The organism is Pantoea sp. BAV 3049 (genome assembly GCF_009765445.1).
Lineage (GTDB): Bacteria > Pseudomonadota > Gammaproteobacteria > Enterobacterales > Enterobacteriaceae > Erwinia.
Genome location: NZ_WHOY01000031.1, coordinates 200,649 through 258,319, shown reverse-complemented (window position 1 = coordinate 258,319; position 57,671 = coordinate 200,649). Strand labels below are relative to the sequence as shown.

Genomic DNA, 57,671 nt, shown 5'->3' with positions numbered 1-57,671 from the left:
TCTGCATTGCCAGCGCAATGGTACGTTTTACAAAATCCATCATGACCTCGTTACTCTGTGGGTGGAACAGCGATCATTCTGGGACTGAAATTGCTAGCAATCAAGCTAGCGTGTTTTTTAAGAGTAAAAACCGCACTGTTTGCACAATAAAAGAGCCAAACGGAGGGGAAATCCCTCCGACACTTATTGGTTTGCTGCGGTGGCTGAACTGGCGAGCGCGTATTTTTGTTGCTGGCGGGTAAACCACTCGGTGGGAATATTGTGCGGGGCCAGCGTCAGCTGGTCGATCCCCTGCTCAATAATGGTGGATGCCTGCTGCCAGAGATCGGGATGGCCGGCGGTCAGTAGCGAAATTTGTACACGTTTTTCAATAAGATAAACGCGGGCGAACCGGGCATCGAAATGAATAATTGAGCGGGTATTATCAATAATATCCGCCAGTTTGATGGTCTGTGCCTCAGCGGAGGCATGTGCCGTATGGCGAAAATGCGCAAGCTTGCGGGCGGCACGGTTTTTGGTGCCGGGGGGATGGCTGTCGGTCAGCATTTCAACCAGTTGCGCCACCTTTTCGCCAAAGTGGCTGGTGATATCGTTCAGCGTGCTCGGCGTGTCTTCCACCGTATCGTGCAGCCAGGCGGCAGCCAGCATCACCTCGTTATCGGTAACGCTCCTGACCAGTTCGGCAACCGCGGCCGGATGCACAATATAGGGTTCGTCGGTGTACTTGCGGCGCTGGCCCGCTTCGGCGTGGGCTTTGGTGGCGTAGCGTCGTGCCTGTTCTTCCAGTGACTGCATCGGCCTTCTCCCCATCGGTTAAAAATTAACTTGCAATTATATAGCGCACTATTTATATTTTTACGCATGACTACAGATAAAGATGACAAAAAAGCACAAGATGCGCCACTGTTGCTCGATCAGCAGCTGTGCTTTGCGCTTTATTCCGCCAATCTGGCGCTGCATAAGCTTTACCGGCAGCTGTTAGCGCAGCTGGAGATCACCTATCCGCAATATCTGGTGATGCTGGTGCTGTGGGAGCGCGATGATGTGACGGTCTCTGACATCGGCGAACGTCTGTTTCTTGATTCGGCCACGCTGACCCCACTGCTGAAAAGGCTGGAAGCGGCGGGGCTGCTGAATCGTCAGCGCTCGCGTAAAGATGAACGCCAGGTCGTCGTCACTCTGACAGAGCAGGGACGGGCGTTGCGCAGTAAAGCGACAGGCATCCCTGATTCGATTGCCTGTGCCTCGGCCAGTGATGTCGAAACGCTGAAAGCGCTTAAGCAGGAGTTAGAAACCCTGCGCGACAAACTGAACGGCTGACGACTGCTAAGAAGAGAACTTTACCAGAATGTTGTTAAATAAGTAGTGTGCGATTTAATCGCACATATAAACTCAAACCTGAAGGAGCCACACCATGTCTTTAGAAAAAGTTGTTTATCGCGCAAAAGCAAAAGCCACCGGTGGTCGTGACGGCCGTGCCACTTCCTCTGACGGCGTACTGGACGTGAAACTGGGCGTACCAAAAGAGATGGGCGGCGCGGGCGGTGAAGCGACCAACCCTGAGCAGCTGTTTGCTGCCGGTTATTCAGCCTGCTTCCTGGGAGCGATGAAGTTTGTTGCCGGCCGCGACAAAATTTCGATGCCAAAAGACGCTTTCATTGAAGGTGAAGTCGGTATCGGTCCCCTGCCAACTGGTTTTGGTATTGAAGCAAAACTGAATATTCACCTGGAAGGGATGGATGCGGCGGAAGCGAAAACACTGGTTGATGCAGCGCATATCGTTTGCCCTTACTCCAATGCCACCCGCGGCAACATCGATGTGACTCTGAATATCATTAACTGATAGTGAGTCCTCACCAGGGCAGCGGCTGCTGCCCTGGTGCAATAGGGTTTCAGCTCCTCTTTTCCTTCCTCCAGCCCGTTTCCATCTGGCTAATGCCTCTGCTCAATCTGGCCGGTTTAAGTGGCATTTGCCGCAATAAATATTGCTTAATTACTGTGCTGTTTAACCGATTGAGCGGATAAATTCCCGGTAATGTGCTTAACTACGCCGCTTGCTGAGAATCTGGCCTCTTTTTCTCAGAATCATTTGGGACGGTCAGTCCCAACCAATAATCGACCTGATGTCCGAACTCTGGCGCAACGGTAAGGTCTGATTAGCGTTTGGACTTGTTTAAGAACCGTTTAAGTTACGCCGGGATAAAGGTTGCATGAATTATATAAAATCACTGACTCAGCAAAAGCTGTCGTTTTTGCTGGCATTCTACATCGGGATCTTCCTTAACATTCCGGTCTTTTATCGTCGTTTCGACCCGTTTCTGGCCCATTTCAAAGCCACACAGTGGCTCTCCGCCGTGGCAGAAGTGGTGGCTATCGTCCTGCTGACCTTCTTCCTGATGCGCTTGCTGTCGCTGGGCGGCAGAATTTTCTGGCGTATCGCCGCTACCACGCTGCTGCTGATTTCGGTCGCTGCCAGCTATTACATGAGCTTCTTCAACGTGGTGATTGGCTACGGCATCGTGGCTTCGGTAATGACCACCGACACCGATCTGTCGAAAGAAGTGATTGGCTACCACTTTGTGCTGTGGATGGTGCTGGTCAGCGCGATACCGCTGCTGCTGATCTGGCGCAATTCCCTGCGCCTTACGCTGCTTGAGCAGATGAAAACCCCCGGACAGCGCCTGAAGCCGCTGTTCACATTGCTGCTGGCGGTGGCGCTGGTCTGGTTGCCAATTCGCTATTTTGACAAGCAGCAGAACAATAACGAGAAGCTGACCAACATCGATCTGCCGAGCTACGGTGGCGTGGTGGCGCACTCCTATCTGCCTTCAAACTGGCTTTCCGCGCTGGGGCTGTTTGCCTATACCAGCTATGACGAGAGGATGGACAGCGAAGACCTGTTCGATCCGTCGAAGAAATTTACCTACAACCCACCTGCTGCCGGGCTGGACGATACCTATGTGGTATTCGTGATTGGTGAAACCACCCGCTGGGATCATATGGGCCTGCTGGGCTATAACCGCGATACCACGCCAAAGCTGTCGAAAGAGAAGAACCTGGTGGCCTTCCGCGGTGAATCCTGCGATACCGCCACCAAGCTCTCCCTGCGCTGTATGTTTGTGCGTGAAGGCGGAACGGATGACGGGCCGGGCCGGACACTGAAAGAGCAAAACGTCTTTGCCGTCCTGAAGAGGCTGGGCTTCAGCTCCGAGCTGTTCGCCATGCAGAGTGAAGTGTGGTTTTACAATAATACCGATGCGGATAACTACGCATTCCGCGAGCAGATTGGTTCTGAGAAGCAGAATCAGGGCAAGTCAGTGGACGATATGCTGCTGATCCCCGAGCTGAAGAAGTCTGTTGACCGTCATCCACAAGGGAAACACCTGGTGGTGCTGCACACCAAAGGTTCGCACTATCTGTATTCCCAACGTTACCCGCGTGAGTTTGCGCGCTATCAGCCGGAATGTATGGGCGTGGACGACACCTGCAGCAAAGCGATGCTAATCAACGCCTTTGATAACTCAGTGCTCTACACCGATACCGTGCTGGATAGCGTGTTTGACCAGCTGCGTGATAAGAAGGCCATCGTCTTCTATGCGGCTGACCATGGCGAATCGATCAGCGATAATATGCACCTGCACGGCACGCCACGCAACATGGCTCCACCTGAGCAGTTTCGCGTGCCGATGATAGTGTGGGCCTCGGATAAATATCTGGCGGACCCACAAAACCTGAGCGCTTTTGAGCGGCTCAAAGCCCAGCAGAGCGTAGGCAAGACCCATCGTCACTATGAGCTGTTCGACTCCATTATGGGCTGCCTGGGTTACACCTCGCCGGACGGTGGGATCAAAGAATCCAATAACTGGTGTGCCGATCCTGCGAAGGCGGTGCAGCCACCGGTGGCAAACAAGCTCTAATCATCTGATTTAACGTCCCTTTGAAGCCCTCTGTCCTGCCGGGACCGGGGGCTTTTTTATTTCGCAGATGCACCTCAACCCGGCCGCCTGTTTCACAAAACTTTATACTGTTGCTGAAAAAAACGGCTGTCTGAACTAAGTCCAATTTATTCGACTAAACGGGCATAAAAGCCTTATCCCGCCTGCGATCAAGCGCTTAATTCGCGTCGCGTTTCGCTTATGTCCGTTCCTGACTCCCTGATCAATTTTTATGCCAGTGTTGCAGAATATTTAGCTGGAAAGTCTGTCATAAGCAAAGTGTATCGTTCAATATTGAGCCAATTATCGGGTTATTTTATTAGTTTTTTTTCGGAGCAAATTGCTGCTTAAAAATAGTAAAGTCTTAGATAAATCTGCCATATGACCAATTGTATGCATCTTTACGCTATAAAAAGGCGTGTTCAGGTTTTTTTATGTTTGCTTGCTGTTTCTCACACTCTGTGTAAATACCTGACAGTTGTATTGACGTTACCTGCAACTGTTGACAAATTGATGCCTCAAGTGAAAAGGGATACGGATTTGTCTGATGGTTTCCACGGGTCAGAGTTTCCCGAAGCCGTATTCCCTCCGCTGAAAAACGTCAGGACCGTACAAAAAAAACAAGGTCCGGCGGAAGTGCACACAACACCACATCATAATTGGAGCAGAAGCATGAGTATTTCCTTGTCTAAAACAGGGATGCTGAAGGTAGGTCTGAGCCTGATCGCTTTGACAGTTGCCGCAGGCGTCCAGGCGAAAACCCTGGTTTATTGTTCAGAAGGTTCGCCTGAAGGCTTTAACCCGCAGCTGTTTACCTCCGGTACCACCTATGACGCCAGTTCCGTACCGATCTACAACCGTCTGGTTGAGTTCAAAATCGGGACCACTGAAATCCAGCCTAGCCTGGCGGAAAAATGGGACGTCAGCGCTGACGGCAAAACCTACACTTTCCACCTGCGTAAAGGCGTGAAGTGGCAGACCACCAAAGATTTCAAACCTACCCGTGACTTCAATGCTGATGACGTGATTTTCTCTTTCGAACGTCAGCTGGATAAAAACAACAAGTATCATGGTGTGTCTGGCGGCAGCTATGAGTACTTCGAAGGCATGGACATGCCTAAACTGATCAGCAAAATTGAGAAAGTGGACGACAACACCGTGCGCTTCGTGCTGACCCGTCCGGAGTCGCCATTCATGGCGGACCTGGGCATGGACTTTGCTTCTATCCTGTCTGCGGAATACGCTGACAATATGTTGAAAGCCGGAACGCCTGAGAAGGTTGACCTGAACCCGGTGGGTACCGGTCCGTTCCAGCTGCTGCAGTACCAGAAAGATTCCCGCATCCTGTACAAAGCGTTTGACCAGTACTGGGGCACTAAGCCAAAAATCGACCGCCTGGTGTTCTCCATCACGCCGGATGCGTCAGTGCGCTACGCCAAGCTGCAGAAAGGCGAGTGCCAGGTCATGCCATATCCGAACCCGGCTGACATCGCCCGCATGAAGGAAGATAAAAATATCAACCTGATGCAGATGCCAGGCCTGAACGTCGGCTACCTGTCATTCAATACCGAGAAGAAACCGCTGGATAACCTGAAAGTTCGCCAGGCGCTGACCATGGCCGTGAACAAGAAAGCGATTATCGATGCGGTGTATCAGGGGGCTGGCCAGGCGGCTAAAAACCTGATCCCACCAAGCATGTGGGGCTACAACGACTCGGTGCAGGATTACGCTTACGACCCGGCTAAAGCGAAAGAGCTGTTGAAAGAAGCGGGCATGCCGGACGGTTTCTCAATCGACCTGTGGGCAATGCCGGTTCAGCGTCCGTACAACCCGAACGCTCGCCGCATGGCGGAGATGATTCAGTCTGACTGGGCGAAAATTGGCGTGAAAGCCAAGATCGTGACTTACGAGTGGGGCGAGTATCTGAAGCGTGCTAAAGCCGGTGAACACCAGACCGTGATGATGGGCTGGACCGGTGATAACGGGGATCCGGATAACTTCTTCGCCACGCTGTTCAGCTGTGCTGCGGCGAAGGACGGTTCCAACTACTCCCGCTGGTGTTACAAGCCGTTTGAAGATCAGATTCAGCCTGCTCGTGCTGAAGCCGATCACAACAAGCGTATTGAATACTACAAACAGGCTCAGGTTGTGATGCATGACCAGGCACCTGCGCTGATCATCGCTCACTCCACCGTGTATGAGCCGGTCAGCAAGAAAGTCACTGGCTACGTTGTGGATCCGTTAGGTAAGCATCACTTCGAGAACGTCGATATTCAGGAATAATGAGGCGGGCCGGTGTACCGGCCCTTTCCCCACTTTCTGCATGGCCGCAACCTGTCGGCAATCGCCCGGAAGCAAAAATGGTAAAGGCGCTTATTGAGCGTCGCGACCGGAATTATCCGGCCGCAAGATGTGAGCAATTATAATCTCACCGGTCATGAGCCGGTGGGAAATTACAGAGAATCCGGATTATGCTGCAGTTCATACTCCGACGTCTGGGACTTGTCATCCCGACGTTTATTGGCATCACCTTGTTAACCTTCGCGTTTGTCCACATGATCCCGGGTGACCCCGTGCTGATTATGGCTGGAGAACGTGGAATGTCTCCTGAACGTCACGCTCAGCTTCTGGCCCAGATGGGGCTGGATAAGCCGCTGTGGCAACAATATGTTTCCTACGTCTATGGCGTGCTCCATGGCGATCTGGGAATTTCCCTTAAAAGCCGCATCCCGGTCTGGCAGGAATTTGTTCCGCGCTTTAAAGCGACGCTGGAGCTGGGCATTTGCGCGATGATCTTTGCTGTTGCGGTTGGCATCCCGGTGGGCGTGCTGGCTGCGGTTAAGCGTGGCTCCATCTTCGATCACACCGCCGTTGGCATCTCGCTGACCGGCTACTCCATGCCGATTTTCTGGTGGGGGATGATGCTGATCATGCTGGTGTCGGTGCAGCTGAACCTGACCCCGGTGGCTGGGCGCATTGGCGATACGGTGTTCCTCGACGACAGCAAGCCGCTGACCGGTTTTATGCTGATCGATACCCTGCTCTGGGGGGAGCCTGGCGACTTTAAAGATGCCGTGATGCATATGATCCTGCCGGCAATTGTGCTGGGCACCATTCCGCTGGCGGTAATAGTGCGTATGACGCGCTCGGCCATGCTGGAAGTGCTGGGAGAGGACTATATCCGTACTGCCCGCGCCAAAGGCTTGACCCGTATGCGGGTGATCGTGGTGCATGCGCTGCGTAACGCCATGCTGCCGGTGGTCACGGTGATCGGTCTGCAGGTGGGAACGCTGCTAGCGGGTGCCATCCTGACCGAGACGATTTTCTCCTGGCCGGGCCTCGGTCGCTGGCTGATCGATGCGCTGCAACGTCGCGACTATCCTGTGGTTCAGGGTGGGGTGCTGATGGTGGCAACGCTGATTATCGTGGTCAACCTGCTGGTTGATGTGCTTTACGGCGTGGTTAACCCACGCATTCGCCACAAGAAATAAGGGGGCCAGGATGTCTTTAGTCGATCCAGGCAGCGTTCCCGCTGCACCCAAGCCCATGACCCCTCTGCAGGAGTTCTGGCACTATTTTAAACGTAACAAAGGCGCGGTTATCGGCCTGGTGTACGTGGTTCTGATGTTCTTAATCGCCGTTTTTGCCAACTTTATCGCGCCTCATGCTCCGGCCGATCAGTTCCGTGATGCATTGCTGCACCCGCCGGTCTGGCAGGATGGCGGTAGCTGGAAGTTTATCCTTGGGACTGATGACGTGGGCCGCGATGTGCTGTCCCGCCTGATGTATGGTGCCCGCCTGTCGCTGCTGGTTGGCTGCCTGGTGGTGGTGCTGTCGCTGATCCTCGGGGTCATTTTTGGCCTGATCGCCGGTTATGTCGGCGGTGCCACGGACGCCACTATTATGCGTCTGGTGGATATCATGCTGGCGCTGCCAAGCCTGCTGCTGGCGCTGGTGCTGGTGGCCATCTTCGGCCCGTCGATCGTTAACGCTTCTATCGCGCTGACCTTCGTGGCCCTGCCACATTATATCCGACTGACCCGCGCGGCAGTGATGGTTGAGGTGAATCGCGATTACGTCACCGCCTCAAACGTGGCCGGTGCGGGCGCGATGCGCCAGATGTTCGTCAATATTTTGCCTAATTGCCTTGCACCGCTGATCGTGCAGGCTTCGCTGGGCTTCTCCAACGCGATCCTCGATATGGCCGCGCTGGGCTTCTTGGGTATGGGCGCGCAACCGCCAACGCCGGAGTGGGGCACCATGCTCTCCGACGTGCTGCAGTATGCGCAAAGTGCCTGGTGGGTGGTCACCTTCCCTGGTGTCGCAATCCTGCTGACGGTTCTGGCATTTAACCTGATGGGTGACGGCTTGCGTGATGCCCTCGACCCGAAACTCAAGCAGTAAGAGGCAGCAGATGGCGTTATTAAATGTAGATAAATTGTCAGTGCACTTCGGTGATGAAAAGTCCCCGTTCCGTGCGGTTGACCGCATCAGCTACCAGGTTGAGCAGGGCCAGGTAGTGGGCATCGTCGGGGAATCCGGTTCAGGAAAATCAGTCAGCTCGCTGGCGATCATGGGCCTGATTGATTACCCCGGCAGAGTGATGGCTGACAAGCTGGAGTTTAACCAGCGCGACCTGAAACGCATCTCCGAAAAAGAGCGCCGCCAGCTGGTGGGCTCGGAAGTGGCGATGATTTTTCAGGATCCGATGACCAGCCTGAACCCCTGCTACACGGTCGGCTTCCAGATTATGGAAGCGATCAAAGTGCATCAGGGCGGCAACAAAAAGACCCGTCGCCAGCGCGCGATTGACCTGCTGACCCAGGTGGGCATTCCTGACCCGGCTTCCCGTCTGGATGTTTATCCGCACCAGCTCTCCGGTGGGATGAGCCAGCGCGTGATGATCGCCATGGCGATTGCCTGTCGGCCAAAACTGCTGATTGCCGATGAGCCGACCACTGCGCTGGACGTGACCATTCAGGCACAGATCATCGAGCTGCTGCTCGATCTGCAGCGTCAGGAGAATATGGCGCTGATCCTGATCACTCACGACCTGGCGTTGGTGGCCGAAGCTGCCCAGCACATCATCGTGATGTATGCCGGGCAGGTGGTGGAAACCGGTAAGGCTGTGGATATCTTTAAAGCGCCTCGTCATCCGTATACTCAGGCGCTGCTGCGCGCGCTGCCGGAGTTTGCGGCCGATAAGGCACGTCTGGCTTCTCTGCCGGGCGTGGTGCCGGGCAAGTATGATCGTCCGAACGGCTGTCTGCTTAACCCGCGCTGCCCGTATGCTAACGACCGCTGCCGGTCTGAAGAACCGGAATTACGTGATATTCCAGGGCGTCAGTCTAAATGCCATTACCCGCTGGACGATGCCGGGAGACCAACTTATGAAGCCTGAACAAGCTAATTCATCGCTGCTGATGCAGGCGATCGATCTGAAAAAACACTACCCGGTGAAGAAAGGGCTGTTTGGCCAGGAGCGCCTGGTGAAAGCGCTGGATGGCGTTTCCTTTAACCTGGAGCGCGGTAAAACCCTGGCGGTGGTGGGGGAGTCTGGCTGTGGCAAATCCACGCTGGGTCGCCTGCTGACGATGATTGAAACGCCGACGGAAGGTCAGCTGTTTTATCAGGGCCAGGATCTGCTGAAGCACGATCCGGCCGCCCAGAAGCTGCGCCGCCAGAAGATTCAGATTGTCTTCCAGAACCCTTACGGTTCTCTGAATCCTCGCAAGAAGGTCAGTCAGATCCTCGAAGAGCCGCTGCTGATTAACACCAGCCTGAGCAAGGCGGAGCGCCGGGAAAAAACGCTGGAGATGATGGCGAAGGTCGGCCTGAAAACCGAACATTACGATCGCTATCCGCATATGTTCTCCGGCGGCCAGCGCCAGCGTATCGCCATTGCCCGTGGACTTATGTTGGATCCGGACGTGCTGATTGCCGATGAGCCGGTTTCGGCGCTCGACGTGTCGGTACGTGCTCAGGTGCTTAACCTGATGATGGACCTGCAGCAGGAGCTGGGCCTTTCCTACGTCTTCATTTCTCACGACCTGTCGGTGGTAGAGCATATCGCTGACGAAGTGATGGTGATGTATCTGGGACGGTGCGTGGAGCGTGGCAGTAAGGATGCGATTTTCGCTAACCCCCGCCATCCCTACACTCAGGCGCTGCTTTCTGCCACACCGCGTCTTAACCCGGATGAACGTCGTGAGCGCATCAAGCTCACCGGTGAGCTGCCAAGCCCGCTGAATCCGCCGCCGGGTTGTGCGTTCAACGCGCGCTGCCGCCGTCGCTTTGGCCCGTGCACGCAACTACAACCGCAGCTGAAGCAATATGGCGATCAGCAGATTGCCTGCTTCGCAGTGGATCAGGATGAAGGTCAGCCGGTCGGTAACTGATCTGTGATCGTCGCGGTGAACAACTGACTGCAGCGGTCTCGTTAGTGGAAGCAGGACGCCTGCCGATGCCGTGGCAACGCCACTCACTCCAAAGGGCGAAGCAATTCGCCCTTTTTCTTTTATGGACGGTTTTCCTTTTCCGGTAAATGATCGCCAACCCTTTCCCCATCAAGCTCCTGCGAGTACTCGAGCGGCTTCCGGAATTGTCAGAAGAAATCAGGCATTAGCGACCCCAGAGTGCCATTGCACTTAAGTGGCCTGCTGTGCTGCGGCTAAACTACGCGGCTGGCAGGTGGAAGAAAGTAGGGGATCAGGACCAGCGTTAAGTGACTTATGTCAAATTTTCAAGCTGAACAGGATATTGTTTGATAACGATGGCTAAAGTATTGCTAAACTAAAAGAAGTTGTGTATTTCGTGACTGACTCTTCAGTCAGTAAACAGAGATAATATTTAAATACCCTGAAGCAATTACTTATTTAAGGCAACTAATAACAACGTTGATTGATAGTCAGCGAAATTATCGGTTTTATGAATCCTGAAGAGTGAAATATTTACTGAAATGAATTTTTTATGGGCGGTAAGAATAATCCGATGCAAATAAAAATTGTATGATATATTGCCGCAAAATTCCCCCTCACTCTCCGCGATCATTCCCATGAAAAGTTATGATGACCTGCAGCGTTTTAAAGAAAAAACGCAAACAAACCATATCGAATTCAAGGACATGTCTGAACAGACCCGGAATTCAGACAGCGCTAACTGGGCTATTATCAAACAGTTAATGGATGAGGGTGCAGAGTCGGCTTTAGGGAATGGCCAGAGCGTGCATGTTACCGCACCTCAACCGGTTGCTGAAGATCTGTTCAGCCTCCCGAGCACGCCGCCTGTTTCCCAGGCTGCTCCGGCACAACCGCAGTCACCACAACGTCCCGCTCAGCCCGCGAACGTGGCGGCTTTTGTTGCCGCTAAACCGGCAGCACAGCCCGGTGGATCGCTGCTGGACAGCATCTCAGCTTCGCTTAAACCGACACCGGTCGCCGAACAGCCTCAGCCAGCGGCCGTGGTTGAGCAACCTCCCGTTGCTAACCCGCTGGACACCGCCCCGGTACAGGCTGCGACGCCACTGACTGCAGCGCAACCGGCCTTTGTACAGGCACCACCTGCTGCTCCGGCTTATCAGCCCGCACCCGCTGTGGCACAACCTGCGGCCCCGCAGCCCGCCAGTCAGGCACTGTCCGCGTCTGCAGATCTGCCGCGCTTTAAACAACTGTTCAGCACCGGGTCGGAACAGCAAGTCACCACTTTATCTAAAGATATCCTGCTGCAACCTCTGCTGGAGAGAATCGCCTCATGCCGTTAGTTTGTGTTTGTTCTCCCAAAGGTGGCGTGGGTAAAACCACAATGGCTGCCAACCTGGCTTACACCCTGGCCCGTGGAGGCAGCAAAGTTTTAGCCATAGATTTCGACGTGCAGAACGCGCTGCGCCTGCATTTTGGCGTGCCTCTCTCCGATGGCCGTGGCTTCGTGGCAAAATCCGCCAGTTCGCCTGACTGGAGCCAGTCCATCCTCACCACCGGCGGCAATATTTTTGTGATGCCCTATGGTGACGTGACAGAAGAACAACGTGTTGAATTCGAAGATAACTTATCCCGTGACCCGAACTTCCTTGCCCGGGGCTTACACACCGTCCTCAACTATCCTGGCCTGGTGATCGTGGCTGATTTTTCACCCGGGCCCGGCCCTGCCCTCAAGGCGATGACCGATCTTGCCGATTTACACCTTGTGGTGATGTTGGCAGACACCGCTTCGCTGTCGCTGCTGCCACAAATTGAAAACGAAAAAATGATCGGTAGCGCGCTGAATCAGCGCTCCGGTCACTACTTCGTGCTTAACCAGAGCGACAGCCGCCGCAATATCAGCCGCGACGTCACGGCCTTTATGCAGCAGCGGCTGGGCGACCGGTTGCTGGGCGTGGTGAACCGCGATGAGAGCGTGGCGGAAGCCAATGCTTCGCAGCAGTCCATATTTGATTTCAGCCCGGTGTCTGCCGCCGCGTTTGATATCGAGATTGTCGGCAAGCGTATTGCCGCGCTGCTCAATATCAAAGTGGGTGACGGTGAGATGCAGGCCCCGCTGAGATCGCGCTAGTCGACGGCGGAGCCGTCCGGAATGGAAGCCTGAAATCCCGGGGGGCTCCCGCGCCCCGATAAAGAATAATAGTTTCGTTTTCAGGATGACTTATGAACAAAATCCTGTATTACCTGCTGCTGCTGGTATTATTCCCGCTCGCCGCAGTGATTGTGATCACCCCAATGGACAGCCAGAAACAATATATTTTTGGCCTGATTGGTATCGCCATTGTATTTGTTATGGGCCTCAGTAAAAGCCACAAGATCTCAATGGTAATCGTGTTTCTCTCGGCTTTAATGTCGACTCGCTATATATACTGGCGTGCCACTGAGACGCTATTTTTTAATTCTGAAATCGAAGCGATTCTGGGTATCGGGTTATTTATCGCCGAGCTGTATGTTTGGGTGATCCTGATCCTTGGCTACCTGCAAACATCATGGCCGCTTAAGAGAACCATCGAGCCGATGCCGGAGGATCTCAACTTATGGCCGACTGTAGACATTTACGTGCCGAGCTACAACGAAAGCCTTGATGTGGTCCGTGACACCGTTCTGGCCGCCCAGTGCATCGACTACCCACGCGACAAAATCAAAATCTACCTGCTGGATGACGGCAAGCGCAGCGAGTTTGCGGTCTTTGCTGCCGATGTGGGCGTGGGCTACATCACCCGTGACGATAACCGCCATGCCAAGGCCGGTAACCTCAACCACGCGATGCGCATCACCAAAGGTGAACTGATTACCGTTTTTGACTGCGACCACGTGGCGACACGTGCCTTCCTGCAGGCCACCGTTGCGCCGTTCCTGAAAGATCCTAAATTGGCACTGCTGCAGACGCCGCACTACTTCTACTCGCCGGACCCGTTTGAACGTAATCTGAAAGCCGCGCGCGAAATCCCGAACGAAGGGGCGCTGTTCTACGGCCCGGTTCAGCAGGGTAACGATAACTGGAACGCCACCTTCTTCTGCGGATCCTGTGCGGTTATCCGCCGTTCGGCACTGGAAGAAATTGGCGGCTTTGCCACTGAAACCGTGACCGAAGATGCCCACACCGCGCTGAAAATGCAGCGTCGTGGCTGGAAATCTGCCTTCCTGGCGCTGCCACTGGCGGCCGGTCTGGCGACAGAGCGTCTGGGTCTGCATATCATTCAGCGTACCCGCTGGGCACGTGGCATGACACAGATCTTCCGGGTGGATAACCCTCTGCTGGGCCGTGGCCTCAAGTGGCAACAGCGTCTGTGCTACCTTAACGCTATGCTGCACTTCCAGTTTGGTTTGCCGCGCGTGATCTTCCTGACCGCGCCGCTGGCTTACCTGCTGTTTAACCTGAATATTATCCACTCATCCGCCAGCCTGATCTTCGCCTATGTGTTGCCGCACCTGGTGATGTCGCTGTACGTCAACTCGCGGATGAACGGCCGTTTCCGTGCCACCTTCTGGGGGGAAATTTACGAAACGGTGATGGCCTTCCATCTGGTTATCCCGACGCTGTTAACGATGATTTCGCCGAAGCACGGCAAATTCAACGTAACGGATAAAGGCGGCCTGCTGGATGTAGGCTTCTTCGACTTCAACATTGTGCGCCCGCATGTGATCTGTGCCACCCTGCTGCTGATTGGCGTAGTGAGCGGTATCGTCCGTGCGGTGGCTCACAATTACTTTGGCGTTGATCCGTACGTTATTGCCCTGAACATCGGCTGGGCGATGTTCAGCCTGATCATTCTGATGGCGGCCATTGCCGTCGCGCGTGAGACCAGGCAGACGCGCAAAACCATCCGTATCGACGTGAACATCCCGGTCGTGCTGCATTACGCCAGCGGCATCTCATCGCGTACCACCACCGTTAACCTGTCTATGGGTGGAGCGCAGGTCACTGCCCCGGATAATCGTCATGAAACGGACGAGATTGAAGGCATCGATTTGATGCTGCAGTCCGGCGCAATTTCGATTCCTGTCGGCATTATTGGTGCGGAAGATGGCGTTGTACGCCTGAAGTTTGATGAGATCCCGCTGTCACGCCGCCGCGAGCTGGTGCGCGTGGTACTGTCCCGTGCCGATGCCTGGATCAAACCGGAAGGGCCGAAAGACAGGCCAATCCGCTCACTGATAACCATTATCCGTACCGTATTTGAACTGTTCTGGCTGACCTGGAAAGATCGTCGTACCCGTAAGGCCGATAAAGTGACTAAGGCTGAAGAGGATGGCGTGGCATGAAGCGACTGATTTTACCTGCGATCTGTTTTAGCGCCCTGACTCTGGGCAGCGCAGTCTGGGCCGCGCCGGAAAGTGTTACCCAGGACAGCAGCGCTCTGTCCCAGATCCCTCCTCCGCGTGATGTGGGACAGTCTGCCGCGGTGTCTTCTGCTGAGATGACGGCTCCGGCGGCTGTACCGTCAGATCCAGCCGCCGATCCTGCCACGCCAGCAGGCGGCATGGACAGCACGCCAGCCGGTTCTGCTGCGACAGATCCGTCGGCAACCGCCGGAATGGACAGCACGCCAGCCGGTTCTGCTGCGACAGATCCGTCGGCAGCAGCCGGAATGGACAGTACGCCAGCCGGTTCTGCTGCGACAAATCCATCGACAGCAGGCAGCGATAATCCGGCTGCAAGTTTGCCTGCCGGTCTGCCGCCGCGGCCTGCGCCAGTGGGAGAAAACCCGGCACCGGCCAGCAGCAGCGAGCTGCTCAACCAGCCGCTGACCAGCACCGTTTCAGTTGCACAGATGGGCCAGACCCACGGCATCCTGCTGACCGGCGGCCAGTTGCAGTCAGGTATTGTCTTTACGTTGCCCTCTGACGAGGTGATCACTAACGCTCGCCTGAACCTGTCACTGAAAGTGTCGAAGGCGCTGGCCGCCCGTAACACTTCCCTGCAGCTGATGCTGAACGGTCAGCCGCTGGGTACGCTGCCGCTGAACGCTTCTGACAGCGCCAGCGAAGACTACCAGCTGGATATTCCGGCGGCGATGGTGGTTTCCAGCAACAACCTGAGCTTTAAGATTAATGATGCCGACCAGCTGCTGTGCGAGCGCGACAGCGCCAGCCAGTATCAGGTTACCATCCTGCCGAAAACCACGCTGGCACTGGAAGGTCAGCAGCTGAATATTGGTAATACGCTGCGTAACTTCCCACGGCCGTTTATCGATCACCTGCGAATGACGCCTTCCAGCGTGGCGATGGTCTTTGGTCAGGAGGTCACGCCGGGCAAAGTCAGTGCCGCAGCAGTGATCTCCTCGTGGATGGGGATTCAGACTGACTATCGCGGTATCAACTTCCCGGTGCTGCGTAACGAAATGCCTGAGAAAAACGGCATTGTCTTCGCCAGACCGGGCGAAACCGTTGCGGGTCTGGCTGTGCCAAACGTCAACGGACCGACTCTGCAGATAGTGGATAACCCGGTTAACCCGGTTTACAAGCTGATGCTGGTCATCGGTAAAACCGACGACGATCTGCGCCAGGCGGCCTGGCGTCTGACTCAGCCGCTGAGCGTCGATACCGAAGCATTGCAGGTTGCCCAGCAGAATATCCCGGTCAGCAAGCCTTATGATGCGCCGCGCTGGATCAACACCGATCGTCCGGTGCGCCTCAGCGATCTGCTGCGTAAAGATCAAAGCCTGACCACCACCGGGATCTGGCACGATGCGCTGCGCGTTAACTTCCGCGCCGCACCTGACCTGTTCCTGTGGGATGGCGACACGCTGCCAGTGCAGGTGAACTATCGCTTCCCGTCAGAAAACTGGATTGACGAGGACAAATCATTCTTTAATGTCGGCCTGAACGACACCTTCCTGCATAACCTGACGGTGAACAAGGTCGGCCTGCTGGAGAATATCTGGCACCGTCTGGGCGGCGACGCGCGTCAGGAAAGTTACACCCTGAAGCTCGATCCGTACCTGATTTACGGTGATAACCAGCTGCAGCTATATTTCAATATCAAGCCGAAGGACAGCGCCCCTTGCAGCGTGCTGACCAACAACAACATTAAAAGCCGCATCGAAGATGACTCGTTTATCGACCTTAGCCATACGCGCCACTTTACGCTGCTGCCCAACCTGTCTTATTTCGTCGGTGCTTCCTTCCCGTTCACCCGGTTTGCGGACTACTCGCAGACCGTGCTGATGCTGCCTTCGCAGCCAGGCAACGCGGAGATCAGCACGCTGCTGGATATGGCTGGCCGTTCCGGTAACGCGACCGGCGTGGCGCTGAGCCATAACACCGTGCTGTTCGGCATTCCGGTGGGCGGCACTCTGTTGCAGCACCTGCAGGACAGCGACGTGCTGGCGGTGTCGACGCTGGCGCAAGCGGCCTTTAACCAGTCGATGCTGCGGGATTCACCCTACGATGTGAACAATCACACCCTGGGCGTGAAAGAACCGACATTACTGGACAATATGCGCGGCTGGCTGACCGGTGACTGGTACCGCCAGGCAGTGGATGCCGACCGTTACTTCTCGTCGAACGAAGAGTGGCGCGGATTTATCAGCTATCGCTCGCCGTGGAATGACTCCCGCGTGGTGGTGATGACAGTGGCAACGGACGATGCACAACTTACACGTCTGCACAAAGATCTGACGCTGCAACGCATCAACGCCGGTATTCGCGGCGATACCGCCATCATTACTGATGAAAACGGTATCCGCAGCTTCCGCGTCGGCGCGCAGTTCCCGAGCGGCCAAATGCCGTGGTACATGATGGTGGTGTGGTATGCCAACCAGCATGCGGTGGTGCTGGCCTTCCTCGCGCTGCTGTTCTCCGCCATCGTTGGCCTGAGCACCTGCGTGCTGCTGAGAAGACATGCCTGGAAGCGACTGAATCCGCAAAATGATCCCCGGACCGAAAGCGATAAGAAGTAACGACGATGACGAAACTTAATCCCCTTACCGCCAGATTGCGTCAGCTGTGGATCTCCGGCCTCACTCTGGCAGCGTCTACGCTGGTGTTTCCTGCGCTGGCTGCAGAAAGCAATAATCCGGCCCTTGCGGCGTTGTTTGACCAGGCGAATTACTGGCACCAGAAAGCCCATGACGATTTGGCCCGGGATTCACTAAATAAAGTGCTGATGGTGGATAGCAATAACACCCAGGCGCTGTATCTGATGGCGCTGTGGTCGCAGCAGAGCGGTGATAATGCTGCCGCAGCGAAATGGCGCGCGCGTCTGAGCCAGGTGTCTCCACAGGACCCGCATCTCAGCGAACTGGACAATGCCCGCCAGCTGCAGTCTATCCCGACCGCACAGCTGACTCTGGCCCGCCAGCAGGCTCGTGCAGGCAACATCTCCGCCTCGCTGCACACCTGGCGCAACACTTTCAGCGGCAACGAACCGCCAGCCAGCGTGGCGGCCGAGTATTATCTGACCATGGCAGGTGATCGTGCGCTGTTGCCACAGGCTATTGATAATCTGCGTGATTTCGCTGCCCGGCATCCTCAGGATACCGGGGCGAAGCTGGCGCTTGGTAAGGCGCTGACCTGGCAGGAATCCACCCGCCGCGAAGGTTTGCAGGTGCTGGAAGGCATGGCGGATGGTAATCCGGATGCCGACCGTTCGCTGCGCCAGGCCCTTCTGTGGCTTGGCCCGCAGCCGGGTGATGCTCCAATGTACCAGCACTACCAGCAGCGTCATCCGCAGGACCGCACGGTGATGGACTATTACCGGAAGAACGCGGGCGGCGCGGAAAAGGGCCAGGGCTTTACTTCGCTGAACAGCGGTGATGTCTCCGGTGCACAGAGCGCCTTCACCAACGTATTAAAAGCCAATCCGGAGGATGCTGATGCTCTGGCTGGATTGGGCTATGTGGCACTACGCAGCGGCAACTATGCTGCGGCAGCCGATTATCTGGATCGGGCGGCGAAACTGGGTGGCGATAACAGCCAGCAGCGCCAGCAACAGGCGGCCGATGCCCGTTTCTATGTCCAGCTGGCGGTGGCTCAGCAGGCGATGAAGTCCGGCAACACTGCCCAGGCGCTGAGCCTGAGCGAACCGCTGGCCCAGGCCGACGGCGAGAAGGGCATCTCCGCCAAACTGTTCCGTGCGGACGTGCAGCGCCGCAGCAACCATCTGGAGGATGCCGAACAGACTTACCGTTCCGTGTTGCAGAGCGACCCGGACAATCGCCCGGCAAAAGAGGGGCTGTTCTACGTTCTTCGTCAGCAGAACCGCACCGCCGAAGCCAACACGTTGCTGACTTCCCTGCCGGACAGCGTGCGCGAAAGCGTGACGCCGCGCCCGACAGCGACCAGCGATCCGCTTCGTCGTCAGGCGAAGCAGGCTCTGACCGCTGGCAACACTGCTCAGGCTGTCGCACTGCTGCAGCAGGGGATCCAACGCTTCCCGACCGATGGCTGGGTGCGGCTGGATCTGGCCCGTATTTATCAGCAGCAAGGTAACACCAATATGGCCGCTGGTATCATGCAGCCTGCCTTCCGTCAGGGTGCCAGCAGCAACGAAATTTACGCTGGTGCGCTGTTTGCCAGCGAAAGCGGTGCATGGCAGCAGGCGCAAACCCTGCTGGCGCGTGTTCCGGCCCGCAACCATAACAGCGATATGCGCGAACTCTCCCGCCGGGTGAACTTCAACCTGCAGATGGCAGTGGCGCAGCAATACCTGGCGCAAGGCTCGAATGTCGCGGCAGCTAACACCCTGAAAGCACTGGCCGTCAATCCACCGGAAAATCCAGCGGATGCGGGTAACCTGGCGAAAGGCCTGGCGGCTGCCGGTGACCTGACCACGGCGGTTTCAGTGGTGCGGAGCAACATGCAGCGCGGCGTGCAGGGCAGTGCCGGGGATTATGCGGCTCAGGTTGCGGTTCTCAATCAGGCTGGCCTGAGCGGCGAAGCGCAGAACTTCCTCAGTAATCCGGAACTGCAGTCGCGCAGTACCCCGACCCAGCTGGCAGGCGTGCAGAATGGCTATGTGATCAACGAGGCGGATCGCCTGCGTAATCAGGGGCAATATGCGGCAGCTTACGACAAGCTGATTGGCGCGCTGCAACACGATCCGCAAAACACCGATTTGATGTTTGCGATGGGGCGTCTGTATCAGTCCGGAAAAATGAACAAAGAAGCAGGCGTGGTCTATGACTACCTGATGACCCGCGACACGCCAACGCAGGATGCCCGAGTGGGAGCTATCGACGTTGCCCTGGCGAACCATGACCTGCCGAAAGCCAAAATGCTGACGGCTGGCCTGCGTGGTGAACAGACGCCAGATCGTCTGCTGTTAATGGCGCGCGTGGCGGAAGCGGATGGCGATCATCAGCAGGCGCTGGCTTACCTGCGTACTGCGCGTGGCAAAATGATCGGGCTCGAGGGCGCGACCACCGGCTCCACGCCGGACATTGGCGGCATGGCGCTGGCTGATAATCCATTTATCAATCGCACCACGCTGGGTGTGCGCCGCTCGCCTTCTGCCTACGGTACGGTGATGCCGTGGCAGCAGACTCCGGCAGGCGGCGATACCGCCACACAAACCGCCAGCGTGGATGTCCCGACCCGGCAGAGCCAGACCCTGCACCAGATCGACACCATGATGGACGATCTGCAGGAGCGTACCGGCACCTGGGCACAGGGCGGTGTGCAGGTCAGAGGACGTGATGGCGAGTCTGGCCTGAGCAAACTGACCGAAGCCAAAGCGCCGCTGACCTGGTCAACGGTGCCGTATGGCGACACGCGATTCGACTTCACGCTGACGCCAGTGACGCTGAGTGCGGGCAGTGCTTCAGGCACCTCGATCTCACGCTTTGGCACCCAGGCGCTGGAGCAGGGGCGTATCGCGCAGGCTAACGCCATCGCGCCATCGTCCGTGCTGCTGAATTCTCCGGGTTCTCAGAATGCGTCCGGTGTTGAGGTTAATCTCGGCCTGACCAACGACAATTTCAAAATCGACCTTGGCTCGACGCCGCTGGGCCAGGATCTCAGCACGCTGGTGGGCGGTATTCAGTGGTCACCTAAACTGACCGACTACCTGACGCTGATCCTGACCGGTGAACGCCGGGCAGTGACCGACAGCCTGCTCTCCTATGTGGGTGTGGAAGACAAGTTGTCCGGCAAGAAATGGGGCCGTGTGACCAAAAATGGCGGTAATGCGCTGTTAAGTTACGATAACGGTGATGCCGGATTCTACTTCGGGGCGGGCGGTTACAGCTACCTCGGTGAAAACGTGGAGAGCAACCAGAGCATCGTCGGTTCGGCTGGTGCCTATGTTCGCCCGTATCACGACGACAACAGCGAGCTGAAAACCGGTATCAGCATGAGCTGGATGGATTTCTCGAAAAACCTCAGCTACTACAGCTACGGTCAGGGTGGCTACTTCAGCCCGCAGAACTTTGTGGCGGTGTCGTTCCCGGTTGACTGGAGCAAAAATTACGACGATCTGAAGGTGAAAGTGGGCGGCTCGGTGGGGTATCAGTCCTACTCACAGGATCGCAGCGCCTGGTTCCCGACCGATTCGGAGAAGCAGTCACAGCTGGAAGACTATGCTAATGCGGGCTACGCCACCGAGGCTTACTACTCCGGCGGCAGCAAAAACGGTATTGGCTATAATCTGCATGCGGGCGCGGATTACAAGGTGAATAAAGACGTCACCATTGGCGGTCAGCTTGGCTACGATACCTTCGGTGATTACAACGAGAGCACCGCTCAACTTTACTTCCGCTATATGCTCGGGGACAAATAAGCATGAGTGAACTTAATGACCGCACCCTGCACTACTATCGTCAGCAGCAGTACCAGCCAGGCTGGTTCGATCTGCTCAGCGTGATGATCAACGGCATGTTGCGTAACGCCGGAGAGCGAGAAAGCCACGCTTTCCTGCAGCAGATGGGCGATACTCTTGCCAGCCGTTACCCGCTGGGGGCGGCGCAGACCGTTGCCGATCTGGAACAGCAGATTAACGCTGTGCTGGCGCGTTTTAACTGGGGATTTGTTGACGTGCAGCCCCGCGAGTCCTCAATGGTGATCGCCCATATGGCGCTGCCGCCGGGCGATGGCCTGATCGAAGCCCGCCAGTGGCGTCAGGCGCTGGGCGCGGTGCTACAGGGGCTGTATGCCCGCTGGCTGAGCGATCAGGGTGGCAATCCTGCGGTGCGCCTGGTCTGTGAAGAAACCGACAGTAAAGCGACTTTAAATTTCCGCTACCAGATGTGAGGAAGGTGAAGATGTCTCTGCTCAGGGCGAGCGTTATGGTAATGGTGATGATACTGGGCTGTGCTCAAGCCAGCGCCGCCGATGGCTGGAGCAGCTTTAAAAGCCGCTTTATGACCAGCGACGGCCGCATTCAGGACACCGGTAACAACAATGTCAGCCACACCGAAGGGCAAGGCTACGCTATGTTGATGGCGGTGTGGTACAACGACCGCAGCAGCTTTGACAGCCTGTGGCGCTGGACGCAACAGCATCTGAAAAATCCGCAGAACGGGCTTTTCTACTGGAAGTACAATCCTGCCGCTACCAATCCGGTGGCAGACAAGAACAACGCCTCCGATGGCGATGTGCTGATAGCCTGGGCGCTGTTGAAGGCAGGAGAAAAGTGGCAGAACAATGAGTATCTGCAGGCTTCCGATCGAATCCAGCGGGCTATCGTCAGCCGGGATGTGATCGCCTTCGGTGGTCATACCGTGATGTTGCCGGGCAACCAGGGCTTCAATAAAACCAGCTATGTGGTGCTCAATCCCTCCTATTTCCTCTTTCCGGCCTGGCGGGATTTCGCCCGGCGCAGCCATCTGAAGGTGTGGACCAACCTGATTGACAGCGGGATGGACTTGCTGTCGAAGATGCGTTTTGGCGATGCCGGGCTGCCGGTGGACTGGGTCGCGCTGAACGCTGATGGCACAGTGGCACCCGCCACTGCATGGCCGCCGCGCTTTAGCTATGACGCTATCCGCGTGCCGCTGTATGTTTACTGGTACGATGCGCAAAGCCTGCAGCTGGTGCCATTCCAGCACTTCTGGATGAGCTTCTCACGGTCGCAGACGCCAGCCTGGATTGATGTGATGAGCAATAACAAAGCGCCTTACAACATGGCGGGCGGCCTGCTGGCGGTACGTGACCTGACCCTGAACAGTGGATATCTCTCTGACCAACTGGACAGCAAAGAAGATTATTATTCTGCCAGTCTGAAGCTGCTGGCCTGGCTGGCACTGCAGGAGCGATCGCATTAAAACGGTGGATAATCAGCCTTTAAAGTGCAAACCCGGGGATGTGGTGATAAAATATCAGCACATCCGGCCTGAATAAGGGGGGCATGTGCAGGGCAATGAGCAGGATTATCCATCCGATATCTATGCGGTTATAGGCAGGGCTGTTTCGGCTCTGATTGAGGCAGGTGAGCCTCTGAACAAGAAAAGCGTGCTGATTATGTTGCAGACGCACAGCGCGCAGAATACAGATGAACAGCTTAAGGCTATTTACCAGCAGGCTTTTCGGAATCTTCTCGAAAGTTTCCACTAACAGCCGGGTACCCGACCAAGCTGTCCCACCACACCCTTCAATCCGTCGCAATCTGTTTCGCTACTCAGGCGTCTGGCTTACTCGCTGCCGCTATCCTGCCTGCAACAGTAAATGGAAGCCTGTCAGTGCTTCTTGGAGCCGTCCTGGGATTCTTCATTGGTGAACAGGTGCATCACGTTGTCGCTGTCGCGGATTTCCTGACTGAAGCCATCCCGGTTCGGGGCAGAGTAGTTTCTGACTTCATTGATGGCACGCCTGAACGTGAGCTGTCTGGCTGCATCGCTTTCAGCAGCAGCCATAGCATGGAGTTGTTTGATCAGCGCTGCGTTGCTGATGGCAGCATCCTCTTTCAGCAAAACCATCACCGCCTCGCCAAGCAGGATATCGATCAGTTTTTCATCTTCGTTTTTGTACATACCAACATCTCTGACTTATCACGAAAAAACTCAGTCTCCGCGGCCGAACAGCAGGCCAATCAGCTCGTGATAATGCTGCGCCTGTTCAGGCGTTGAGGCATGCTCAAGACGTCTTAAAAGACGGGAGCAAATGGATTTACGATTAAGATTACGCCCTGCGCGCAAGATTTCAACCACAATCTGGCCCAGTGTTTCCTGCTGCGATGGCATGATCGCCTCGCTAAAATAACGGCTGATGTCATTTTCAGTTTTAGGGTTAGATCCGTCCTGACGCATGGTAGTGACCCTCAGTCGCAAAGTTCAGAATGTGTTTAGTAAATGCCGGGCTAAAGTTATACAGCTATGGCGAAGTTGTACAGTAATACTGAGTTCGATAACGCGGAGATTTTTAGCAAGAAATGCTAATTAAGTAAATTCAGTGGGTTATAAAGGGGGCCGTCGGTGTGCAGGCGTAACAAACCTGGACAATCGATGGTGAAACGCGGGTCGGACATTCCCTGAAGTGAAATCTGTCCGACGCCCTCAACTCAGGTTTCTGGCGTGCAGAGGGTACGTCACTCTTTTTCTCTGGCGTTTCCAGCCCGGCCGGGACGGATATCTGCCTCTTTTGACCGGACATCAGGTTGCCTTTCCAGTGAGGCCAGCCAGTGTTGGCCCTGCGCAGATGAGACATTGCCTTTACGAAAATCCAGCAGCCATTTTCTGGCCTCCCAGATCTTCAGCAGGCGATCGTCGTTCTCTTCATTACTGGCCATAATCTGCAGCTGGTTGATAAGTGAACCAGGACTGATTTCCTCCCTGTTAATGATAAGATTAATGGCGGCTTCACCGATCATGACGTGATTTGTATCATCTTCATCAGAATTAAACAAAATTTGCCTCCGGAATAACAACTAAGCAGTTATGTTATATTTATGATGTAATAAAGGTAGAACATTAACGATATAAAGTGAAATAATTACACGCGATTAAAAAGGATGTAATGAAAAAAAATTTACTGTTGAATATTTTTAGTTAAATAATAACATATTGATTTTGTTGGGTTTATTTAAATCAGGTTACGTTGATAACTATTTTCATGGGAATAATTCCTGTTTTTACCTCCTTTCGTAATATATAACGCAACAAATTCCAGACCTTACTGTTTTCTAAGCATAAAGGGAAAGTGGCTGGCTAAGCAGAAGAGTAAACGGCAGGCGATTTAAAACCAGACTGCGTAATCAAACACCGAGTTCTGTCCCGAGCAGTCCGGCTCCGCAATAAAATTTATAATCATCTGAATGAATTGCTAATTTTTGCACATAAGTGTTTAAAAAAGGCAACCGCCAGGCGGTTGCGGCTCCCACGAACAGGCGGTCTACTGAACTTAAAAATTCACAGGACACGCTGATGAACGATTCACTCAATCTGCTTACAGATAATCCGGCCGAAGAGTCAACCACCGTCGTTACCCTTACACTCGGTATCTTCTTTGATGGCACCGCAAATAATGCTTTCAACACCCGTTTTGGGCTGGAGGTCTGTTCGGCGGAAACGGCCGGGCTGGAGGATGCAGATGCACTCTCCGTGCTCGCCCAGTGCGCAAAGCAGGAGCTTGGTTACCGGGATCGCGCGCTCGGCAGCCATGTGGGTTACTACACCAATATTCACTGGCTGAATACGCTCTACGAAACGCAAGCTGTTGGCCGGGAAGGAGAAGTGCAGCTCAGCCTTTATATCGAAGGGATCGGGACAGAAGAGGGGGAACCCGATATGGCCGTTGGTATGGCAATGGGCACGGGAGAGCGGGGCATCATCGCCAAAACGGATAAGGCCGTTGCCAGCATTGCCGGGCTTCTCAGTGACTATTGTGCCAGCCTGCCAACTGCCACGCCTGCGGTCAGTGAAGTGCGGTTCGATGTTTTCGGCTTCAGCCGTGGGGCAGCGGCTGCCCGACACTTTGCCAACCGGGTATTTGCTCAAGACAGCGCGCTCGTCAGTGCTATTGCCGCGGGAATGGCAGGGAAAGTGTATGCCGGCAAACCCGCAGGTAAAGTTCGCTTCCTCGGCCTCTTTGATACGGTGGCGGCTGTTGGCACTGCGAAGAATGGCTTCAATCCCCACGCGGCGAAAACTGGTGAGGTTAATCTCATGCTCAGGCCCGGCGTGGCGGAGAAAGTCTTTCAGATCGCTGCCCGCCACGAATGCCGCTTTAACTTTGCCCTGAACAGTGTCAAACCAGCCTGGCCTGAACTGGTTCTGGCGGGTGTGCATTCTGATATTGGCGGCGGTTACCATCCGGAAGAAACGGAACACTATTTTCTCACCCGGCCCCAGTTTGAAACCGTGTCGCTTTCCACTGCAGATGAAGAGACCAGGCTTTATAAAAGAGTCGCAGAGGAAATGAAGGCGCTGCCTGATTTCCCAGCGGTCGGACCCATTGTGCGTAACAACGACGTAAAGATCACCACCTGGTCCGATGACCGCATGCCAGCGGACCATTACGGGATGCTGCAGAAACGCAGCGGGGCCGCCGCTGCGGTTACGCGAACGGTGCGTAACGACTGGGCGAAGGTGGCACTCAGGGTGATGATGGATGCAGCTCAGGAGGCTGGTGCCAGATTCAGACCGATAGAGGAAGCCGATCCGGCACTCAACCTGCCAGCTGAACTGGACAGCCTGTGCGAAAAAGCGATCGGGCAGGGCAAAGCAGTGCGCAGCGGCCAGCCAGTTGAAGAATTCACGGCTGCAGAAACAGATTTGCTGGCCAGCCGCTATCTCCACTGTTCCGCAAACTGGAATGCGGTGACAACGAATGCCAGCGGCAGCACTGTCAGTGCAGTGAAACCGGCCAGGCTGCTCTCTTTCACTAACCGGCCGGACGATCGCTGGCAGCGCACCAGCTATGATATGGACGGCAATTCTTACTGAGGATAAGCCACCCAGTCACCGCCGTTCAGCCGGATCCATGGTTTGCCCTGGTACATCATCACCACTGCGTTGTCGTTCTCAGACACCACCTGCGACTGCGGAAGATTCTGAGTCAGCACCGACATATTAACGTTAGCGGCATTGAATACTTGCCCGTCAACCACCCGTGAGACCAGCTCGGAAATCGCCAGCAGGCTGGTCGGGGCTTCCACATTCAGCGGCTGGCCCTGATGCGGTGCCTTCATGCCAACAAATTTAATGCCAACCGGCACGTGAGTGATACTCGGGCTTGGGATATCGCGAAGGCCGGACATTTGCATCTTGTCCCCCTGCAATGCCGCCCCATGCTCTGGTACCACAAGTACCATCACGCGACGGCCAGATTTATCCAGATTAGTCAGGAAGGTATCCAGCTGATCGAACAGCTGCTTAGCCCTTGGCTGCCACGGCGCGGTTTTAGTGCTGCCCAGCTCGCGTGTGCCGTCATGCAGCGGGATCAGGTTGTAGAAGGTGGCGCTGCGGGTATCCGCGCTCTTCTGCCGGTCATCCAGCCAGCGCTGCATCACTTCACCGTCATTCAGCACCGGCGTGCTGTCAAAGGAGGTCCAGGCCGGTTTAATGCCCGTTTGTGACATCAGCGGAGCCTGCAGATTACCGTCATCACGCAGCTCTTTCAGGTAGTTACCAAACACGCCGGTATGATCCATCATCAACTCTTCTTTGAAGCCCAGCTTCGCCAGGTTATCAAACAGATAACAGCGCTGATCGACCGGTTTGTACAGATCGCTGTGTGAGGTCTGGCCGCAGCTGGCGCGCAGCAGACGGATGCCCGCCGGGCCGCTATAGCCGGTTGCCGAGTTATAGTTGTTCAGCACGATATCGAAGTGTTTCCACAGCGGATGGTCACGCAGTTGAGCAACGTCCAGATCGGACCAGGAGAGGGAACAAATGTTAATTACCAGAATATCGAACGGTGCGGATTCTGCAGGCAATGAGTCAGGGAAGTGCGTGACGCGCTGTTTTTCACTCTCATAAAACTTATTGAGCCAGGCTGTCAAATTGGCGCTGGTGGGCGGCGCTGATTGATCGCTGGCGTTGGCCGCTTCGGCGACATTATTCGACTGAGGCGCATTGTTTAGCGTGGCCTGCGGGGTGATTTCCTTCGTCGGCAGCAGGGAGATGGACGGCCCGGCAATGTTTACCACGTTGATCCACAGCAGCATCAGTGAAACCAACACGGTAATTCGCACCCACTGCGCCACAAACAGGTAGATCACCAGCATCACAAAAGCGGTGCCAATCATCTGCCAGTTGATAAACCTGTTGGCCAGATCCAGCAGGTAAGCGGCAGAGAAACCGGCCAGCTGCCCGCCCTGGCTCATAATGCTTTCCGGGCCTGGCAGCCAGGTATCGTGCCAGAACAACCCGATCCCGATGGGGATCGAAATCCAGTGGCGCAGGCGGTGCAACCGCTCCGAAGGCATCGGCAGCAGTAAGCCCGCCAGAAAGACCAGGTTGGTCAGCGCGTGAAAATTGAGGTAACCAAACCATAACAGCGCAAATTTGATCAGGAAGTAGAAATTCCAGCCTCCCAGCCCGCGCCACAGGGAGAGGGCAGAAGGCTTTTGGGACTTTTGTTGACTCATGACTTATCCGATTCTGAAGATTTACGCCGCCAGGTGCCTTCATACTTCAGTGCGCGCGGAGGCGTAATCCGCAGCACCAGTCCCCGCCACTGCCGGGGCAGCCAGCGGGCATAAAAAGGTTTCAAGAGTAATAACAGCAAAACCATCAGGATCAGGATTTGCACAACATCCATCAGCGTCATTGGGTTTCTTCCCCGGGATCTTTACCAAGGGTGATATTGCGTGGCTCACGACGCGGCGCTTTCTCAACCGGCTCAGTGGCTGCAGGTTCTGCTGCAGAGGTGGCTGGCGCATCACGCCACGCTGTTTGCACTTTGTCGGTCATCTGCCGGATTTCAGACTGAATTTGCAGGTCTTCGTACCACACCATCCGGTTGGTGAAGATCTCATCGTGTGGCAGCCGGAAGATGAATTTCAGCGCTGTGTCCAGGTCGTTAAAACGACATGAGGAGAGAAACAGATACAGACGCTCGTCCACCTGAGTGACCAGATCGCCGAAGCGGCGAGGTTTACACAGCGTCAGCGCCTGTGTGGCTTTCAACTCCGGCACCGGTCGCAGGGCGACCAGCAGTCCCTTGCCGTTTTCCGGCAGCAGCGGGTTGCTGACCAGCCGCGTGACCGACTGGCAAAAAGCCTCCAGGGGCAAAAAGCCTCGCTCCTGCAGGGGTTCCATTGAGCTCATCAGCGCACTGATGTTGGCAGGGACGTGACGATGCGACGCACCCGGTCCTGCTGGCAGTGTTCGCTACTGTTGTGGTGATCCTGTTCGGCCTGCTGCTGTGGAGGCTGATGCGTAGCGTGAGCCGTCGTCGCCTGGGTGACGAGGACGATATCTAGTGAAACGTCCGCTGTCGGGCCTGCTCCTGCCCGCACTCTTACTGCCGCTGAGCTGCGGCGGCCTGGCCGCTTCTTCTGCTGCGCAGGTGGAGCCGGTTGACTGGCTGCTGCAGCAGGTGCGGGTGGGAGAGTCTACCAACAAGTACGATCTGGTCACCCAGTCGCTGTACCGGCTGGGCAAAATCGCCCCGGATAATCCACAGGTGCTGGCGGCGCAAATCCGCCTCGCCCTGCATCAGGGTGAGCAGGACAAAGCCCGGAAACTGATGGCTGAGCTGAAAAAAATCTCGCCGGATTCCGCCGCCACCCGTCAGGCGGAGGCCAGCATTATGCTGATTTCCGATGAGGGACGGCAGCAGTTGCAGCAGGCCAGATTGCTGGCGGCTTCCGGACGGCTTCTCGATGCCCGGGCGGCTTACGACCAGCAGTTTAAGGGCATTTTCCCCTCAGATGACATTGCGCTGGAGTACTGGCGGCTGGTGGCTCGTCTGCCTGACCAGCAGTCTCTGGCGCTGACCAAATTGCAGGCGCTGGATCGGGATGCGCCGGGCAACGTCAGCGTGCGGATGGCGATTGCCCAGATGCTGCTGAGCCGGGATGACCGTGACGCAGCGGTACGGGAGCTGAAAATTATCTCAGCCGATCCTGCCGGACGCGATCAGGCCGCTGAACTCTGGCTGAGCAGCATCCAGTCACAGCCGGTGACGCCACAGACGGTGGCCCAGTTGAAGGACTACCTCGCCACCTTTACCAGTGACCAGCCGCAGACCGATGGCCTCGCCGAACTGGCCCGTCAGCAAAAAATGCTGGCCGATCCGGCCTATCAGCAGCGCCTGCGCGGGCTGGCTTTGATTGGCCGCGGTCAAAGTTCCAGCGCCATTCCCGCCCTGAAGGCGGCGCTGAAAGCCACGCCGGATGACTCCGACCTGCTTGGGGCGCTGGGGCAGGCTTACTCCCGCGCCAATAATCGTGAAGAAGCGAACATCTGGTATCAGCGGGCGATTGTGGCGGATGCGCAGGGCACCGATATCGGCAAATGGCGCAGCCTGCTTCAATCTAACCAGTACTGGCTGGCGGTGGCGCGGGGCGATAAAGCGCTGGCGGCGGGCGATCTGGCCGCTGCGAACCGCAATTATCAGCAGGCCCGCGGGCTGGATGGTACGGATGGGTATGCGTTAATCGGTCTGGGCGATGTGGCGCTGGCGCAGAAGAATACGGTGGCAGCGGAAGAACATTTCCGTCGTGCGCTGCGGATTGACCCCTCCAATACCACGGCAGCCAGAAGGCTGGCGTCTCTCTATCAACAGCAGTCGCCAGAAAAAGCGATGGCGTTTATCAACGGGCTGCCTGCCGGGCAAAAACGTGCGCTGGGCGGTTCGCTGGTCGCCCTGCGCAGCAATGCGCTGAGTGCCGAAGGCGATAAGCTGGCCGGGGAAGGAAACTGGCAGCAGGCAGCAGACAAATACCGCCAGGCGCAGCAGGATGTCCCGGATGATATCTGGCTGAATTATCGGCTGGCAGAGGCGCTGCGTCAGGCAGGCCAGCCGCAGGCGGCGGACAACCAGATGGCGGCAATGGCGCGCCAGAAGCCAGCCGATACTCCCCAGGTTTATGCTTACGCGCTCTATCTCTCCGGCAGCAATCGTCCTGATGAGGCTCTCAGCCAGCTGCATGCTCTGCCGCAGGCGAAGTGGGATCAGGATATCAAAGAGTTGAATACACGTCTGGAGACCGACATTGCTGTCGCCAGCGCTGAGCAGCTGCGCACTTCCGGCAATCAGGCCGGGGCGATGGCTCTGCTCGGCACACTTCCGGCCTCAACGCAGACAGCGTTAATTCAGGCTGACTGGGCGCTGGAAGGGGGTGAGAGCGAGCAGGCACTGCAGCGCTATCGTGCTGTGCGGGCGAAAGAGCCACAGAATAACGATGCGCGGCTGGGTGAGATCGAGGCGCTGGTGGCGTTGAACAGGTTGCCGGAAGCCCGTCAGCAGCTGACAGAGCTGCCAGCCTCAGCCGCAACAGAAAGTGTGAATACCGGGCGAAGGGTGGCGAATGCCTGGCTGAGCGTGGGTGACACAAAACGCGCCCGGGCGCTTTACGCCAGCCTCAAGCCGCTGGCTGCGAAAGAGATGCCGTCGCAAAGCAGCGCGCTGGTGTATCGGGACTCGGCGCGGCTGGAAGCCAGTCAGGAACAGCCGCAAGCCGCGCTGGAAGATTATCGCCAGGCGATGATGGCCAGTGGTATCACCCCCAAACCATCGGAAGAGCCTGACGATTTCACCCGCCTGACGCGCAACGATAAGATGGATGACTGGCTGAAGCGGGGGATCCGCAGCGATGCCGCCAGCCTCGCCCGCCAGCAGGACACCACGCTGACGCTGGAAGAAGACTACTCCCGCGACAAAGGTACTGGCGGTGTCTCGGACTTCACCGCTCACACTACCATGATGCAGGTGGAAACGCCGGTTGCCGAAGGCAAAGGCTTCCTGCGGCTGGATAATGTGGATGTTTCTGCCGGGACTTTTTCACGCAACAGCAGCGGGAATGTTGACGAAAACTTTGGCACCTGTGCCAACGACGATGCGGTCTGTAACCGCGACTACCGCCAGCACCAGAACGGAACCAGCGTGGGGGTGGGTTATAACAGCGAGACATGGTCGGCGGATATCGGCACCACGCCACTGGGCTTTGAGGTCACCAACTGGGTTGGGGGCGTTACCTGGAACACCGACGTGAAGGATCTGGGGGTGTCGCTGACCGCTTCCCGACGGCCAATCTCCAGCTCGCTGCTGGCGTTTGCCGGCGCGCGCGATCCGAACCAGCTCAGTGGAAAAACCTGGGGAGGCGTGGTGGCGACCGGGGGGGCCATTGGTCTGAGTTATGATCAGGGCGAAGCCAACGGCGTCTGGGCCAATCTCAGCGCTCATCAAATCACCGGTGAAAACGTTGAGAATAACTCCCGCGAGCGGCTGATGGTGGGCTATTACTACAAGCTGATCAACGAAGATAATCGCCGGGCCACTATTGGCCTGAACGGCATGTTGTGGCACTACGCTCACGATCTCAGCGACTATTCGCTTGGCCAGGGGGGGTATTACAGTCCGCAAAGTTACCGCTCGCTCGCCGTGCCGCTGACTTATCGCCAGCGCACAGAAAACTGGTCATGGGATCTTGGCGGTTCGGTTTCCTGGTCGCACTCGCGCACCAGCGGCGAACCTCGCTATCCCGTGGATTTCGGTTCGCTGACCAGCAATAATCCCACCAGCAGTGACAGCAGCAGCAGCGGTTTTGGTTACACGCTGCGGGCTGTGATTGAACGACGCCTGACTGCCCACTGGACGCTTGGAGCTGGCGTGGATATTCAGCAGGCGAAAGATTACACCCCAAGCCACGGATTGCTTTATCTGCGCTATTCGATGGCGGGCTGGGAAGGCGATCTGGATATGCCGCCGCAGCCATTGACGCCATACGCTGATTTCAAATAATCCTTTTCCCATCATACTTCGGGCTGCAGAGGCGTTGGCTGCACGAGTGCACCTCAGTCACTTACCTGAGTAAGCTGCGGGGGATTTATAAACCTCGTCCCTGAGGTTCATCCTGCGGGCCAGCACAAGCGCTGTTCAAATCGGTTCCCGACCGATTTGTACTCGCTGGCCGCCTTTCTGCAGCCCGAATCTATTTTGAAAAAATAGGATAAAAAATACTTAAAAGCGTCTGGTTTCCCCTCGGAAAGCACCTAATCCGCTCTCGTCTTTCAGGGATAACTTAACAAGTGCCCGCCATACGATATACTCAGGGCTGTTTTGCCGCCCCGGTGTGGCGGCATCCCGTTTTGGAGAGCAGGCTTGCGCGTGAGTCGTTCATTAACGATAAAGCAGATGGCGACGGTTTCAGGCGTTGCGGCAGTCACCATCTGTATTTTTATCGTCATTCAGCTTTTTCATTTTGTGCAGCAGCGCAGGATTGACTACGCCCAGCAGATGGAAAACGTTGCGCATACCGTGCGTCAGCCGCTGTCGCGGGCGGTGCTCAAGGCCGATATCAGCCAGGCCGAGCTGATCCTTGATTCGCTCAAGCCCGCCGGGATCCTGGCGCGGGCGGAAGTGGTGCTGCCGAACGGCATGCAGGCCCTGCACACTGATTTTGAACCGGCGAGACCGGTGCCGGAGTTTATCGCCAGGATTTTTGAACTGCCGGTGAAAATTACCGTACCGCTCTATTCGGTAGAGCCTGCCAACCCGAAACCGCTGGCGCTGCTGGTGCTACAGGCCGATTCATGGCGGGTGTATCAGTTTATCCTCAGTGCGCTGTCGACCATGGTAACCACTTACCTGCTGCTGGCGCTGATCCTTTCTGTGGCCATCAGCTGGTGCATTAACCGGCTGATTGTCCGGCCACTGCGGGTGATTGCCAGAGAGTTGCAGGATCTGCCGCCGCAGGAGGCCATATCACACCAGCTGGTGCTGCCAGATCGCCATCGCGATGATGAACTGGGAATGCTGATCCGCAGCTACAACCGCAATCAGCAGGTCACCGGGGCGGTACATGATGAAATGAGCCGTCTGACCACCCATTTTGCCCTGACCAATCTGCCGAACAAAACGCTGTTCCTCGCGCTGCTGCATGAGCATCTCAATTCGCTGGCTGAGGAGGAGTCATTCACCGTGCTGGTGCTGCGTATTGAAACGCTGCAGGACGCCAACGGCGTGGTGACGGATGAGCAGCGCGATGCCCTGTTGCTGACGCTGCTGGAAAAAATACGGAACTGCATCGACAGTCAGACGGTGATCGGGCAGCTCTCAGGCAGCGATTTGGTGCTGCTGGCTAAGCGCGCCAACAACCCGTTCCGCGCGATGCGGCTGGCCCGTTTGCTGCTGATGCGTCTTAACCAGCCGGTGGCGCTGCAGCAGATGCAGCTGCGCCCGAACGTCAGCATTGGCCTGGCGCAGCGTGATTCCAGCCTGCTCAGCGCACAGGATTTCCTCAGCCGGGCGGCTTCCGCCATGATGTCGGCCCGCCACCAGGGCAAAAACCAGATCCTGTTCTTCGACCCGGTCATGATGGAGCGGGCGCACAAGCGGCTGACCCAGGAGCACGATATTCTGCAGGGGCTGGAAGAAGAGAAGTTCTCCCTGTTCCTGCAGCCGCAGGTTGATATGCGCAATGGCGATCTTCTGGGCGCGGAAGCCTTACTACGCATGCGCCAGCCGGACGGTAGCTGGGCGCTGCCGGAAGATCTGATTGTCAATGCGGAAGAGATTGGCGTGATTAGTTCACTGGGCCGCTGGGTGTTCGGGGAGTCGTGCCGGGTACTGGCTGCGTGGCAGAAAGCCGGGATTAAACTCACTCTCAGCGTCAACCTTTCCGCCGTTCAGCTGCGCGAGCCGGATATGGTGAACCATCTGCGGGAGCTGATTGCCCGCCACCAAATCTGCCCTGGCAGCCTGATGCTGGAAATCACCGAGACGGCGCAGGTCGGCGAACCGGAGCTGGCGCTGCGCCTGCTCAGCGAGCTACAGCAGGTCGGGGTCTCGGTGGCGCTGGATGATTTCGGGATGGGTTATGCCAACCTCAACTGGCTGAGCCGGTTTAAATCTTTGCCAATCAGCAAACTGAAGATGGACCGCAGCTTTGTCTGTGAACTCCCTCACGACGACACTATGGTGAAGATTGTCGCGGCAATTGCCGACATCATCAGGCTGGACGTGATCGCTGAAGGGGTGGAAACCCAGGAACAGCGCAGATGGCTGCTAGCCCGCGGTATCCATATCGGCCAGGGTTATCTCTACTCTGAGGCTTTACCGGTGCAGGTATTTAACGACAAATATTTCGCCGGGCGGCTACCGAACTGATGGGGCCGCCTGCAAAGGGTAGCCCTGGACTCAAATCACTCAGGGTATTCCTGGCGCTGAAGTGATTCAGCTCTTAAAACTGCGCGTCAGTCGCGTCAGAATGTGTCAATTTATATCAATCCCGTTAACAGAGTGTTATTTTCGCGCTGAAGTCAGTCGATAATTACAACAAGTTCACTCGCAATCCAGTCGTTAACGGACACTTTTATGAAAACCTCCCTGTTCAAAAGCCTCTATTTCCAGGTACTGACAGCTATCGCCATCGGCGTATTGCTGGGGCATTTCTACCCCGAGTTGGGTGCCCAGATGAAACCACTGGGCGACGCCTTCGTAAAACTGATCAAGATGATTATCGCCCCGGTGATTTTCTGCACCGTGGTAACCGGTATTGCCGGTATGGAAAGCATGAAGGCGGTGGGCCGTACCGGTGCCGTGGCGCTGCTCTATTTTGAAATTGTCAGTACCGTTGCGCTGATTATTGGCCTGGTGGTGGTGAATGTGTTGCAGCCTGGTGTCGGGATGAACGTTGATCCTGCCACGCTGGATGCCAAAGCCGTCGCGGTATATGCCCAGCAGGCGGAGCAGCAGGGCGTTATCGCTTTCCTGCTGGATATTATTCCTGGCAGTGTGATCGGTGCTTTCGCCAGCGGTAATATTCTCCAGGTTCTGCTGTTCGCCATCCTGTTTGGTTTTGCCCTGCACCGCATGGGCGATAAAGGCACGCTGGTGTTCAACTTTATCGAAGGTTTCTCGCAGGTCATTTTCGGCGTTATTAACATGATCATGCGCCTGGCTCCGATCGGCGCGTTTGGCGCGATGGCTTTCACCATCGGCAAATACGGCGTCGGCTCGCTGGTGCAGCTCGGCCAGCTGATTGTCTGCTTCTATATCACCTGCGTGCTGTTTGTGGTGGTGGTATTGGGGCTGATTGCCCGCGTGGTCGGCTTTAACATCTTCAAATTTATCGCCTATATCAAAGAAGAGCTGCTGATTGTGCTCGGTACCTCCTCTTCCGAATCTGCGCTGCCGCGGATGCTGGATAAGATGGAAAAGCTGGGGTGTAAAAAGTCGGTAGTCGGGCTGGTTATCCCAACGGGTTATTCATTTAATCTCGACGGCACTTCAATTTATCTGACCATGGCGGCGGTCTTTATTGCTCAGGCTACCAATGCGCATATGGATATCTGGCACCAGATTACTCTGCTGGTGGTACTGCTGCTCTCCTCGAAAGGGGCGGCTGGCGTGACCGGTAGCGGCTTTATTGTGCTGGCGGCAACCCTGTCGGCGGTGGGCCATTTACCGGTCGCCGGGCTGGCGCTGATCCTGGGGATTGACCGCTTTATGTCCGAGGCGCGCGCCCTGACCAACCTGGTCGGCAACGGTGTGGCGACTATCGTGGTGGCGAAGTGGGTTGATCAACTGGATGAAAAACAGCTTAAGGAGACGCTTTCAGCACCAAAAAAGGCAAAAAAGCTGTCTGAAACCTCGCTGTAATTCGTTAATTTACTAAATATCCTGACAAATGCCCGCCGTGACTTGCCCTCACGGCGGGCATTTGCATAATAACCCCCAGAGATTTTTATCATTTTTCACTTTCCGGTGGGACATCCCCGCCGATGCGTGGTCTAAGAAGCTGTTCCGTCCTAAAACAGCGGCTTCCCTGAGTTATCCTTTCGACTGATAGCAGCAGGCCGTAGATCGCCAGTGATTTTTTTTGGTTTGTGATTGAGTAGGGGTTCACATGCAGGGCACCAGAATTCGTCTTTTGGTTGGTGGGATACTGCTGGCCGCCGCCAGCGGCACTGTGCAGGCTGAAACACTCCAACCCGATCCCGCCTGGCAGCAGGGAAAACTCGATAATGGTTTCAGCTGGCAGGTTCTGACAACACCGCAGCGTCCCAGCGATCGTGTTGAAGTTCGTCTGATGATCAATACCGGCTCGCTGGTGGAAAATACCCAGCAGAGCGGATACAGCCACTTACTGCCGCGTTTAGCCCTGGTGCATAACGCGAAGCTCGATACTGCTCAACAGCGCTCGCTTTGGCAGCAGGGTATCGATCCCGATCGTCCGCAGCCACCGGCCATCACTTCTTATGATTTCACTCTCTATACCCTGAGCCTGCCGAACAATCGCCCGGAAGTGGTAAAAGAAGCCATGAACTGGCTGGCGGCGACGGTCGGGGAGATGACCATTAATGAGCAGACGGTCAATGCCGCGCTGGGCGCGGACGATCCGATTGCCACCTGGCCTGCCAATCCGCAGGATGCCTGGTGGCGCTATCGCCTGAAGGGGTCGGCGCTGCTGGGCCATGACCCGGCCACGGCAGCCAGTGCGCCGGTGGATATCGACAAGCTCAATGCTTTCTATAAGCAGTGGTACACGCCAGATGCAATGACGCTGTTTGTGGTCGGTAATGTGGACAGCCGCGGCCTGGGTGAGCAGATCAACAAAACCTTCTCGCCGCTGAAGGGCAAGCGTAATGCGCCTTCCCCAATGCCTACGCTGTCGCCATTGCCGCCACAGGCGGTTAACCTGGTCAACAGCAACGTTAATCAGGATCGCCTGTCGCTGGTGTGGGATACCCCCTGGCAGCCAATCCGCGATTCGCAGAATCTGCAGCGTTACTGGCAGAGCGATCTGGCCCGCGAGGCGCTGTTCTGGCACGTTCAGCGAGTACTGAGTGAGAACAAAGCTCAGAAGGTCCAGGTGGGCTTTGACTGCCGTGTGCTGTATCAGCGTGCGCAGTGTGCCATTAATCTGGATGCTGACAACAACACGCTGACCAGCAACCTGAACCTGGTGGCGCATGAAATGGCGAATATTCGGGATAACGGTCTGCCGCAGAAAGAGTTCGATGCGCTGATGGCGCAGAAAACGGCGGAGCTGAACAAGTTGTTCGCCACCTATGCGCGGACGGATACCGATGTGCTGATGAGCCAGCGTCTGCGTTCGCAACAGAATGCGGTGGTGGATATCGCGCCTGAACAGTATCAGAAGCTACGCCAGAGCTTCCTGTCCGGCCTGACGCTGCAGATGATGAATCAGGAGCTGCGCCAGCAGCTGTCGCAGGATCTGACCATGGTGCTGATGCAGCCGCAGGGCGAGGCCGAAACCAACGTGAAGGCACTGGAAGAGAGCTGGCAGAAAATTATGAAGCCAGCACCGGAAGCGCCTGCCACGCCAGTGGATGAAACCAAGCCGGAAGTCTCGGATATCCCTGCTTCACAGAACTGATTCACAAACCCCGTCTTTCACCAGAGGGACGGGGTTTTCTGATACTGCCCCCATTTACCAGAGGTGGCTTTCATCTCATCATCCGTGGCAAACTCGCCAGCATTCGCTTCTTTAAGCGCCTGTTCAGTCTCTGCAATCTACCAGGCTTCTCGCTGCAGATAGTCTCTCGGCCAGAATATTGATGAGCAGGGCCAGCTGATTTGTCGCGATCCGTCTGCATTTTCTCCATCAGGAGCAGAGAGGATAGTGAACGAATATCAGCGATCGGTCAGCCGTCGAGTATTACGGCGAAACGCCAGAGTTTGTCAAAGACAAAACTTATCCCTGTGGCCGCTGGTAAGAGAAACCCGGAAGTCAGCGTGGCGCACATTCACCACACGCGGGCGCGCAGCCATTCGTTAACCAGCATTGGCCAGCTGGCCAGCGGCAGGTCTGCCACATTGCGGATGCCGAAGCCGTGGCCGCCTTTTTCGTAAAAGTGTAGCTCGCTGGAGACTTTCTTTTCGCGCAGGGCGCTGAACATCACCATGCTGTTATTAATGGGGACTGACTCGTCATTCACCGCATGGATCAGCAGGGTCTGCGGTGTTTGTTCGCTGACGCGGGTTTCCATTGAGTAGGCATCGATTTCATGCTGTGTGGGGTGCTCGCCCAGCAGGCGGAGGCGCGAGCCAGTATGCGCCAGCCCTTCGCGCATGCTGATCACCGGATAGAGCAGCACCATCGCATCGGGCCTTGCCGTCAGCGAGTCGGCGATATCCTGCACCGGATAGATTTTTTCATTGAAGCGCGTCCCGACGCTGGCCGCCACGTGCCCACCGGCGGAAAAACCCATCATCACAATACGCTTGCCGTTCAGGCCCCGCGCGGCGCGATGGCGCAGTACGCGGACAGCCCGCTGGGCATCGGATAACGGCGCATCGGCGGCTTCGTGGTGACCATCCTGCGGGAAGCGGTAAGTCATTACCGCCAGCGTGTAGCCCATCGCGGTAAAGAACATCGCCAGCGCGCTGCCCTCTTTGTCGATCATAATGCGCTCAAATCCGCCGCCCGGGGCGACCAGCAGCGTCACGCCGTTGGACTCCTCCGGATACCAGAAGGCGATTTCAGGACAGCGCACGCCGGAGGCGGCACGATCGAAAGGTTCATATTCTTTGGCCAGGTCAACAATTTGAGGCTGCACCCGGGAGTCACTGGCACCGGGTGCATCCCCGGTGGGCCAGATATTAATAATGTCGGCTTTCATAGGCACTCCTGTTTATCGTTTTTTAAAGTGAAAGAGCCCGCGATGAAATTGTCGTCCGGGTGCAGTAATAAGCATCGCCTGTTTAATAATAATACGTCCAGAAAATAGCGGTCGTGCCCGTCAGTTTCAGACAATACCCAGACGATGGGTAAACAACTATTCTGGTTTTCATGGTTTCTCGTTATCTGTCTGTTTTTAAAGGAAACCATGATTTAATGGTTTTACTACTGAATCGGCGATAAAGGGATTTTAGTTAATTATTAATATATTCAAATCATTATGATTTTCTCATTCTGTGGAGGATCCTTTTTCAGGAGTATTCTTATTCAGCCTGGTTATGGGTTTTATGTTGTTTTTCTGCCAGAGTGAAAGGTCAGTCTACGAATGATGATTAATTAAGGCCAGGTGTCGGGTATTATATTGGGGTATTTGTTTTTATCTGCCGCTTATTGATTAATTCTGCGATTTATACGGGGTAATCTGCTAATAATTTTACTTTGTGCTTTACTGTGGTGTGTGTTCGCTTTGCAGGAGAAAACCGTGGCCCGGGGAAGCTTGAGCATGACCCGTCTTCTGGCTCTTATTGCGCTGTTTTTCTGCCTGCGGGCAGCAGCGATGTCACCTGCTTTTCTCGACCAGACGATGATGGCGGTGGTCAGGGATCGGCTGGCGAGCGGCCAGGCGGCGGCGCAAACTCAACAAGCCTGGCAGGTACTGAAGCGACAGGCGGACAAGGATCTGGCTCAGCCGCTGATGAGCGTAACGGAGAAAGGCCTGATGCCACCCGGTGGTAGCAGGCATGACTATCTGAGCCTGAGCGCCTACTGGTGGCCGGATCCGCAGCACCCTGATGACCGGTGGATCCGCCGCGATGGGGAGATTAATCCTGCCAGTAAAAATAATCAGTCGGATGGCGTCAGGCTGGCGGCGTTTACCTCCCGCGTGCAGGTACTGACGCTGGCATGGTATTTCTCCGGTGAACCGAAGTATGCCGACAAGGCCATTGCGCTGTTGCGCCACTGGTTTCTCGATCCCCCCAGCAAAATGAACCCCAACCTTAATTTTGCCCAGGGCGTACCGGGAGTGGCAGCGGGGCGCTCCAGCGGCATCCTTGACGGTCGCTACTTTGCTACCCGCGTGGTGGATTCACTGATCCTGCTGCGTGCTGCATCTGGCTGGCGGAAGGAAGACGAACAGGGAATGCAGAGCTGGATGCAGGAGTATCTGACATGGCTGGAGAACAGCAAGGCGGGCAAACGTGAGGCGAGGGCGGCGAATAATCATGGTAACTGGTACAGCGTGCAGCTCGCGGGGATCGCCTGGTATCTGCAGAAAACGCCGCTTATCACGCAACAGGTCAGGGCGACCAGAGCGCGAATGCAGCAGCAGATATCAGCCGATGGCAGCCAGCCGCTGGAACTGGCGCGTACCCGGTCGTTTCACTACAGCTATTTTAATCTGCAGGCGCTGGTTGCCCTCGCGGTGCTGGCCGAGCGATCCGGTGCTGGCGATCTTTGGCGATCGGATGCCAAGGATCCCAGCGGTACGAAGAAGGTGGGGATTCTCACCGCGCTGGACTTTATGGCTCCGTGGACTGACAGCACCAGACCGTGGCCCTATCAATCCCGGGATCGCATCAGTGAAAGGCTGATCCCACTGCTTTCTCAGGCGGATAACAGCCTGCACGAGCCGCGTTATCAGCAGTTTGTCCGGCGGGCGACCTTTCATGCCCCGGATAAAACTCAGCGTGGCGCACTCATCGAAGCCCAACGTGAAACCTGGCTGCTGTCGCTGCCTGGCATCAGATAACGTCCTGCGTGGACAGGCCGCTCACTTATTCCGGCATGGCGGAAAGCGGAATAATCGCGCCACGATGCTGGATCACCGTGCTGGCGGTCAGATGGCCGCGGCGGGCCGCCTCTTCCGCGCAGCCACCGCTCAGCCTCACAGCCAGATAACCGGCACTGAAGGAGTCTCCGGCAGCGGTGGTGTCCACCACGCTGCTGGCCGGGAGTTTTACCGCAGGCACTTCAATCAGCGGCTGCTCTGCCAGCGAAACCAGGCAGGACTCCGCGCCACGCTTGATCACCACTTCGTTTACACCCGCCGCCCGCGTTCTGGCAATCACCTGCTCCACGCTGGCTTCGCCCCACAGCAGGGTCTCATCATCCAGCGTCAGGAAGGCGATATCGGTGCAGGCCAGCATCACCTGATAGGCTGCCTGAGTTACTTCCGCCGATGGCCACAGGCGCGGGCGGTAGTTGTTATCGAAAATGACCTTACCGCCGTTCTGCCGACAGGTAGCCAGCAGCGCCATCAGCTTTTCCCGGCTCTGTGGGCTGAGGATCGCCAGGCTGATGCCGCTCAGGTAGAGGTAATCAAATTGGGCCAGCTTCCGGGCAATCTCATCGGCCTGTTCGCCCTCCAGCCAGAAGCGGGCGGCGGCATCGTTGCGCCAGTAATAGAAGGTCCGCTCGCCCTGAGCATCCGTTTCAATCACATACAGGCCCGGCAGTTTGTTCTCCATTCGCTGGATCAGCGAGGTGCCGACTTTTTCCTGCTGCCACGCCGCGAGCATCTCACTGCTGAAAGTGTCAGTGCCCAGTGCGGTCACGTAATCCACGCTCAACTGCTGTTCATCAACCTGACGCGCGATGTAAACCGCAGTGTTCAGGGTATCGCCGCCAAAGCCGCGGCTCAGGTCGCTACTCTTCTGTGAAAGTTCGATCATGCATTCGCCAATAACGGCGATGGTCTTCTTTGTCATGGTAATCAGCTCGCTGTTAATTTGCTCCAGTCTGGCTTTGCTGGCCGGCAGAGTCAATATTTTAAAACAACGTTTTATTTTTATGTAAAGCGCGAAGAAACGGTTAAAAAGCTGTCTGTTAAAGCGATTGAAAGCGCAGCGGTGGGGCGATGATGAGACAGCATAAGGGTGCACAATCACGATAAAGTTATACAGGTTGATGCCGATACTGGGTGACGGGAGATCTTCCCCGCGCGATCTCATCTTATAAAGGGTCAACAACATGGTGCTGAAGAACATCAGTCACCGGCTTCCTTCCTCAATTGTCGTTAAAAAACAACAAGAAGAGCGTTTGTACTGGCAGCAGTGTCAGCGAACCTATACGTTTCAGCCTATCTACCGGGTGACCGGCAGTCTGATGGCAATTGAGCTGCTCACGGCGGTGTTTCACCCTTCCGCGCCGGGCCAGAGGTTATCGCCGGAGTCCTATTTCGCTGCGATTGACATTGCACAGCGACTACACGTGGTTCATGAGCAGCTGGAGCTGCTGTCAACATGGGAAAGCAAGTTTGCGGATGGGCAAATGGTGGCTTCGGTCAACATCGATGGCCCGCGAGCTGTTAATCCTGCTGAGAAAATCAGAAGAAGGCCGGAATCTTTTCAACATGCTGCTGGCGCTGATTAACCGTTACTGTAAGGGCGTCATCGTGGAAGGTGTTGAAACCATTGATGAATGGATCCAGGTGCAGAATTCTCCCGCCTGTGCCGCACAGGGTTACTACTTTGCCCGTCCGATGCCTTTTGACCAGTTTTCAGCCCTGCCACCGCACCTGATCTGATGCCGTTTCCGCTTCTCTCGTCTATCTTTACAGAAGACAAGAGCGAGCATGGAGACCAAGAATGTCGCGCACGGGAAAAACAATCAGCTGGATTGTCGGGATTTTTTTGTTGCTGGTGGTTGTGGTAGTCATTGTTATCGCAACTTTTGACTGGAATCGCCTGAAACCCACCATTAACCAGAAAGTCTCGACGGAGATTAACCGTCCCTTTGCTATCCGGGGCGATTTAGGCGTGGGCTGGGAACGCAATCGTGATGAGCCCGGCTGGCGAAGCTGGGTGCCCTGGCCGCATATCCATGCCGAAGACATTATGCTTGGCAACCCACCTGAAATCCCTGATGTGACCATGGTGCACCTGCAGCGTGTGGATGCCACCCTTTCCCCGCTGGCACTGCTTGGCAAACAGGTGTTTATCCCGTGGATCAAGCTGCAACAGCCTGACGCCAGGCTAATCCAGACCGCAGACCACAAGAACAACTGGACCTTTAATCTGGCCGGTAGCGATAATCCCGATCCTAATCAACCGCCTTCAGCCTGGTCTTTCCGCCTCGATAATATCCTGTTCGATCAGGGCAAAATTGCTTATCGCGATGCGATTAATAAGGCTGATGTTCAGGTCACGGTCGATCCGCTGGGCAAGCCGGTCCCTTATGTTCAGGTGGCTGGCAGCAAAGAGGACGTGGCCAAAAAAGGCGCATCTGATTTCGTCTTCGGCTGGAAAGCCAGCGGCACTTACAACAATGAGAAGCTCGACGGCGACGGTAAAATCGGCGGGATGCTTTCGCTGCGCAGTAAAACCAACCCGTTCCCGATACAGGTTGATTTGCGCAATGGCACTACGCGCGTGCAGGTGGAAGGCAGCCTGGAGGATCCGCTGAATATGGGTGGGCTGGATATTCGCCTGCGCTTCTCGGGCGATACGCTGGCTAACCTGTATGGCCTGACCGGCATCCTGCTGCCGGATACACCGCCTTATGAAACCGATGGTCATTTGATCGCCCGCTTCCAGGACAAGAATGGCCCGGTGTTCCGCTACGAAAACTTTAACGGCCATATTGGTGACAGCGATATTCACGGCTCGATGACCTATACCCAGGTCAAGCCACGACCGAAGCTGGAAGGTTCGCTGGAATCCCGTCAGCTGCGTATGGCCGATCTGGGGCCGCTGATTGGCGTGAACTCCGGGAAGGGGAGCGAAAAAACCGAGAAGGCGAAGGCGGCCAGGGGCGATGCCTCCAGCCAGCCAGCCGATCGCGTGCTGCCGCATGATAAATTCGATACCAAAAGCTGGGACGTGATGGATGCCGATGTGAAGTTCAGCGGCAAGCGCATTGAGCACAGCAACTCACTGCCGCTCAGCGATCTCTACACGCACCTGGTCCTGAAAAAAGGCGACCTGCTGCTGGATCCGCTGCGCTTTGGCGTCGCTGGCGGTAACCTCAACTCAACCATTCATATGGAAGGTGACCGCACGCCGATGCGGGCCAGGGCTGATATTCATGTGCGCAGCCTGAAACTGAAGCAGTTGTTCCCGAGCGTTTCGGCGATGCAGAGCAGCATGGGGCAAATGAACGGTGATGCCACGCTGAGCGGAACGGGGAACTCCGTGGCCGATATTCTGGCGACCAGCAACGGCGATCTTAAACTGTTGATGAATGACGGGGTGATCAGCCGCAGCCTGATGGAAATCGTCGGGCTGAACGTGGGCAACTACCTGGTCGGAAAGCTGTTTGGCGATGACGAGGTGCGCATCAACTGTGCGGCAGCGGATCTGAACGTCACCAACGGTCTGGCCTCAACCAAACTGTTTGTTTTCGATACGGAAAACGCGGTCATCAACATCAGCGGGACCACCAATTTTTCCAACGAACGAATGGACCTGTCGATCAATCCGGAGAGCAAGGGGATCCGTATTATCACCCTGCGTTCCCCGCTGTACGTCCGTGGCACGTTCAAAAATCCGGATGCGGGTGTGAAGGCCGGTCCACTGATCGCTCGTGGCGCAGCTGCGGTGGCGCTGGGTGTGGTAGCGGCACCTGCGGCAGCCTTACTGGCACTCATCTCACCAAGCGATAATGAGCAGAATCAGTGCAGTAACGTGCTGCAGCAGATGAAGAGCAAGAAGTAATATGGGCCGGGCTGCTTCAATTTTTTTGTCTATGGGCAAAGGCGAATTCGGGAATGCGGCTCGAAAAAAAACCGGCCTTTAGGCCGGTTTTTTACTTTGCTGACAACCTTAGTCGTACAGCGATTCGTCACGGGTTTCTTTGCTGGCAATCAACGCAAACAGCGTCAGGCAGGCCATGGCTGCCAGATAGATCCCAACGTAAAACAGGCCGTAAGTGTGGGCCAGCCAGGTAGCGATATACGGTGCCACTGAAGCGCCCAGAATCGACGACAGGTTATATGAAAACGAGGCGCCGGTGTAACGTACTTCCGTCGGGAACAGCTCCGGCAGCAGTGCGCCCATCGGGCCAAAGGTCAATCCCATCACGCTCAGGCCCAGTAGCAGGAACAGCATCACCAGCAGCTGGTTGCCTGAACCCAGCATGGTGGGGAACAGCAGCGAGAAGGCGATGATCATCAGCGTAATCACAATCATGGTTTTGCGGCGACCGAAGCGGTCAGCCAGCAGGCCCGCAATCGGCACCATCACGCCAAAACCTATCACCGCCAGCATCAGCATCCACAGCATGGTATTGCGCGGGAAGCCCAGACCGTTTGGTGCCGCAGTGGTGCCGTAGGTCATGGAGTACACGGTCATGATGTAGAACAGCGTATAGGTCGCCAGCATGATGAACGTGCCGAGGACCGTCGCTTTAAGGTGCCTGGAGAGCAGGGTACCAATTGGCACTTTGACCTGCTTCTTCTCTTTTTTCACTTTAGCGAAAACCGGCGATTCGTTCAGCGAAACGCGGACGTACAGGCCAATCAGCACCAGTACGGCAGAGAGGATAAACGGCACACGCCAGCCCCACTGCATAAACTGATCGTCGGTCAGCAGCCAGGAGAGCAGCAGGAAAGTCCCGTTGGCGAAGAAGAAGCCGATCGGCGCACCCAGCTGTGGGAATGAACCATACAGCGCGCGCTTTTTCGCCGGGGCGTTCTCGGTGGCCAGCAGTGCAGCACCGCCCCATTCGCCGCCCAGACCCAGACCCTGCCCAAAACGCGCCAGCGCCAGTAGCAGCGGCGCAAAGACGCCGATGGTATCAAAGCTCGGTAGCAGGCCAATCACCACGGTGGAGATCCCCATGGTCAGCAGCGAGGCGACCAGCGTCACTTTACGACCGGCACGGTCACCGAAATGGCCGAACAGCGCGGAGCCGATTGGACGGGCGACGAAGGCGATAGCAAAGGTCGCCAGCGACTGTAGCGTGGCCACGGTGGCATCACCCTGTGGGAAGAAGATATGCGGGAATACGATCACTGCCGCAGTGGCGTAAATATAGAAATCGAAAAATTCGATAGCGGTGCCGACCAGCGAAGCGACCACCACTTTTCCGCGGGAATTTACGGGCGTGGCGTCGTTTTCTGCGTCGAGAGTTGGTGCGATGGAGGCTTGCATATATCTTTCTTATTTGTAAAACGTGAAAAAGAATCTTACGCACCCCTAAACGCGCATTCAATGGCGAAAAGCTTGTCGCAGCGGGCCTCCGGCGCGGAAAAGAGGATCCTGCGAGAGATGGCTGGATTGCCGGGTAATGGCAGGGTGAATCAGCGTTTTTATGGCAAGATTCACTACTAATCAGCCTATAAAAAGTATCAGGTCAGCTATAAATGCTGGCTGTTGCTTAATACTTAATCAGCAAACCGGATTTTCGACTGATTTGATGACCTGAAAAGTGAATTTTTCAATCTCACGCACCTTGTTACAAGCCATTTCAGAGGAAATGACCCCGCCAGCTAAATCAATCCTAAATCAGCCGCGATTAGCGTCGCCGATCCCCGCTTTTTCTGATCGAAAACAGGTTGCTGTTTTTTTCAGCAAATAGACTTCTGGTCCATCATTTTTCCAGAAAACTCCAGAAGGTGCTCCGCGATGCTGTTAAAACACCAAACGTTGAACGGACTGTTGCTGTCCGGGCTGCTGACTCTCACCGTGCCTTTACATGCTGCCACTTTTCCTGCTGTTGCCGTCACTACCCTGACCAGTGAGAACGTGGCACAACCAACCCGTTATCTGGGCCGGATAGAGGCAATGCGTGCGGTGGACGTCGTTGCCCGTACCGAAGGTGTAGTGGCAAAACGCGGATTCCTGGATGGTGAGACAGTAAAAGCCGGTCAGATGTTATTTGAGATCGAACCGGCGGAACATCATGCCGCGCTGGCCCGCACCGAGGCACAGGTCAGTAACGCCAGCGCGCAGGCAAGAAATGCTCAACAGCACCTCAGTCGTTTACAGCGTCTCGGTGCAGGCACTGCGGTCAGCAAGTCCGAGCTGGACAGTGCCGCCGCCAGCCGGGATATGGCCAGTGCCGCTTTAAAAGAGGCTCAGGCCCTGTTACAGACCCAGCGGCTTAACCTCGGTTACACCCGTATCACTGCCCCGATCGGTGGCCGTGCCGGACACAGCGAGGTGCATGAAGGCACGCTGATCAATCCGGCCCGTGGTGCACTGGTGACGCTGAAACAGATTGATCCGGTTCGCGTGGTGATTGCCGTTAGCGAAAGGGATTATATTGCCGCCAGCCAGCACGGGCTGGTGGGTAATCCTAAACGGGCGAATCAGGCACTGACGCCAACGCTGCAGCTGGCCAACGGAGAGGCCTATCCTTTCACCGGCGAGTTTGCCTCAGTGGATAACCGTATCGACAGCCAGACCGGTACGCTGGCCGTCAGTCTGCATTTTGCCAATCCGCAGCAGCTGCTGTTGCCTGGCGGTGTGGTCAACGTTCAGTTGTTGCCGAAAGAAAAAGCGCATCTCCTTCTGCCTGTTGCCGCACTTCAGCAGGACGCTCAGGGCTATTTCGCACTGAAGGTGGGCCAGGATCAGCGCGTGGAGAGCGTGCGCATTACCGTGGGCGATCAGGTTGATCAGCATTACGTGGTGACTTCCGGCCTGCAGGCTGGCGACCGGGTGATTGTTGCTGGCGTGCAGCGCGTCAGGCCAGGGATGCAGGTTAATCCTACTGAAGCTCAATAAGGAGCCTGAGATATGTTGAGTTTCTTCGTCAGGCGTCCCCGCTTCGCGATGGTTATTGCTCTGATCATCACGCTGGTCGGCGGCATGGCGCTTAAAATTCTGCCGGTTGAACAGTTTCCTGAAATCACCCCACCAGTGGTCAGCGTGACCGCGCTGTATCCTGGTGCCAGTGCCCGGGATGTGGCCGAGGCTGTGGGTGCGCCGATAGAAGCGCAGATCAATGGTGTCAGCAATATGCTGTATATGGAGTCGACCAGCAGCAACAGTGGCAGCTATCAACTGACCATCACCTTTGCTAACGGCACAAACCCGGATATGGCCGCGGTAGAGGTGCAGAATCGCCTTTCCCAGGTCATGGCTCAGCTGCCTGCTGAGGTGAATAATAACGGTATTTCGGTACGAAAACGCGCCAGCAATATCCTGCTGGGGATCAGCGTGCTGTCCCCAAAACAGACCCATGGTGCCTTGTTCCTCAGTAACTACACCTCCATCCGCCTGCGTGATGCATTGGCCCGTATTGATGGCGTGGGTGATGTGCAGGTCTTTGGTGCCCGCGATTACAGCATGCGTATCTGGCTGGATCCACAGCGGATGGAAGCCTTGCACATCACCACTGACGAGGTGATCCAGGCGTTGCAGCAGCAGAACGTTCAGGCTGCAGCCGGGCAGATTGGTGCCGCACCGACTCCCGCTGCGCAGCAGAACACGCTGACCATCAGCGGGCAGGGAAGACTGATGACGCCGGAGCAGTTCTCCCAGGTGGTGATCCGCAGCAATCCACAGGGCGGAATGGTGCGCATCAGCGACATCGCGAAGACCGAGCTGGGCGCACAAAACTATCAGGTGAATGCCGCGCTGAATAACACTGATGGGGCGTTTCTGATGGTTTATCCTGCGCCGCAGGCTAATGCTCTCAGCGTGGCGAAAGCCGTGCGTGAGGAGATGGCCAGCCAGGCGCGGAACTTCCCGCAGGATATGGAATACCAGATTAAGTTCGATGCCACGCAGCCAATCTCCGCCACGCTGCAGGAGATCGTGGTGTCGCTGGCGCTGACGCTGATCGTGGTGCTGGCCGTAGTGTGGCTGTTCCTGCAAAGCCTGCGCGCCACTTTTATCGTGGCGCTGACTATTCCCGTCTCCCTGCTCGGCACCTTTGCTGTGCTGCTGTTGGCGGGCTATTCGGCCAATACCCTCAGCCTGTTCGCCATTATCCTCGCACTGACTATCGTGGTGGATGATGCGATTGTGGTGGTGGAAAACGTTGAGCGGCTGCTGGTGGAAGAGCCCGACCTGACGCCAGCCGGAGCAACCCGCAAGGCACTGACGCAGATTGCCGGGCCGGTGATTGCCACCACGCTGGTGCTGCTGGCGGTCTTCGTGCCGATTGCCGTGCTGCCCGGCATTGTCGGAGAATTGTATCGTCAGTTTGCCGTCACGCTGTCGGCGGCGATGGTGCTGTCCAGCGTGAATGCGCTGACGCTGACTCCCGCGCTCTGCGCCTGCCTGCTGAAAAGACGTGCTGCGCCGGTGAAGGGGCCTCTGGCGTTGTTTAACCGTGTTATTGACCGCACCCGCGATGGCTATGTAGGCCTGTCGCGCAGAGTCAGCCGTTATGCGCTGACCACCGTTGTAGTGATGCTGGTGGCGGGAACGGTGACCTGGCTGGGCTATCAGCAATTGCCGGGCGGCTTCCTGCCTGAAGAGGATCAGGGCTACGTGTTTATCAACGTGCAGCTGCCGGATGGTGCGGCTTTGCAACGAACGCAGCAGGTCATGGAGGAGATGAATAACCTGGTGGCGAAAAACCCGGCGGTAGAGGACGTGATAAAAATTACCGGCTTCAGCCTGCTGGGCGGCGGTAATGCGGCCAACAGTGGGTTCGCCATCGTGCTGCTGAAAGACTGGCAGGCGCGCCCGCCTGTAGATCGGATCCTGCCGCAGATCCAGCAGCAGCTGGCGACGATACCTTCCGCCACAATGATGGCCTTTGTGCCGCCAGCGATCAGCGGGTTGGGCAATGCCGCAGGTTTTGACCTGCGAATTCAGGCGATGGAAGGCCAGTCCCCGCAGGAGCTGGCGCGTATCGGGCAGAGCGTGATCATGGCTGCCAATCAGGATCCGCAGCTCAGTCGGGTTTTCACCACCTTTAGTGCAACCGTTCCGGAGATGAATCTGACGGTGGATCGCGATCGGGCTGCCTTGATGGGCGTGCCAGTCAGCCGCATCTTCACCGTGTTACAAACGGCGCTGGGCGGCAGGAACGTCGGGGATTTCACTCTCAACAACCGCCAGTTCCGTGTTCAGTTGCAGAATGAGATGAGCTTCCGCCAGCGCAGCGATCAGCTGATGCAGCTGACGGTGCGCAGCGACAGCGGTGCGGCGATAAGCCTGAGCCAGCTGGTCACGCTGACGCCGTCGGTAGGGGCACCTTACATCATGCAGTACAACCAGTTTCCGGCGCTGGCCGTCAGCGGCTCCGGAGCCGATGGGGTCAGCTCTGCTCAGGCGATGAAGGCGATGGAAGCGGTGCTGGCAGATCGTCTGCCTGCCGGTTACAGCTACAGCTGGAGCGGCATGTCATTGCAGGAGCAGCAAACCGGCAACCAGGCCGTGCTGATCTATCTGGCAGCGATTATCTTCGCCTGGCTGTTCCTGGTGGCGCAGTATGAAAGCTGGAGCGTGCCGCTGGCGGTGCTGTTCTCGGTGATCTTCGCAGCGACAGGTGCGGTGGCAGGCCTGCACTTTATGGGCTTTGCTAACGACGTTTATGCGCAGATAGGTCTGGTGCTGCTGACCGGGCTGGCGGCCAAGAATGCCATCCTGATCGTCGAATTCGCCCGCGATCGCCGGGAGCAGGGGATCAGCATTGCTGAAGCGGCAGAACAGGCCGCTCAACAGCGTTTCAGGGCCGTGATGATGACAGCCATCTCGCTGATCCTCGGTGTACTACCGCTGGTGCTGGCAAGCGGTGCAGGAGCGCTCAGTCGGCAGATCATCGGTGTGACGGTGTTCAGCGGGATGCTGGTGGCAACGCTGGTGGGTGTGGTGTTTATTCCTGCGCTATATCTGCACATTCAGCGGCTGCGTGAATGGTGTAAACGTCCTCGTGGGGAGGGATGATGTCTTCGCCTGCACGTGAGAGCACCTTTAAAATAGTGGTTATGCTCGGGATGCTGGTGATTATTCTGGCCGGCATCCGGGCCGGGGCTGAAATCGTCGTGCCGTTTATCCTCGCCCTTTTTGTGGCGGTGATCCTCAACCCGCTGGTCAGGCTGCTACAGCGCGCTGGTTTGCCCCGGGTGCTGGCCGTTTCGCTGCTGGTTGGAGTGATTGTGCTGGGCGGTGCGCTGCTGTTGAGTTCTCTGGTCAGTATGCTGAATGATTTTGCCCGCACGCTACCGCAATATCGTAAGGTGATGCTGGAATCGCTGCTGGATTTTCAGCAGCATGCAGGCCAGCTGGGCGTACCGGTTTCCACCGAGGCGCTGATGACCATGGTCGACCCCAACGCGACGATCAATCTGGTCAGCCGGCTGCTTACTCAACTCTCCGGTGCGGTCTCCGGCATTTTTCTGCTGCTGATGACCGTAGTCTTTATGCTGTTCGAGGTACCGCTACTCACGGGGAAATTACAGCGTCTGTTTCGCCGTCCTTCAGAGGGCATGGCCGCCATCCAGCGGGCGCTCGACTGCGTCAGCCGCTATCTGGTGCTGAAAACGGCCATCAGCCTGCTGACCGGCATCGCTATCTGGTTGATGCTGCTGTCGCTGGATGTCCGCTTTGCGTTGCTGTGGGGGGCGCTGGCTTTTGCACTTAACTACATTCCCAATATAGGCTCAATCATTGCGGCCATTCCCCCGATTGTTCAGGTACTGATTTTCAACGGAACTGCTGATGCGGTGTTGGTGACGGGCGGTTATCTGCTGCTGAATCTGTTGATCGGCAATATTCTGGATCCGCGGTTGATGGGGCGCGGGTTGGGACTTTCGACCCTGGTGGTGTTTCTGTCGCTGATCTTCTGGGGCTGGCTGCTGGGTCCGGTGGGCATGCTGCTCTCCGTACCGCTGACCATCGTAGCGAAAATTGCCCTGGAACAGACGCAGGGTGGGCAACCGCTGGCGCTGCTGCTCAGTGACAGCAGCGGCCAGCCGCAGGATTAATTCAGCGTCTGGTTAACCCGCTGCAGCATCCATGGAAAGAACGGGTTGGAAGTCTGGCGCATCAGCATATCCAGGCTGACTATCAGCACTGAACGCTCACCGCGGGGTGTCAGAGAACCAAAGCTGATGCCGTACTCATTGGGCCGCTCAGGCGTGCGGCCGTACAACGAATCGCTGAAGGGGAACGGCAGCGCCACATGGGACAGGGAGTAGACATCGCCGGGATAGTTGATGCCCAGTGGCGTCTGAGTGGCCGATGTGGCACCGGCTGCGGTTGTCTCCGCCACCGCAGCATTGCTCTGTGGCGAGATATTGGTCACCAGCGTGGTGGTGTAATGTCGCGGTGCGGCTGGCAGCAGATGTTCTGCGGCGTGTCTGGCGCTGCTTCGCATCAGCGGCGACAGCTGTACTGACTGATTCACGTCAAACAGCACCAGTTCGCTGCCGTTATTGGGGAGCAGGTTGTACAGCGCCCGGATCACCGCTGGCGTACTCACCGTGGCATCCGCCACCGACTGGAAAGTCAGGATCGGCGGGGCTTTATCCAGCAAATTATTCTCTCTTTCACGGTGCAGCTGAGTTTGCAGCGCGCTGGTCAGCAGCCATGACTGTCGGGCAGCCTTCACCGGGAAGGAGTTGTACTTAAACGGATTGAATTCTGGCAGGATGCTGAGCCACGCCGAGCGGGCAAATGCGGGCAGCAATGAAGGCAGCCCGGCCAGACCGGCATAACGTGCGTAGCTGCTGACGCCGATCATCGGCGAAATCAGGATCAGGCGGCTGGGAACGGTAAGTGAAGGGTCTTCCAGAGCATCCAGCGTATATTTCATCGCCAGCGCGCCGCCGTTGGAAAAGCCGATAATTTGCAGCGGTGCGCCAGCCGGAATGCGCTGCTTCGCTTCACGCACTGCCAGTCGGGTGGCCGCCATCCAGTCACTCCATTCCACTCTGGTTAGCGCCGCAGGCACCGTGCCGTGGCCTGGCAGGCGAATGGCTACCGCCACATACCCTTTCTGCTGATAATCAAGAGCAAAATGGCGCAGGCTGTAAGGTGAGTCCGTCAGGCCGTGCAGCAAAACCACTGCGCCCTTCGGCGTTCCCTGTGGCATCAGCTCATAAGAGCGATTCCAGTCGGTAGTGAAATGCGCCGGATAAACCGGGCTATTTTCAGCATAGCGGTTAAGCGTTTCCGGCGTGTCAGCTATTTTATCGCTGACGTTGCGCTTCATATCGGCAAAGATCCTCTGCTCGTTTTGCAGATAATCCGCCCAGTTATCCCGATCCATCTGGCTGTCGCTCAGCTCAACCGGGGCCCATTTATGCCAGGGCTGCAAATCGGGTCCACGCTCCGTCACCGCCACGCGCAGTGCCAGCAGAACGATCAGCAAAAGCAGCAGGGCGATCAGCGATCGCTTTAACCAGATTCTTGTCCTTCTCAGCATAGCAGGGTGTCCTCTCAATGATCCGCCTGAAGTATAGAGTGAATCCGCCGCCTGACGTTGATCGCCGTCATCTGCTACCGGGGAGGAAAGCCCACTGGCGGGCAGTTAAATTCAAAGCGTTGATAAATGGTTTAGGTAAAAAACAGGAAGTAATTACGTCAGGTTACCACCTAATTGATTGTTTTAAATGGTTAATTTACAGGTGCTAAAGGAAAACATGCCGTTTTTTAAGGGTTTACTTCGCCAACGGGCAGGATTATAGTGGCCGCGAAATCATCAATGGAGACCACAATTGGACAGTCACCCCTTAAGTTTTACCCTTTAAGGTAAGCCAACTCCATTGTTAGCTTGCCGAAAAACCGGCGGGCAATGTTTCACCTCAATTTTGTGTCACATCCCCGTTTTGCCCTTAAATTTTGTCCCGTGCTGAAGCCGGGCAAGGATCGCACTATGAAAGAACCTCCGACCAGCGGCGGGCGATGGTACACAGGCAGAATAAGGAGTGACTACCCTCTGTAATCCTCCTGCACGTTCCTGCTTGCTGCCCCCGTCCCGATCCCCAAAAAAACTTAAAAATCCTCATGCGCAGGAGAGATTCCCCGCGCCTGAATAAAAAGAAAATTAAGGATCTGGCAGATGAAAATGCATAACGCCAACTTAAAACTCGCCCGTGATCTAGCGATCGCCAGCGAAATGACACAGAGCCTGGATAACACCCTGGCGCGTCTCAACACCCAACGTAATGGCCTGACCTCAGAAGATGCTGCTGAACGTCTGCTGGAGCACGGTAAAAATCAGGTCGCCAATGAAAAAGCGCCGCACGTGCTGGTGCAGCTGTTTCAGGCCTTCAACAATCCCTTTATCTGGGTGCTGATGGTGCTGGCTGTGGTCAGCTTTTTCACCGACTACTTTATTCCGCTGCGTCACGGAGAAGAGAGTGACCTTACCGGTATGACCATTATGCTGATTATGGTTTCGCTCAGCGGCCTGCTGCGTTTCTGGCAGGAATACCGTACCAACAAAGCAGCGGAAGCGCTGAAATCGCTGGTGCGCACTACGGCTACGGTGATCCGTCGCAGCAGTGAAACTTCTCAGCCGGTGAAAATGGAAATTTCGCTGCAGGACGTGGTGCCTGGCGACATTATTTTCCTTTCTGCGGGAGACATGGTGCCAGCAGATATCCGTCTGCTCTCCTCACGTGACCTGTTTGTCAGCCAGGCCGCGCTGAGCGGGGAGGCCATCCCGATTGAGAAATACGACACGATGTCAGGCATCAGCGCTCAGGTAATGGGAGAAAAGGCGGGAGAGAATGACCTGCTGTCGATGCCGGGCATTTGCCTGATGGGCACCAACGTTGCCAGCGGTACGGCTACTGCGGTAGTGGTGGCGACCGGCAATCACACCTGGTTTGGGTCGCTGGCGAAATCCGTGGTGGGTGCCCGTCCGCAGACTGCTTTCGATCGCGGCGTGAACAGCGTCAGCTGGCTGCTGATCCGCTTTATGCTGGTGATGGTGCCGATTGTTCTGTTCATCAACGGCTTCACCAAAGGTGACTGGAGCGATGCGCTGATGTTTGCGCTGGCGGTGGCGGTCGGGCTGACCCCGGAAATGCTGCCGATGATTGTCAGCTCCAACCTGGCGAAAGGAGCCATCGCCATGTCCCGCCGCAAAGTGGTGGTGAAACGCCTTAATGCCATTCAGAACTTTGGCGCGATGGACGTGCTCTGCACCGACAAGACCGGCACGCTGACCCAGGATCGCATCATTCTGGAGCAGCATCTGGACGCATATGGCCGTAACAATGAGCAGGTTCTGCAGCTGGCGTGGCTGAACAGCCGCCACCAGAGCGGGGTGAAGAACCTGATGGACAAAGCGATCCTCAGCTTCAGCCAGGGCAATATGGCGGTCAGCGGACTGTGGCGCTATCGCAAAATCGACGAACTGCCGTTTGATTTTGAACGCCGCCGCCTGTCGATTGTGGTCGCCGACGAGCATAATCAGCAGAAATTGATCTGCAAAGGCGCAGTGGATGAAATGCTGTCTGTTTCCACCCACTGGCTGGATGCCGGGGAGCGCCGTCCGCTGGATGATGCCGCCCGTCAGCAGTGGTGCCAGCAGGTCGAAGCGCTGAACCAGCAAGGTTTTCGCGTGCTGCTGGTGGGTGAGCGCAACCTGGAAGGCACTCCGCTGGTGCTGCCGCTGAACAAAGACGACGAGCGTGAGCTGACTATCTGCGGCCTGCTGACTTTTCTCGATCCGCCAAAAGAGAGCGCAGGGCAGGCTATCGCCGCGCTGCATGAAAACGGCGTGACGGTGAAAGTGTTGACCGGAGATAACGCCATTATCACCAGCAAAATTTGCCGCGATGTCGGGCTGGAGCCTGGTGAACCGCTGTGCGGCAGTGAAATTGCCCGTCTCGATGACAGTGAACTTTCCCGGCTGGTGGAAGCACGGACCATTTTCTGTCGTCTGACTCCACAGCAGAAATCCCGCGTGTTACAGGCGCTGCAGCATAACGGCCATACCGTTGGCTTCCTGGGCGATGGGATTAACGATGCTCCGGCGCTGCGCGATGCGGATATCGGGATTTCAGTGGATACCGCAACGGATATCGCCAAAGAGTCTGCCGACATTATCCTGCTGGAAAAAAACCTGATGGTGCTGGAGCAGGGGGTAATCAAGGGCCGTGAGACCTTTGGCAACATCATTAAGTATCTGAACATGACCGCCAGCTCAAACTTTGGCAACGTGTTCTCAGTTCTGGTGGCGAGCGCCTTTATTCCGTTCCTGCCTATGCTGGCGATCCACCTGTTAATTCAGAATCTGATGTATGACCTGTCCCAGCTGGCGCTGCCTTGGGACAAAATGGACAAAGAGTTTCTGCGTAAACCGCGCAAATGGGATGCGAAGAATATCGGCCGCTTTATGCTGTGGATTGGCCCGACTTCCTCGCTGTTCGATATCACTACTTTCCTGATCATGTGGCACGTGTTTGCTGCTAACAGCGTGGAGCATCAGGCGCTGTTCCAGTCCGGCTGGTTTATTGAGGGATTGCTGTCGCAGACGCTGGTGGTGCATATGCTGCGTACGCAAAAAATTCCGTTTATCCAGAGCCGTGCAGCGCTGCCGGTGATGCTGATGACCGGGCTGGTAATGGCGCTGGGCATTTATATTCCGTTCTCGCCGCTGGGCCATGCCGTCGGGCTGGTTCCGCTGCCATGGTCTTATTTCCCATGGCTGGTGGCCACGCTGTTCGGCTACTGCGTGGTGGCTCAGGGTATGAAGCGGATTTATATGCGCCGCTTTGGTCAGTGGTTCTGAGGAGGAAGGGATGAAACATAACAATGCCGTCACGGCGATTGTGCTGTTCTTTGTCGCACTGCTGATCTTTTCCAGCGGACTGCTGATGGTGTTCAGCGCGTAAACAAACTGGCTTGCCTGGCGTACAGAATCAGCTTCAGGGCTGACGGGCTATGGACATCAGGCCACTTCAGGGCGGATCGGCGATCCGCCCTTTTCTTTATACCTTCACAAAACGCAGATAAATAAAACGGATCACGAAATACTCCACCGCACCCAGCAGCAAAAACCACAGGCAAAACACCAGCGTGTAGAGCTGGCCGATATCGCTGAGGTGGAATATCTCCACCAGTTTGTGCGTCAGGCTCAGGCCAAACCACGGCGCAGGCAACAACAGGGCGGAAAGAAAGCCCAGCATCAGCGTGCTCATCGGCATTAAAAAAGTCAGAAAAGGGTTTTTCATTAGTCTTCCACTCCGGTCAGTGGCGGCCATTTTCCGGTAATCTGCCCACCGGTTCAATCCTCAGGCGTTAAGCGCCGGGGGAATTTCATTCCGCAGCCACTGAATAAAGCTGCTGCGCTTCTCGGAAGGGTGCAAATCCTGCCGCCATAAAAGATGAACCGGACGGCTGCTGTGTTGCCAGCTGTTGAGAACCGGAACCAGCTTTCCTGCGGCAATGTCGTCGGCAACCAGAATGCGCGGTTGCAGCAATAATCCCACCCCGGCCAGTGCGGCATGGCGAAGGGCCAACCCATCGTTACTGCTGAACGTGCCCACTGACGGCCAGAATACCGTATCTGACAGCTGCCAGGCGTTGCGCTTGTTCCATTGCATATTGCTCAGGCAGCGATGTTGCGCCAGATCTTCAGGTTTCTCCGGCGTGCCGTGGCGGGTAAGATAGTCCGGCGAGGCGCAAATGGTCATTTTGTACTCTCCCAGTCGCTGGGCAACCAGCGTTTCATCCCCCGTCAGTTCGCCAATACGCAGTGCAA

Annotated in this window: 40 protein-coding genes and 1 pseudogene (2 of these 41 cut by a window edge); 27 read left to right on the top strand and 14 right to left on the bottom strand. The window is 56.2% G+C overall.

Annotated elements, in window-relative coordinates:
- Both GSQ70_RS01990 and GSQ70_RS01985 read right to left on the bottom strand, forming a co-directional pair.
- On the bottom strand, window positions 1-40 hold the 5' end (the start) of the coding sequence (locus GSQ70_RS01990; protein ID WP_158785172.1) for a nucleoside deaminase. Its footprint begins 434 nt before the window's first position; the window shows 40 of its 474 coding nt (coding positions 1-40); it begins with the start codon at window positions 38-40; the stop codon falls past the left edge of the window.
- Between the two features lie 143 nt (window positions 41-183).
- A complete protein-coding gene (locus tag GSQ70_RS01985) occupies window positions 184-795 on the bottom strand; it encodes an HD domain-containing protein (RefSeq protein ID WP_158780699.1) in 612 nt (203 codons plus the stop codon).
- Window positions 796-861: 66 nt separating this feature from the next.
- On the opposite strand from GSQ70_RS01985, the gene GSQ70_RS01980 reads away from it, so the two are divergent.
- The 15 genes from GSQ70_RS01980 (at window position 862) to GSQ70_RS01910 (ending at window position 22,617) form a co-directional block, all read left to right on the top strand.
- A complete protein-coding gene (locus GSQ70_RS01980) occupies window positions 862-1,320 on the top strand; it encodes a MarR family winged helix-turn-helix transcriptional regulator (RefSeq protein ID WP_158780698.1) in 459 nt (152 codons plus the stop codon).
- Between the two features lie 94 nt (window positions 1,321-1,414).
- Window positions 1,415-1,843 carry an organic hydroperoxide resistance protein gene (locus GSQ70_RS01975; RefSeq protein WP_158780697.1) on the top strand — a complete coding sequence of 143 codons (429 nt, stop codon included), beginning with the start codon at window positions 1,415-1,417 and terminating at the stop codon, window positions 1,841-1,843.
- A gap of 367 nt (window positions 1,844-2,210) precedes the next feature.
- Complete coding sequence (gene eptB, locus GSQ70_RS01970) at window positions 2,211-3,917, top strand: kdo(2)-lipid A phosphoethanolamine 7''-transferase (protein WP_158780696.1); 1,707 nt, start codon at window positions 2,211-2,213, stop codon at window positions 3,915-3,917.
- A 690-nt stretch (window positions 3,918-4,607) separates the two neighbouring features.
- On the top strand, window positions 4,608-6,218 hold the full coding sequence (gene dppA, locus GSQ70_RS01965; protein WP_158780695.1) for a dipeptide ABC transporter periplasmic-binding protein DppA: 1,611 nt from the start codon (window positions 4,608-4,610) through the stop codon (window positions 6,216-6,218).
- A 188-nt stretch (window positions 6,219-6,406) separates the two neighbouring features.
- Window positions 6,407-7,426: a dipeptide ABC transporter permease DppB gene (dppB, locus tag GSQ70_RS01960; RefSeq protein ID WP_158780694.1), complete on the top strand. Its 1,020-nt coding sequence runs from the start codon at window positions 6,407-6,409 to the stop codon at window positions 7,424-7,426.
- 10 nt (window positions 7,427-7,436) lie between these two features.
- Complete coding sequence (dppC, locus tag GSQ70_RS01955; protein ID WP_158780693.1) at window positions 7,437-8,339, top strand: dipeptide ABC transporter permease DppC; 903 nt, start codon at window positions 7,437-7,439, stop codon at window positions 8,337-8,339.
- Between the two features lie 10 nt (window positions 8,340-8,349).
- Window positions 8,350-9,336, top strand: a complete 987-nt coding sequence (dppD, locus tag GSQ70_RS01950; RefSeq protein WP_158780692.1) for a dipeptide ABC transporter ATP-binding protein — start codon at window positions 8,350-8,352, stop codon at window positions 9,334-9,336.
- Entirely contained in the window at window positions 9,326-10,333 is a 1,008-nt protein-coding gene (gene dppF / locus GSQ70_RS01945) for a dipeptide ABC transporter ATP-binding subunit DppF (RefSeq protein WP_158780691.1), read from the top strand. Before dppD ends, dppF begins: the two co-directional genes overlap by 11 nt.
- A gap of 656 nt (window positions 10,334-10,989) precedes the next feature.
- The gene (gene bcsO, locus GSQ70_RS01940; protein ID WP_158780690.1) at window positions 10,990-11,694 is read left to right on the top strand and encodes a cellulose biosynthesis protein BcsO; all 705 of its coding nucleotides are present in this window, start codon (window positions 10,990-10,992) and stop codon (window positions 11,692-11,694) included.
- Entirely contained in the window at window positions 11,685-12,482 is a 798-nt protein-coding gene (gene bcsQ, locus GSQ70_RS01935; protein WP_158780689.1) for a cellulose biosynthesis protein BcsQ, read from the top strand. Before bcsO ends, bcsQ begins: the two co-directional genes overlap by 10 nt.
- A 92-nt stretch (window positions 12,483-12,574) precedes the next feature.
- Window positions 12,575-14,677 carry a UDP-forming cellulose synthase catalytic subunit gene (gene bcsA / locus GSQ70_RS01930; protein WP_158780688.1) on the top strand — a complete coding sequence of 701 codons (2,103 nt, stop codon included), beginning with the start codon at window positions 12,575-12,577 and terminating at the stop codon, window positions 14,675-14,677.
- Window positions 14,674-17,316 (top strand): cellulose biosynthesis cyclic di-GMP-binding regulatory protein BcsB, encoded by a 2,643-nt coding sequence (gene bcsB / locus GSQ70_RS01925; RefSeq protein WP_158780687.1) that lies wholly within the window; start codon window positions 14,674-14,676, stop codon window positions 17,314-17,316. Before bcsA ends, bcsB begins: the two co-directional genes overlap by 4 nt.
- 5 nt (window positions 17,317-17,321) lie before the next feature.
- Entirely contained in the window at window positions 17,322-21,134 is a 3,813-nt protein-coding gene (locus GSQ70_RS01920) for a cellulose biosynthesis protein BcsC (RefSeq protein WP_158780686.1), read from the top strand.
- Between the two features lie 2 nt (window positions 21,135-21,136).
- Complete coding sequence (bcsD, locus tag GSQ70_RS01915; RefSeq protein WP_158780685.1) at window positions 21,137-21,604, top strand: cellulose biosynthesis protein BcsD; 468 nt, start codon at window positions 21,137-21,139, stop codon at window positions 21,602-21,604.
- Between the two features lie 11 nt (window positions 21,605-21,615).
- Window positions 21,616-22,617 carry a glycosyl hydrolase family 8 gene (locus GSQ70_RS01910; protein WP_370521029.1) on the top strand — a complete coding sequence of 334 codons (1,002 nt, stop codon included), beginning with the start codon at window positions 21,616-21,618 and terminating at the stop codon, window positions 22,615-22,617.
- Between the two features lie 411 nt (window positions 22,618-23,028).
- Here GSQ70_RS01910 and GSQ70_RS01905 read toward each other — a convergent pair whose 3' ends face one another.
- The 3 genes from GSQ70_RS01905 to GSQ70_RS01895 form a co-directional block, all read right to left on the bottom strand.
- A complete protein-coding gene (locus tag GSQ70_RS01905) occupies window positions 23,029-23,322 on the bottom strand; it encodes a hypothetical protein (RefSeq protein WP_158780684.1) in 294 nt (97 codons plus the stop codon).
- 30 nt (window positions 23,323-23,352) lie between these two features.
- On the bottom strand, window positions 23,353-23,598 hold the full coding sequence (gene ycgZ / locus GSQ70_RS01900) for a regulatory protein YcgZ (RefSeq protein ID WP_158780683.1): 246 nt from the start codon (window positions 23,596-23,598) through the stop codon (window positions 23,353-23,355).
- A gap of 278 nt (window positions 23,599-23,876) precedes the next feature.
- On the bottom strand, window positions 23,877-24,194 hold the full coding sequence (locus tag GSQ70_RS01895; RefSeq protein ID WP_158780682.1) for a hypothetical protein: 318 nt from the start codon (window positions 24,192-24,194) through the stop codon (window positions 23,877-23,879).
- 517 nt (window positions 24,195-24,711) lie between these two features.
- Between GSQ70_RS01895 and GSQ70_RS01890 the strand changes: the two genes are divergently transcribed.
- Window positions 24,712-26,232: a DUF2235 domain-containing protein gene (locus tag GSQ70_RS01890; protein WP_158780681.1), complete on the top strand. Its 1,521-nt coding sequence runs from the start codon at window positions 24,712-24,714 to the stop codon at window positions 26,230-26,232.
- Here GSQ70_RS01890 and bcsG read toward each other — a convergent pair.
- The 3 genes from bcsG to GSQ70_RS01875 are packed head-to-tail and all read right to left on the bottom strand — an operon-like array spanning window position 26,226 to window position 28,551.
- Window positions 26,226-27,878 carry a cellulose biosynthesis protein BcsG gene (gene bcsG / locus GSQ70_RS01885; protein ID WP_158780680.1) on the bottom strand — a complete coding sequence of 551 codons (1,653 nt, stop codon included), beginning with the start codon at window positions 27,876-27,878 and terminating at the stop codon, window positions 26,226-26,228. The two genes, GSQ70_RS01890 and bcsG, sit on opposite strands and share 7 nt — an antisense overlap.
- Window positions 27,875-28,060 carry a cellulose biosynthesis protein BcsF gene (gene bcsF, locus GSQ70_RS01880; protein WP_158780679.1) on the bottom strand — a complete coding sequence of 62 codons (186 nt, stop codon included), beginning with the start codon at window positions 28,058-28,060 and terminating at the stop codon, window positions 27,875-27,877. Before bcsF ends, bcsG begins: the two co-directional genes overlap by 4 nt.
- Window positions 28,057-28,551 (bottom strand): BcsE family c-di-GMP-binding protein, encoded by a 495-nt coding sequence (locus tag GSQ70_RS01875; RefSeq protein ID WP_370521028.1) that lies wholly within the window; start codon window positions 28,549-28,551, stop codon window positions 28,057-28,059. Before GSQ70_RS01875 ends, bcsF begins: the two co-directional genes overlap by 4 nt.
- Before the next feature lie 163 nt (window positions 28,552-28,714).
- On the opposite strand from GSQ70_RS01875, the gene bcsC reads away from it, so the two are divergent.
- The 4 genes from bcsC to GSQ70_RS01855 all read left to right on the top strand — a co-directional run bounded on the left by bcsC (window position 28,715) and on the right by GSQ70_RS01855 (window position 37,802).
- Window positions 28,715-32,200, top strand: coding sequence for a cellulose synthase complex outer membrane protein BcsC (bcsC, locus tag GSQ70_RS01870; protein ID WP_233268229.1), 3,486 nt, complete (start codon window positions 28,715-28,717; stop codon window positions 32,198-32,200).
- Between the two features lie 360 nt (window positions 32,201-32,560).
- Window positions 32,561-34,567 carry a biofilm formation regulator HmsP gene (gene hmsP / locus GSQ70_RS01865; protein WP_158780677.1) on the top strand — a complete coding sequence of 669 codons (2,007 nt, stop codon included), beginning with the start codon at window positions 32,561-32,563 and terminating at the stop codon, window positions 34,565-34,567.
- A gap of 207 nt (window positions 34,568-34,774) precedes the next feature.
- A complete protein-coding gene (locus GSQ70_RS01860; RefSeq protein ID WP_158780676.1) occupies window positions 34,775-36,061 on the top strand; it encodes a dicarboxylate/amino acid:cation symporter in 1,287 nt (428 codons plus the stop codon).
- 247 nt (window positions 36,062-36,308) lie between these two features.
- The gene (locus GSQ70_RS01855) at window positions 36,309-37,802 is read left to right on the top strand and encodes a pitrilysin family protein (RefSeq protein ID WP_158780675.1); all 1,494 of its coding nucleotides are present in this window, start codon (window positions 36,309-36,311) and stop codon (window positions 37,800-37,802) included.
- Between the two features lie 370 nt (window positions 37,803-38,172).
- Here the strand turns inward: GSQ70_RS01855 and GSQ70_RS01850 are convergent, their stop codons facing one another.
- Window positions 38,173-39,048 carry an alpha/beta hydrolase gene (locus GSQ70_RS01850; protein WP_158780674.1) on the bottom strand — a complete coding sequence of 292 codons (876 nt, stop codon included), beginning with the start codon at window positions 39,046-39,048 and terminating at the stop codon, window positions 38,173-38,175.
- A gap of 561 nt (window positions 39,049-39,609) precedes the next feature.
- On the opposite strand from GSQ70_RS01850, the gene GSQ70_RS01845 reads away from it, so the two are divergent.
- Complete coding sequence (locus GSQ70_RS01845; RefSeq protein ID WP_158780673.1) at window positions 39,610-40,857, top strand: alginate lyase family protein; 1,248 nt, start codon at window positions 39,610-39,612, stop codon at window positions 40,855-40,857.
- A 25-nt stretch (window positions 40,858-40,882) separates the two neighbouring features.
- Here the strand turns inward: GSQ70_RS01845 and GSQ70_RS01840 are convergent, their stop codons facing one another.
- Window positions 40,883-41,815 (bottom strand): sugar kinase, encoded by a 933-nt coding sequence (locus GSQ70_RS01840; RefSeq protein ID WP_158780672.1) that lies wholly within the window; start codon window positions 41,813-41,815, stop codon window positions 40,883-40,885.
- 262 nt (window positions 41,816-42,077) lie between these two features.
- Between GSQ70_RS01840 and GSQ70_RS01835 the strand changes: the two are divergent.
- Window positions 42,078-42,633 (top strand): annotated as a pseudogene (locus tag GSQ70_RS01835) (hypothetical protein).
- Between the two features lie 61 nt (window positions 42,634-42,694).
- Window positions 42,695-44,761, top strand: coding sequence for an AsmA family protein (locus tag GSQ70_RS01830; RefSeq protein ID WP_158780671.1), 2,067 nt, complete (start codon window positions 42,695-42,697; stop codon window positions 44,759-44,761).
- A 108-nt stretch (window positions 44,762-44,869) separates the two neighbouring features.
- On the opposite strand, the gene GSQ70_RS01825 is transcribed toward GSQ70_RS01830, so the two are convergent.
- Window positions 44,870-46,198, bottom strand: coding sequence for an MFS transporter (locus tag GSQ70_RS01825; protein ID WP_158780670.1), 1,329 nt, complete (start codon window positions 46,196-46,198; stop codon window positions 44,870-44,872).
- A gap of 474 nt (window positions 46,199-46,672) precedes the next feature.
- Between GSQ70_RS01825 and GSQ70_RS01820 the strand changes: the two genes are divergently transcribed.
- Genes GSQ70_RS01820 through GSQ70_RS01810 form a run of 3 tightly spaced genes read left to right on the top strand, consistent with a single transcriptional unit; the run spans window position 46,673 to window position 51,936 of the window.
- Complete coding sequence (locus GSQ70_RS01820) at window positions 46,673-47,776, top strand: efflux RND transporter periplasmic adaptor subunit (protein WP_158780669.1); 1,104 nt, start codon at window positions 46,673-46,675, stop codon at window positions 47,774-47,776.
- A gap of 12 nt (window positions 47,777-47,788) precedes the next feature.
- The gene (locus GSQ70_RS01815) at window positions 47,789-50,896 is read left to right on the top strand and encodes an efflux RND transporter permease subunit (protein WP_158780668.1); all 3,108 of its coding nucleotides are present in this window, start codon (window positions 47,789-47,791) and stop codon (window positions 50,894-50,896) included.
- Window positions 50,896-51,936 carry an AI-2E family transporter gene (locus tag GSQ70_RS01810; RefSeq protein WP_233268228.1) on the top strand — a complete coding sequence of 347 codons (1,041 nt, stop codon included), beginning with the start codon at window positions 50,896-50,898 and terminating at the stop codon, window positions 51,934-51,936. The genes GSQ70_RS01815 and GSQ70_RS01810 overlap by 1 nt, the downstream gene beginning before the upstream one ends.
- On the opposite strand, the gene GSQ70_RS01805 is transcribed toward GSQ70_RS01810, so the two are convergent.
- The gene (locus GSQ70_RS01805) at window positions 51,933-53,378 is read right to left on the bottom strand and encodes a carboxylesterase (RefSeq protein WP_158780666.1); all 1,446 of its coding nucleotides are present in this window, start codon (window positions 53,376-53,378) and stop codon (window positions 51,933-51,935) included. The genes GSQ70_RS01810 and GSQ70_RS01805 overlap by 4 nt on opposite strands.
- A 636-nt stretch (window positions 53,379-54,014) precedes the next feature.
- On the opposite strand from GSQ70_RS01805, the gene mgtA reads away from it, so the two are divergent.
- Window positions 54,015-56,699, top strand: a complete 2,685-nt coding sequence (gene mgtA, locus GSQ70_RS01800; protein ID WP_158780665.1) for a magnesium-translocating P-type ATPase — start codon at window positions 54,015-54,017, stop codon at window positions 56,697-56,699.
- Between the two features lie 199 nt (window positions 56,700-56,898).
- Here the strand turns inward: mgtA and GSQ70_RS01795 are convergent, their stop codons facing one another.
- On the bottom strand, window positions 56,899-57,141 hold the full coding sequence (locus GSQ70_RS01795; RefSeq protein ID WP_158780664.1) for a DUF1158 family protein: 243 nt from the start codon (window positions 57,139-57,141) through the stop codon (window positions 56,899-56,901).
- Window positions 57,142-57,201: 60 nt separating this feature from the next.
- Window positions 57,202-57,671, bottom strand: the 3' portion of a protein-coding gene (locus GSQ70_RS01790) for a LysR family transcriptional regulator (RefSeq protein WP_158780663.1). It continues 421 nt past the right edge of the window; only the last 470 of its 891 coding nucleotides appear in the window; the start codon falls outside the window, past its right edge — the gene reads right to left on this strand; the stop codon is at window positions 57,202-57,204.

Excerpts from the sequence above, each read along its gene's own strand:
- bcsG (WP_158780680.1), bottom strand. The coding sequence starts at position 27,878 with ATGAGTCAACAAAAGTCCCAAAAGCCTTCTGCCCTCTCCCTGTGGCGC.
- GSQ70_RS01805 (WP_158780666.1), bottom strand. The coding sequence starts at position 53,378 with ATGCTGAGAAGGACAAGAATCTGGTTAAAGCGATCGCTGATCGCCCTG.
- dppB (WP_158780694.1), top strand. The coding sequence starts at position 6,407 with ATGCTGCAGTTCATACTCCGACGTCTGGGACTTGTCATCCCGACGTTT.
- dppD (WP_158780692.1), top strand. The coding sequence starts at position 8,350 with ATGGCGTTATTAAATGTAGATAAATTGTCAGTGCACTTCGGTGATGAA.
- GSQ70_RS01875 (WP_370521028.1), bottom strand. The coding sequence starts at position 28,551 with ATGGAACCCCTGCAGGAGCGAGGCTTTTTGCCCCTGGAGGCTTTTTGC.
- GSQ70_RS01810 (WP_233268228.1), top strand. The coding sequence starts at position 50,896 with ATGTCTTCGCCTGCACGTGAGAGCACCTTTAAAATAGTGGTTATGCTC.
- dppF (WP_158780691.1), top strand. The coding sequence starts at position 9,326 with ATGAAGCCTGAACAAGCTAATTCATCGCTGCTGATGCAGGCGATCGAT.
- GSQ70_RS01975 (WP_158780697.1), top strand. The coding sequence starts at position 1,415 with ATGTCTTTAGAAAAAGTTGTTTATCGCGCAAAAGCAAAAGCCACCGGT.
- GSQ70_RS01795 (WP_158780664.1), bottom strand. The coding sequence starts at position 57,141 with ATGAAAAACCCTTTTCTGACTTTTTTAATGCCGATGAGCACGCTGATG.
- GSQ70_RS01840 (WP_158780672.1), bottom strand. The coding sequence starts at position 41,815 with ATGACAAAGAAGACCATCGCCGTTATTGGCGAATGCATGATCGAACTT.
- GSQ70_RS01845 (WP_158780673.1), top strand. The coding sequence starts at position 39,610 with ATGACCCGTCTTCTGGCTCTTATTGCGCTGTTTTTCTGCCTGCGGGCA.
- bcsQ (WP_158780689.1), top strand. The coding sequence starts at position 11,685 with ATGCCGTTAGTTTGTGTTTGTTCTCCCAAAGGTGGCGTGGGTAAAACC.
- mgtA (WP_158780665.1), top strand. The coding sequence starts at position 54,015 with ATGAAAATGCATAACGCCAACTTAAAACTCGCCCGTGATCTAGCGATC.
- GSQ70_RS01890 (WP_158780681.1), top strand. The coding sequence starts at position 24,712 with ATGAACGATTCACTCAATCTGCTTACAGATAATCCGGCCGAAGAGTCA.
- GSQ70_RS01905 (WP_158780684.1), bottom strand. The coding sequence starts at position 23,322 with ATGTACAAAAACGAAGATGAAAAACTGATCGATATCCTGCTTGGCGAG.
- bcsO (WP_158780690.1), top strand. The coding sequence starts at position 10,990 with ATGAAAAGTTATGATGACCTGCAGCGTTTTAAAGAAAAAACGCAAACA.
- eptB (WP_158780696.1), top strand. The coding sequence starts at position 2,211 with ATGAATTATATAAAATCACTGACTCAGCAAAAGCTGTCGTTTTTGCTG.
- GSQ70_RS01985 (WP_158780699.1), bottom strand. The coding sequence starts at position 795 with ATGCAGTCACTGGAAGAACAGGCACGACGCTACGCCACCAAAGCCCAC.
- GSQ70_RS01920 (WP_158780686.1), top strand. The coding sequence starts at position 17,322 with ATGACGAAACTTAATCCCCTTACCGCCAGATTGCGTCAGCTGTGGATC.
- GSQ70_RS01830 (WP_158780671.1), top strand. The coding sequence starts at position 42,695 with ATGTCGCGCACGGGAAAAACAATCAGCTGGATTGTCGGGATTTTTTTG.
- bcsA (WP_158780688.1), top strand. The coding sequence starts at position 12,575 with ATGAACAAAATCCTGTATTACCTGCTGCTGCTGGTATTATTCCCGCTC.
- dppC (WP_158780693.1), top strand. The coding sequence starts at position 7,437 with ATGTCTTTAGTCGATCCAGGCAGCGTTCCCGCTGCACCCAAGCCCATG.
- GSQ70_RS01850 (WP_158780674.1), bottom strand. The coding sequence starts at position 39,048 with ATGAAAGCCGACATTATTAATATCTGGCCCACCGGGGATGCACCCGGT.
- GSQ70_RS01825 (WP_158780670.1), bottom strand. The coding sequence starts at position 46,198 with ATGCAAGCCTCCATCGCACCAACTCTCGACGCAGAAAACGACGCCACG.
- bcsD (WP_158780685.1), top strand. The coding sequence starts at position 21,137 with ATGAGTGAACTTAATGACCGCACCCTGCACTACTATCGTCAGCAGCAG.
- GSQ70_RS01815 (WP_158780668.1), top strand. The coding sequence starts at position 47,789 with ATGTTGAGTTTCTTCGTCAGGCGTCCCCGCTTCGCGATGGTTATTGCT.
- GSQ70_RS01855 (WP_158780675.1), top strand. The coding sequence starts at position 36,309 with ATGCAGGGCACCAGAATTCGTCTTTTGGTTGGTGGGATACTGCTGGCC.
- ycgZ (WP_158780683.1), bottom strand. The coding sequence starts at position 23,598 with ATGCGTCAGGACGGATCTAACCCTAAAACTGAAAATGACATCAGCCGT.
- bcsB (WP_158780687.1), top strand. The coding sequence starts at position 14,674 with ATGAAGCGACTGATTTTACCTGCGATCTGTTTTAGCGCCCTGACTCTG.
- dppA (WP_158780695.1), top strand. The coding sequence starts at position 4,608 with ATGAGTATTTCCTTGTCTAAAACAGGGATGCTGAAGGTAGGTCTGAGC.
- GSQ70_RS01980 (WP_158780698.1), top strand. The coding sequence starts at position 862 with ATGACTACAGATAAAGATGACAAAAAAGCACAAGATGCGCCACTGTTG.
- GSQ70_RS01910 (WP_370521029.1), top strand. The coding sequence starts at position 21,616 with ATGTCTCTGCTCAGGGCGAGCGTTATGGTAATGGTGATGATACTGGGC.
- bcsF (WP_158780679.1), bottom strand. The coding sequence starts at position 28,060 with ATGACGCTGATGGATGTTGTGCAAATCCTGATCCTGATGGTTTTGCTG.
- GSQ70_RS01860 (WP_158780676.1), top strand. The coding sequence starts at position 34,775 with ATGAAAACCTCCCTGTTCAAAAGCCTCTATTTCCAGGTACTGACAGCT.
- GSQ70_RS01820 (WP_158780669.1), top strand. The coding sequence starts at position 46,673 with ATGCTGTTAAAACACCAAACGTTGAACGGACTGTTGCTGTCCGGGCTG.